This window comes from Mesorhizobium sp. B2-7-3, assembly GCF_006440715.1.
Classification (GTDB): Bacteria; Pseudomonadota; Alphaproteobacteria; order Rhizobiales; family Rhizobiaceae; genus Mesorhizobium; species Mesorhizobium australicum.
The window spans coordinates 108628-164684 of sequence record NZ_VFTY01000012.1 but is presented as its reverse complement, the minus strand read 5'-3'; the positions used below and the strand labels follow the sequence as shown (position 1 = coordinate 164684).

General features: G+C 61.8%; 56 protein-coding genes and 4 tRNA genes (1 of these 60 running past the window's edge). 40 read left to right on the top strand and 20 right to left on the bottom strand.

Annotated elements, in window-relative coordinates; all coding sequences use genetic code 11:
• Positions 1-119: 119 nt before the first annotated feature.
• Together FJW04_RS24970 and prfB are read left to right on the top strand one after the other, a co-directional pair.
• Entirely contained in the window at positions 120-2564 is a 2445-nt protein-coding gene (locus FJW04_RS24970) for a penicillin-binding protein 1A (protein ID WP_015318030.1), read from the top strand.
• 124 nt (positions 2565-2688) lie between these two features.
• A protein-coding gene (prfB, locus tag FJW04_RS24965) for a peptide chain release factor 2 (protein WP_140717323.1) occupies positions 2689-3820 on the top strand; the annotation gives its coding sequence in 2 pieces (ribosomal slippage) (positions 2689-2754 and positions 2756-3820; 1131 coding nt in all).
• Here prfB and FJW04_RS24960 read toward each other — a convergent pair.
• Positions 3767-4228 carry a hypothetical protein gene (locus tag FJW04_RS24960; RefSeq protein WP_140717321.1) on the bottom strand — a complete coding sequence of 154 codons (462 nt, stop codon included), beginning with the start codon at positions 4226-4228 and terminating at the stop codon, positions 3767-3769. The two genes, prfB and FJW04_RS24960, sit on opposite strands and share 54 nt — an antisense overlap.
• Before the next feature lie 176 nt (positions 4229-4404).
• On the opposite strand from FJW04_RS24960, the gene FJW04_RS24955 reads away from it, so the two are divergent.
• From FJW04_RS24955 to FJW04_RS24940, 4 genes are all read left to right on the top strand, one after another.
• Positions 4405-4773: a hypothetical protein gene (locus FJW04_RS24955; RefSeq protein ID WP_015318027.1), complete on the top strand. Its 369-nt coding sequence runs from the start codon at positions 4405-4407 to the stop codon at positions 4771-4773.
• A gap of 114 nt (positions 4774-4887) precedes the next feature.
• Positions 4888-5256: a GFA family protein gene (locus FJW04_RS24950; protein WP_015318026.1), complete on the top strand. Its 369-nt coding sequence runs from the start codon at positions 4888-4890 to the stop codon at positions 5254-5256.
• Between the two features lie 133 nt (positions 5257-5389).
• Positions 5390-6040, top strand: a complete 651-nt coding sequence (locus FJW04_RS24945) for an OmpA family protein (RefSeq protein ID WP_015318025.1) — start codon at positions 5390-5392, stop codon at positions 6038-6040.
• 254 nt (positions 6041-6294) lie between these two features.
• Positions 6295-6900, top strand: a complete 606-nt coding sequence (locus FJW04_RS24940; RefSeq protein WP_140616918.1) for a hypothetical protein — start codon at positions 6295-6297, stop codon at positions 6898-6900.
• A 153-nt stretch (positions 6901-7053) separates the two neighbouring features.
• Here the strand turns inward: FJW04_RS24940 and FJW04_RS24935 are convergent, their stop codons facing one another.
• The 5 genes from FJW04_RS24935 to FJW04_RS24915 all read right to left on the bottom strand — a co-directional run bounded on the left by FJW04_RS24935 (position 7054) and on the right by FJW04_RS24915 (position 12344).
• Positions 7054-8637: a DEAD/DEAH box helicase gene (locus FJW04_RS24935; RefSeq protein ID WP_181173048.1), complete on the bottom strand. Its 1584-nt coding sequence runs from the start codon at positions 8635-8637 to the stop codon at positions 7054-7056.
• Between the two features lie 192 nt (positions 8638-8829).
• Positions 8830-9603, bottom strand: a complete 774-nt coding sequence (locus FJW04_RS24930; protein WP_041163462.1) for an NAD kinase — start codon at positions 9601-9603, stop codon at positions 8830-8832.
• A gap of 257 nt (positions 9604-9860) precedes the next feature.
• Positions 9861-10151, bottom strand: coding sequence for a hypothetical protein (locus tag FJW04_RS30080; protein ID WP_181173047.1), 291 nt, complete (start codon positions 10149-10151; stop codon positions 9861-9863).
• 108 nt (positions 10152-10259) lie between these two features.
• Positions 10260-11444, bottom strand: a complete 1185-nt coding sequence (gene glf, locus FJW04_RS24920) for a UDP-galactopyranose mutase (protein WP_181173046.1) — start codon at positions 11442-11444, stop codon at positions 10260-10262.
• Between the two features lie 15 nt (positions 11445-11459).
• Positions 11460-12344 (bottom strand): hypothetical protein, encoded by an 885-nt coding sequence (locus tag FJW04_RS24915; RefSeq protein WP_140717317.1) that lies wholly within the window; start codon positions 12342-12344, stop codon positions 11460-11462.
• A 284-nt stretch (positions 12345-12628) separates the two neighbouring features.
• Between FJW04_RS24915 and FJW04_RS24910 the strand changes: the two genes are divergently transcribed.
• Positions 12629-13552, top strand: coding sequence for a hypothetical protein (locus tag FJW04_RS24910; RefSeq protein ID WP_140717315.1), 924 nt, complete (start codon positions 12629-12631; stop codon positions 13550-13552).
• A gap of 137 nt (positions 13553-13689) precedes the next feature.
• Here the strand turns inward: FJW04_RS24910 and FJW04_RS24905 are convergent, their stop codons facing one another.
• The 5 genes from FJW04_RS24905 to FJW04_RS24885 are packed head-to-tail and all read right to left on the bottom strand — an operon-like array spanning position 13690 to position 18258.
• A complete protein-coding gene (locus tag FJW04_RS24905) occupies positions 13690-14451 on the bottom strand; it encodes an MBL fold metallo-hydrolase (protein ID WP_140717313.1) in 762 nt (253 codons plus the stop codon).
• A 2-nt stretch (positions 14452-14453) separates the two neighbouring features.
• Complete coding sequence (locus FJW04_RS24900; protein WP_140717311.1) at positions 14454-15518, bottom strand: ABC transporter ATP-binding protein; 1065 nt, start codon at positions 15516-15518, stop codon at positions 14454-14456.
• On the bottom strand, positions 15515-16297 hold the full coding sequence (locus FJW04_RS24895) for an ABC transporter permease (protein WP_140717309.1): 783 nt from the start codon (positions 16295-16297) through the stop codon (positions 15515-15517). Before FJW04_RS24895 ends, FJW04_RS24900 begins: the two co-directional genes overlap by 4 nt.
• A 2-nt stretch (positions 16298-16299) precedes the next feature.
• The gene (locus FJW04_RS24890; RefSeq protein WP_140717307.1) at positions 16300-17160 is read right to left on the bottom strand and encodes an ABC transporter permease; all 861 of its coding nucleotides are present in this window, start codon (positions 17158-17160) and stop codon (positions 16300-16302) included.
• 12 nt (positions 17161-17172) lie between these two features.
• Entirely contained in the window at positions 17173-18258 is a 1086-nt protein-coding gene (locus tag FJW04_RS24885) for a spermidine/putrescine ABC transporter substrate-binding protein (protein WP_140616912.1), read from the bottom strand.
• Positions 18259-18349: 91 nt separating this feature from the next.
• On the opposite strand from FJW04_RS24885, the gene FJW04_RS24880 reads away from it, so the two are divergent.
• On the top strand, positions 18350-18964 hold the full coding sequence (locus FJW04_RS24880) for a TetR/AcrR family transcriptional regulator (RefSeq protein WP_140616911.1): 615 nt from the start codon (positions 18350-18352) through the stop codon (positions 18962-18964).
• A gap of 127 nt (positions 18965-19091) precedes the next feature.
• On the top strand, positions 19092-19661 hold the full coding sequence (locus FJW04_RS24875) for a DUF2569 family protein (protein ID WP_140717305.1): 570 nt from the start codon (positions 19092-19094) through the stop codon (positions 19659-19661).
• A gap of 104 nt (positions 19662-19765) precedes the next feature.
• On the opposite strand, the gene FJW04_RS24870 is transcribed toward FJW04_RS24875, so the two are convergent.
• Positions 19766-19841 (bottom strand) — tRNA-Thr (locus FJW04_RS24870).
• Positions 19842-19997: 156 nt separating this feature from the next.
• On the opposite strand from FJW04_RS24870, the gene FJW04_RS24865 reads away from it, so the two are divergent.
• Together FJW04_RS24865 and FJW04_RS24860 are read left to right on the top strand one after the other, a co-directional pair.
• A complete protein-coding gene (locus FJW04_RS24865) occupies positions 19998-20165 on the top strand; it encodes a hypothetical protein (RefSeq protein ID WP_140717303.1) in 168 nt (55 codons plus the stop codon).
• A gap of 186 nt (positions 20166-20351) precedes the next feature.
• Entirely contained in the window at positions 20352-20576 is a 225-nt protein-coding gene (locus tag FJW04_RS24860) for a hypothetical protein (protein ID WP_140717301.1), read from the top strand.
• Positions 20577-20638: 62 nt separating this feature from the next.
• Here FJW04_RS24860 and FJW04_RS24855 read toward each other — a convergent pair whose 3' ends face one another.
• Positions 20639-20878 (bottom strand): hypothetical protein, encoded by a 240-nt coding sequence (locus FJW04_RS24855; RefSeq protein ID WP_140717299.1) that lies wholly within the window; start codon positions 20876-20878, stop codon positions 20639-20641.
• Between FJW04_RS24855 and FJW04_RS24850 the strand changes: the two genes are divergently transcribed.
• Positions 20871-21176 (top strand): BA14K family protein, encoded by a 306-nt coding sequence (locus FJW04_RS24850; RefSeq protein WP_140717297.1) that lies wholly within the window; start codon positions 20871-20873, stop codon positions 21174-21176. The two genes, FJW04_RS24855 and FJW04_RS24850, sit on opposite strands and share 8 nt — an antisense overlap.
• Before the next feature lie 67 nt (positions 21177-21243).
• Here FJW04_RS24850 and FJW04_RS24845 read toward each other — a convergent pair whose 3' ends face one another.
• Entirely contained in the window at positions 21244-21660 is a 417-nt protein-coding gene (locus FJW04_RS24845; protein WP_140616910.1) for a hypothetical protein, read from the bottom strand.
• Positions 21661-21761: 101 nt separating this feature from the next.
• A complete protein-coding gene (gene bhcR / locus FJW04_RS24840) occupies positions 21762-22583 on the bottom strand; it encodes an HTH-type transcriptional regulator BhcR (RefSeq protein WP_023773060.1) in 822 nt (273 codons plus the stop codon).
• A 208-nt stretch (positions 22584-22791) separates the two neighbouring features.
• On the opposite strand from bhcR, the gene gcl reads away from it, so the two are divergent.
• The 3 genes from gcl (at position 22792) to FJW04_RS24825 (ending at position 26544) form a co-directional block, all read left to right on the top strand.
• Positions 22792-24573 (top strand): glyoxylate carboligase, encoded by a 1782-nt coding sequence (gene gcl / locus FJW04_RS24835; protein WP_140717295.1) that lies wholly within the window; start codon positions 22792-22794, stop codon positions 24571-24573.
• A 172-nt stretch (positions 24574-24745) separates the two neighbouring features.
• On the top strand, positions 24746-25543 hold the full coding sequence (otnI, locus tag FJW04_RS24830; protein WP_140717293.1) for a 2-oxo-tetronate isomerase: 798 nt from the start codon (positions 24746-24748) through the stop codon (positions 25541-25543).
• Positions 25544-25632: 89 nt separating this feature from the next.
• Complete coding sequence (locus FJW04_RS24825) at positions 25633-26544, top strand: 2-hydroxy-3-oxopropionate reductase (protein WP_140717291.1); 912 nt, start codon at positions 25633-25635, stop codon at positions 26542-26544.
• Between the two features lie 121 nt (positions 26545-26665).
• Here FJW04_RS24825 and FJW04_RS24820 read toward each other — a convergent pair whose 3' ends face one another.
• Positions 26666-27514 carry an RNA methyltransferase gene (locus FJW04_RS24820; RefSeq protein WP_140717289.1) on the bottom strand — a complete coding sequence of 283 codons (849 nt, stop codon included), beginning with the start codon at positions 27512-27514 and terminating at the stop codon, positions 26666-26668.
• Between the two features lie 200 nt (positions 27515-27714).
• Here FJW04_RS24820 and FJW04_RS24815 point away from each other — a divergent pair.
• Positions 27715-27799, top strand: a tRNA-Tyr gene (locus FJW04_RS24815).
• An 89-nt stretch (positions 27800-27888) separates the two neighbouring features.
• Positions 27889-27962 (top strand) — tRNA-Gly (locus FJW04_RS24810).
• A gap of 78 nt (positions 27963-28040) precedes the next feature.
• Here FJW04_RS24810 and FJW04_RS24805 read toward each other — a convergent pair.
• Positions 28041-28505 (bottom strand): YidB family protein, encoded by a 465-nt coding sequence (locus FJW04_RS24805; RefSeq protein ID WP_015318001.1) that lies wholly within the window; start codon positions 28503-28505, stop codon positions 28041-28043.
• A 131-nt stretch (positions 28506-28636) separates the two neighbouring features.
• On the opposite strand from FJW04_RS24805, the gene FJW04_RS24800 reads away from it, so the two are divergent.
• Complete coding sequence (locus FJW04_RS24800; protein WP_015318000.1) at positions 28637-28894, top strand: GlsB/YeaQ/YmgE family stress response membrane protein; 258 nt, start codon at positions 28637-28639, stop codon at positions 28892-28894.
• A 109-nt stretch (positions 28895-29003) separates the two neighbouring features.
• Here the strand turns inward: FJW04_RS24800 and FJW04_RS24795 are convergent, their stop codons facing one another.
• Positions 29004-29891, bottom strand: coding sequence for a DMT family transporter (locus tag FJW04_RS24795; RefSeq protein ID WP_023773054.1), 888 nt, complete (start codon positions 29889-29891; stop codon positions 29004-29006).
• Positions 29892-30184: 293 nt separating this feature from the next.
• Between FJW04_RS24795 and tuf (FJW04_RS24790) the strand changes: the two genes are divergently transcribed.
• From tuf (FJW04_RS24790) to FJW04_RS24730, 13 genes are all read left to right on the top strand, one after another.
• Complete coding sequence (tuf, locus tag FJW04_RS24790; protein WP_015317986.1) at positions 30185-31360, top strand: elongation factor Tu; 1176 nt, start codon at positions 30185-30187, stop codon at positions 31358-31360.
• Positions 31361-31524: 164 nt separating this feature from the next.
• On the top strand, positions 31525-33168 hold the full coding sequence (locus tag FJW04_RS24785) for a hypothetical protein (RefSeq protein WP_140717353.1): 1644 nt from the start codon (positions 31525-31527) through the stop codon (positions 33166-33168).
• A gap of 97 nt (positions 33169-33265) precedes the next feature.
• Positions 33266-33748: a group II truncated hemoglobin gene (locus tag FJW04_RS24780; protein WP_140717287.1), complete on the top strand. Its 483-nt coding sequence runs from the start codon at positions 33266-33268 to the stop codon at positions 33746-33748.
• 191 nt (positions 33749-33939) lie between these two features.
• Positions 33940-34015, top strand: a tRNA-Trp gene (locus FJW04_RS24775).
• Positions 34016-34374: 359 nt separating this feature from the next.
• Positions 34375-34578, top strand: a complete 204-nt coding sequence (gene secE, locus FJW04_RS24770) for a preprotein translocase subunit SecE (protein WP_013531408.1) — start codon at positions 34375-34377, stop codon at positions 34576-34578.
• Between the two features lie 27 nt (positions 34579-34605).
• Positions 34606-35133, top strand: a complete 528-nt coding sequence (gene nusG, locus FJW04_RS24765) for a transcription termination/antitermination protein NusG (RefSeq protein ID WP_015317996.1) — start codon at positions 34606-34608, stop codon at positions 35131-35133.
• Positions 35134-35307: 174 nt separating this feature from the next.
• Positions 35308-35736 carry a 50S ribosomal protein L11 gene (gene rplK / locus FJW04_RS24760; protein WP_010909262.1) on the top strand — a complete coding sequence of 143 codons (429 nt, stop codon included), beginning with the start codon at positions 35308-35310 and terminating at the stop codon, positions 35734-35736.
• A 4-nt stretch (positions 35737-35740) separates the two neighbouring features.
• Positions 35741-36439, top strand: coding sequence for a 50S ribosomal protein L1 (gene rplA, locus FJW04_RS24755; protein WP_140620687.1), 699 nt, complete (start codon positions 35741-35743; stop codon positions 36437-36439).
• Positions 36440-36846: 407 nt separating this feature from the next.
• Positions 36847-37365, top strand: a complete 519-nt coding sequence (gene rplJ / locus FJW04_RS24750) for a 50S ribosomal protein L10 (protein WP_140717285.1) — start codon at positions 36847-36849, stop codon at positions 37363-37365.
• A gap of 54 nt (positions 37366-37419) precedes the next feature.
• Positions 37420-37797: a 50S ribosomal protein L7/L12 gene (rplL, locus tag FJW04_RS24745; RefSeq protein WP_015317993.1), complete on the top strand. Its 378-nt coding sequence runs from the start codon at positions 37420-37422 to the stop codon at positions 37795-37797.
• 267 nt (positions 37798-38064) lie between these two features.
• Positions 38065-42201, top strand: coding sequence for a DNA-directed RNA polymerase subunit beta (gene rpoB, locus FJW04_RS24740; protein ID WP_015317992.1), 4137 nt, complete (start codon positions 38065-38067; stop codon positions 42199-42201).
• A 152-nt stretch (positions 42202-42353) separates the two neighbouring features.
• Entirely contained in the window at positions 42354-46550 is a 4197-nt protein-coding gene (gene rpoC, locus FJW04_RS24735; protein ID WP_015317991.1) for a DNA-directed RNA polymerase subunit beta', read from the top strand.
• Between the two features lie 82 nt (positions 46551-46632).
• Complete coding sequence (locus tag FJW04_RS24730) at positions 46633-47298, top strand: O-methyltransferase (protein WP_140717283.1); 666 nt, start codon at positions 46633-46635, stop codon at positions 47296-47298.
• Positions 47299-47319: 21 nt separating this feature from the next.
• Here the strand turns inward: FJW04_RS24730 and FJW04_RS24725 are convergent, their stop codons facing one another.
• Together FJW04_RS24725 and FJW04_RS24720 are read right to left on the bottom strand one after the other, a co-directional pair.
• A complete protein-coding gene (locus FJW04_RS24725) occupies positions 47320-48243 on the bottom strand; it encodes a Gfo/Idh/MocA family oxidoreductase (protein WP_181173050.1) in 924 nt (307 codons plus the stop codon).
• Positions 48244-48397: 154 nt separating this feature from the next.
• Entirely contained in the window at positions 48398-48679 is a 282-nt protein-coding gene (locus FJW04_RS24720; RefSeq protein WP_015317988.1) for a hypothetical protein, read from the bottom strand.
• A gap of 473 nt (positions 48680-49152) precedes the next feature.
• Here FJW04_RS24720 and rpsL point away from each other — a divergent pair, with 473 nt between their 5' ends.
• The 9 genes from rpsL to rplB form a co-directional block, all read left to right on the top strand.
• Positions 49153-49524, top strand: coding sequence for a 30S ribosomal protein S12 (gene rpsL, locus FJW04_RS24715; RefSeq protein WP_006333356.1), 372 nt, complete (start codon positions 49153-49155; stop codon positions 49522-49524).
• Positions 49525-49598: 74 nt separating this feature from the next.
• Positions 49599-50069, top strand: a complete 471-nt coding sequence (gene rpsG / locus FJW04_RS24710) for a 30S ribosomal protein S7 (protein WP_008875664.1) — start codon at positions 49599-49601, stop codon at positions 50067-50069.
• Positions 50070-50098: 29 nt separating this feature from the next.
• Complete coding sequence (fusA, locus tag FJW04_RS24705; RefSeq protein ID WP_015317987.1) at positions 50099-52189, top strand: elongation factor G; 2091 nt, start codon at positions 50099-50101, stop codon at positions 52187-52189.
• A 66-nt stretch (positions 52190-52255) separates the two neighbouring features.
• Positions 52256-53431: an elongation factor Tu gene (gene tuf / locus FJW04_RS24700; protein WP_015317986.1), complete on the top strand. Its 1176-nt coding sequence runs from the start codon at positions 52256-52258 to the stop codon at positions 53429-53431.
• A 69-nt stretch (positions 53432-53500) separates the two neighbouring features.
• On the top strand, positions 53501-53809 hold the full coding sequence (rpsJ, locus tag FJW04_RS24695; RefSeq protein ID WP_010909272.1) for a 30S ribosomal protein S10: 309 nt from the start codon (positions 53501-53503) through the stop codon (positions 53807-53809).
• Positions 53810-53870: 61 nt separating this feature from the next.
• Entirely contained in the window at positions 53871-54593 is a 723-nt protein-coding gene (gene rplC / locus FJW04_RS24690; protein ID WP_015317985.1) for a 50S ribosomal protein L3, read from the top strand.
• Positions 54593-55213 carry a 50S ribosomal protein L4 gene (rplD, locus tag FJW04_RS24685; protein ID WP_015317984.1) on the top strand — a complete coding sequence of 207 codons (621 nt, stop codon included), beginning with the start codon at positions 54593-54595 and terminating at the stop codon, positions 55211-55213. The genes rplC and rplD overlap by 1 nt, the downstream gene beginning before the upstream one ends.
• A complete protein-coding gene (locus FJW04_RS24680; protein WP_010909275.1) occupies positions 55210-55503 on the top strand; it encodes a 50S ribosomal protein L23 in 294 nt (97 codons plus the stop codon). The genes rplD and FJW04_RS24680 overlap by 4 nt, the downstream gene beginning before the upstream one ends.
• Positions 55504-55526: 23 nt before the next feature.
• Positions 55527-56057: the 5' portion of a 50S ribosomal protein L2 gene (gene rplB, locus FJW04_RS24675; RefSeq protein ID WP_015317983.1), read on the top strand. 303 nt of this gene lie beyond the right edge of the window; 531 of the gene's 834 nt are visible here — the first part of the coding sequence; the start codon lies at positions 55527-55529; its stop codon lies beyond the right edge, outside the window.

Genomic DNA, 56057 nt, shown 5'->3' with positions numbered 1-56057 from the left:
CCGTATTTTGTCCACATGGTGGCGACATGGGTTTTCGATTACGGGTTGGGACCGGCTCGAAAGCTTGCGTGAAAGGCGGCTTCGTTTAGGAAATTCCCGAACCAAGGACTGGAGCGGGTATGATTCGTCTCATTGGCTATTTCTTCGGCATAGGCACGACGCTGGCCCTCCTGGCCGCGGCGGGCGTTGCCCTCTACATCGGCCATGTAGCGAAGGATCTGCCTGACTACGAAGTGCTGGCAAAGTACGAGCCTCCGGTGACCACCCGCATCCATGCCTCGGATGGCGCGCTGATGGCCGAGTACGCGCGGGAACGGCGCCTGTATTTGCCGATCCAGGCTATCCCGGATCGCGTCAAGGCTGCCTTCCTGTCGGCTGAGGACAAGAACTTCTACAGCCACCCCGGTGTCGATATAACGGGATTGGGCAGAGCGGTTATCACTTACGTTTCGGGTGGCCCCATGCAGGGCGGCTCGACGATCACCCAGCAGGTTGCCAAGAACTTCCTGCTCACCAACGAGCGTTCCCTGGAACGCAAGGTCAAGGAGGCCATCCTCTCGTTCCGCATCGAACAGGCCTATTCCAAGGATCGAATCCTCGAGCTCTATCTCAACGAGATTTTCTTTGGCTTCAACGCCTATGGCGTTGCCGGTGCGGCACTGACCTACTTCGATAAATCGGTGAACGAGCTGACCGTGGCCGAGGCCGCCTATCTGGCATCGCTCCCGAAAGGTCCGGCCAACTACAATCCCTTCAAGCACGCCGACCGCGCAATTGAACGGCGAAACTGGGTCATCGGCCAGATGGTCGAGAACGGTTACGTGACGCCTGAAGAGGGCGCAAAGGCGAAGGCCGAGCCGCTTGGCGTTGCTCCGCGCCGCAGCGGCTCCTACCTTTTCGCCGGCGAGTATTTCACGGAAGAGGTTCGTCGGCAGATCATCGCCCGCTATGGCGAGAACGCGCTCTATGAGGGCGGGCTGTCGATTCGCACCACCCTTGACCCGAAGGTCCAGCTCATCGCCCGCAAGGCGATGCAGAATGGATTGATGAAATACGATACTTTGCGTGGCTATCGCGGGCCGTTGAAGACGATCGACGTCTCCGGCGACTGGGGTGTGCCGCTGGGCGCCGTCAAGGGACTGGAAGACGTTCCCGAGTGGTCGCTGGCCGTCGTGCTCGACAGTTCGGCGTCCGGGCTGTCGATCGGCCTGCAGCCCGCACGCCAGGCGTCGGGCGATATCGTGAAGGAACGCGTCGAAGGCACCGTCAGCAAGGAAGACATGGGCTTTGCCATGCGCCATGTGGTCGACGGCAAGACAGTCAAGGCCAAGTCGCCGGCCGACGTGCTGAAGCCGGGCGATGTCATCTTCGTCCAGAAGAACGACGGCTCCGACAATACCTACAGCTTGCGCCAGGTTCCCGAGGTGGAAGGCGGACTGATCGCGATGGATCCGCACACCGGCCGCGTGCTGGCCATGGTCGGCGGCTTCTCCTATTCGCAGTCCGAATTCAACCGCGCCACCCAGGCGATGCGCCAGCCGGGTTCGTCATTCAAGCCCATCGTCTATTCGGCCGCACTCGACAATGGCTATACTCCGGCATCGGTGATCATGGACGGACCGATCACCATCCAGAGCGGCAACACCACCTGGACGCCGAAGAACTATGACGGCACCGTCGCCGGGCCGGCAACGCTCCGCTCCGGCATCGAGAAGTCGCGCAACCTGATGACGGTGCGGCTTGCCAACGACATGGGCATGAAGCTGGTCGTCGAATATGCCGAGCGCTTCGGCGTCTATGATCATCTGGCGCCATATCTGCCGATGGCGCTGGGTTCGGGCGAGACGACCGTCATGCGCATGGTTTCGGCCTATTCGATCATGGCCAATGGCGGCAAGTCGATCAAACCGTCGCTGATAGACCGCATCCAGGACCGCTACGGCAAGACCGTGTTCAAGCAGGACGAGCGTGGCTGCGAAGGCTGCAACGCTCCTGAATGGAAAAACCAGCCGGAGCCGGAACTGGTCGACAATTCCGAGCAGGTGCTCGATCCGATGACCGCCTACCAGATCACCTCGATGATGGAAGGCGTCGTCCAGCGCGGCACCGGCGCCACAATCGGGGAACTTGGCCGCCACATCGCCGGCAAGACCGGCACCACCAACGATGAGAAGGACGCATGGTTCATCGGTTATACGCCGAACCTCGTGGTTGGTCTCTACATGGGCTACGACACGCCGCGCGGCCTCGGCCACGGCGCCACCGGCGGCGGTCTTGCCGCCCCGATCTTCAAGGACTTCATGCGTGTGGCGCTGGACGGCACGCCCAATGTCGACTTCAAGGTGCCTGACGGCATGAACCTGATCGCCATCAACCGCAAGACCGGCATGCGCTCCTCCTCGGGCGATGCGGGCACCATCATCGAGGCTTTCAAGCCGGGGACCGGCCCCGCCGACAGCTACTGGGTGATCGGCATGGGTGCCGATGGCTCCAACGCCTCGGGCGGCGCGCTGTCGCCGCAGGCCAACCAGGCCATCCAGGACGGCGGCGGCGGCCTTTATTGACGAATTCACGCGTCCAGTTGGGCCTGCCTCCGGCTGGCCCATTTCGCTTTACACATGGCGGCACCATCCCTATGTATCGCGCCGACCGAAGCGTCATTTCAGCAACAGGACAAAACATCAGGCCATGCGCGCGGAAACGCAGAATATCGTCGACGAGATCAGGCAGGCGATAACCCTGCTGAGGAGGCATCTTTGACTGGGATCAGGCCATAAAGCGGCTTGAATACCTGAACGTGCGGGCCGAGGACGCCAGTCTCTGGAACGAACCGCTGGAAGCGCAGAAGCTGATGCGCGAACGCCAGGGCCTCGAGGAAGGTATCGCGGCGGTCAAGGGCCTGACCCAGGCGCTGGAAGACAATATCGGTCTCATCGAGCTCGGCGAGGAAGAGGGCGACGAAGGCGTCGTCGCCGAAGCCGAAGCCGCGATCCGTTCGATGCAAGGCCAGGCCAAGGCCCGACAGGTGGAAACGCTGCTCTCGGGCGAAGCGGACGCCAACGACACCTATCTCGAAATCCATGCCGGCGCCGGCGGCACCGAGAGCCAGGATTGGGCCTCGATGCTGTTGCGCATGTACACGCGCTGGGCCGAGCGCCGCAGCTTCAAGGTCGAGGTGCTGGAAGTGCATGACGGCGAAGAGGCGGGCATCAAGTCCGCGACCTTGCTGATCAAGGGCCACAATGCCTATGGCTGGATGAAGACCGAATCCGGCGTCCACCGCCTGGTGCGCATCTCACCCTATGACAGCAATGCGCGCCGTCATACGTCCTTCTCCAGCGTCTGGGTCTATCCTGTCGTCGACGACAGGATAGAGATCGACGTCTCTGAATCCGACGTGCGCATCGACACCTATCGTTCATCGGGTTCGGGCGGCCAGCACGTCAACACCACCGATTCGGCTGTGCGCATCACCCATATCGCCACCGGCATCGCGGTCGCCTGTCAGGCAGAACGCTCGCAGCACAAGAACAAGGCCAAGGCCTGGGAAATGCTGCGCTCGCGCCTCTACGAGGAAGAGCTGAAGAAGCGCGAAGCGGTGGCCAATGCCACTGAGGCATCGAAGAGCGACATCGGCTGGGGTCACCAGATACGCTCCTACGTGCTGCAGCCCTATCAGCTGGTCAAGGATCTGCGCACCGGTGTCGAAAGCACCAGCCCCTCGAGCGTGCTCGACGGCGACCTCGACGACTTCATGGAAGCTTCGCTATCGCAACGCATCGAGGGCGGCGCGGGCGAAGCGGTGGCGGATCTGGATTAGGCTGCTTGCGCGGGCAATGATCGCAAGCCGGTCGAAAAGCGGACGTATTGTCGTGCGGCGCCCGGTGTTGGTCTCAAGTGTTCGCCGGTGCGGCGCGACAAGTTCGTGGTGATTGGGTCCCGACTCGGCATATCGCTCTGGTGCGGGAAGGGGCTTTTCTTCCTCCCAAAGCGAGCGCGGCGCATGTTCGCCGTTCGGCCGGCTGCTTATACCTTCTTCGGCTGCAGGGTGGCTGATTTTCCTTTGCGGACGATCGTCGGCACTGTCACCGGCAATCAAGAGCATGTGATTGGATTTGAGCGGCTGGAACCACTCCGGGCCAATCCCGTTGTTTGCATGCCCGCCTGCCGGGAACTTACCTGGCTTGAATCTCGTCAGCGGTAGCAGTGTGTTATGGCGTGCGCCCATATCTGGGCGCAGCGGCTTCTTGCGCCGACCAAGGAATCAGCCCAGCATCCAAATGCTGGGAGACAAAAAGCATTTATGGCCGGACGCGGCATATCTGCGACTGATGATCCGGCCACTGGGAAGACACGTTCCGGGAACGGGCAGGCGAAATGCTTGACGCTCGAAAGGAACGTCCCATGTCTGCTGCCACGCCCAGATCGGCCCGAGCCGTTCAACCGGTCGGCCGACTTATGTTTTCTCTGTTTGCCGTCGCGATGTTCGCGCCTGCGGCCTTTGCTCATGATGCCAAGCCCACGGCAGCAAAGCCGCAGGGTTGGAGCTATCCGTTCGCCTGCTGCGCCAACTATGACTGTCGTGCCACGCACACCGGCGAAGTCCTGGAAAAGCCCGAAGGCTACGTGATTGCCGGTACCGGCGAAGTCGTTCCGATGACGGACAAGCGCGTCAAGGACAGCCCTGACGGCGAATTTCACTGGTGCGCGCATCAGGCCGGTCTCGATGCCGGCAAGACGATATGCCTGTTCGTGCCGCCGCGCTCATTTTGAGACGCGCCGACAGTTGAAGTGCATTGGCGCAAAGGCTGCTGACGGCCAGTTGTCAGGATCGCTTCTTTATGGTGCCTTGCCGCCTGGGCGGCGGACAATGGAGAGGTGATATTCATGGCCATCAAGGGAAGCTGCCACTGCAAGGCGACGATGTTCGAGGTGTCGGAAGCGCCGCAGACGGTGACGCAATGCACCTGTTCGTTCTGCTCGAAACGCGGCTCGCTTTGGGCCTACTATACCCCATCGCAGTTCAAGCTCGTCACGCCGCTGAAGAATGTTTCCTTTTATCAGTGGGGCTCAAAAACCGTAAAGCATGGTTTTTGCGCAACCTGCGGCTGCGGCACCTTCACCGAAACGCCGGACTGGTCGACCGGCGAGCCGGATTTCGACAATCCGAAGATCAGCGTGAACGCGCGGCTGTTCGATGATTTCGATCTCGATAAAGTCGAAGTGGTGGTCATTGACGGCAAGAATCTCTGGTAGCCACACCGGGCGGCCAACTGGATAATCGGCAGGCGCTTTTCCCGTTCCGTTTTTCGCCGCATTTCATGCTACAAGTCGCGGCAAGGGCTGATTTGGCGCCATCGTAAGGCGTGACTTGGAGAGGGACCATCCTATGAAGAAGACCGTGCTCGTCGTTATGGCGACGGCTCTGCTCGTGACCGCGTGCACCACCACCGATCCGTATACGGGCGACCAGAAGATTTCGAACACGGCGGCGGGCGCGGGCCTTGGCGCTCTGGCCGGTGCCAGCCTTGGTCTGCTTGCCGGCGGCAATGATCGTCGCAATGCGCTGATCGGCGCCGGCATCGGCGCGCTGGCCGGCGGCGCCATTGGCGCCACTATGGACCAGAACGAGGCGGAACTGCGCCGGCAGCTCGAGGGCACCGGCGTCAGCGTCACCCGCAGCGGCGACCAGATCATCCTCAACATGCCGTCCGACATCACCTTCAACACCGACCAGGATGCGGTGAAGCCCGGCTTCTACCAGGTGCTGAATTCGGTGGCGCTGGTGCTGAAGAAGTTCAAGCAGACCACGGTCGACGTTTTCGGCCACACCGATTCGACCGGTGGCGACCAGCACAATTTCGACCTGTCGCAGCGCCGTGCCCTGGCGGTCGCCAATTATCTGTCCGGCCAGGGCGTCGACCAGCGCCGCTTCGCCGTCACCGGATTTGGCAAGACGAGGCCCGTCGCCTCCAACGCCACGGCCGAGGGCCGGGCCCAGAACCGACGCGTCGAGATTCAGCTTTCGCCGCTCACCTGAGCAGGGCCGTGTTTGTCACGCTAAACGGCCCCCAATGGGGGCCGTTTTCATCCAGGCGTATACTGGCGGTGCCAGTTTCGTGACAGCAGTCAAATAAAATTAGCAATATCTAATAAGTTCTTTTCCGCAGCCGTGGAAAGGATTAGCATTGCCGCGTTCCAAAGGGGATGGGGCGGTTTAATCGGCCGCGCAATCAACGACTTTGCCGCCGCCTCGGTCTTGCACGGCCAGATCATGAAATCTGGGAGGAATGCATGACAAGAACAGCCAGCCTTGGGCGCTGCGGCGTCCTCGCTTTGACAGGTGTTGTAGGTGCATGGTTGGGCCTCGCCACGGCTCATGCCGAGGACGCCAACAAGGCCGACATCGACGCGTTGAAAAAATCGCTCGCCAAATATCAGGACTACACCGCCGCCGTCCGCGATCTCTATTTGTCGACGGTCGGCTGCGTCTACTACAGCGGAGAAAAGATACCCGGCTCCATGGACTATCCGAAAGGCGCCATGGGCATCCACTTCGTCAACGTTCCAAGCGTCGGCCAGAAACTCGACCCGATGAAGCCCAACGTCCTGATCTACGAGCCGACCAAGAAAGGCCTGAAGTTGGTCGGCGTGGAATGGCTGGTGCCGCTAACCCCGGACATCAAGGCGCCGCCGAAGCTGTTCGGTCAAACCTTCATGGGCCCGATGGAGGGACATTATCCGCTCATCCCGAAGGAGTTCGTCCACTACGATCTTCACGCCTGGCTCGATGACAATCCGAACGGCATGTTCAGTCCGACGAACCCGAAGGTGAAATGCAACAAGGCCGAGTTTCCGATGCTGGAAAAACCGACCAAGATGATGTCCGGACCGATGTGAACTGGAGCGGATCAGCGTTCGCCTGAATCGCCCCACCTGCTTGTTTCCACGCAATTCGCGACGGAAGAGCGCTACGCGGCTTTTCCTCGAATTGCTGTCGGCTGCAGGGCAAAAAAGAAGGCAAGCCGCCCCTAGGCGGCTTGCTCGCTGGAATCAGACCTTGGCGACGATGCGCATGAAGGCCGGCATGTCATCGCCGAAGCCGACCGTGGCGTCGTTGTCTTCCTGATGGTGGCGGGCAGGGCGGCTGTTGCTGCGCTGCGGCCTGGTGTCGCCGCGCTCAGGGGCGCGCGGCTCATTGCGGTCGGACGATTTGCGCTCGGTGTTTTCCGAGCGGATTGCATCCTTGCGGGCGCGCCGTTCGACAATATCGGCCGTCTCGGCCACATCGGGCTGCTCCTGCGGCTGAGCACCCACGGCCGAGGCATCTTCCTCGCTGTGTCTGCCGCGACGCTCGCCGCTCTTCTTGCGCCCGCCCCTGTCGTTGCGGTCCTCGTCCTTGCGGCCGGCGCGGCGTGGCGCGCCTTTGCCGCGGCGCGGAGCATCGTCCTCGCCTTCGCTGGCAACCACCGTCGACAGGTCGCCGTCATGCCACTCGATCTTGGTCCCGATCAGCCGTTCGATGGCGTCGATATACTTGGTGTCGGACTTGGTCGCGATGGTGAAGGACTTGCCGGAGCGTCCGGCGCGGCCGGTGCGACCGATGCGGTGGACATAGTCCTCGGCATGGATCGGCACGTCGTAGTTGAAGACATGGCTGACATCGGGAATGTCGAGGCCGCGCGCGGCGACATCCGAGGCGACGAGATAGCGCAGCTTGCCGTCACGGAAATTGGCCAGCATCTGCATGCGCGCGCGCTGGTCCATGTCGCCATGCAGCGCACCGGCATCGAAATCATATTTCAGCAGCGAGCGGAACAGCTCCGAAACCTCGATCTTGCGGTTGCAGAAGATGATCGCGTTCTTCAGCTCCGCATCCTCGGCCTTGATCAGGTTGCGCAGCGTTTCACGCTTGTCCCAAGGCTTCGAGCCCGATTTGACCAACCGCTGGATGATGTTGGTGGCCGCCGAAGCGGCCTTGGAGACCTCGACGCGCACCGGCGCATGCAGGAATTTTTCCGTCAGCTTGGTGATCTCTGGCGGCATGGTCGCCGAAAAGAACAGCGTCTGCCGGGTGAACGGGATCATCTCGCAGATACGCTCGATATCGGGAATGAAACCCATGTCGAGCATACGGTCCGCCTCGTCGATGACGAGGATCTCGACGCCGTTGAGCAGCAGCTTGCCGCGCTCGCGATGGTCGAGAAGACGGCCAGGCGTAGCGATCAGCACATCGGCGCCGCGCTCCAGCTTTTTGTCCTGTTCGTCGAACGACACCCCGCCGATCAGCAGCGCGATGTTGAGCTTGTGGTTCTTGCCGTATTTGACGAAGTTTTCTTCGACCTGCGCGGCAAGCTCACGCGTCGGCTCCAGGATCAGCGTGCGCGGCATGCGGGCGCGGGCACGGCCCTTTTCCAGCCGGGTCAGCATCGGCAGCACGAAGGATGCGGTCTTGCCAGTGCCGGTCTGGGCAATGCCCAGCACGTCCTTGCCGAGCAAGGCGTGCGGGATCGCACCAGCCTGGATCGGCGTCGGCTGGAGATAGCCGGCATCGGTGACTGCGGAAAGCACCTTCGGCGACAGGCCGAGGTCTGAAAAGGTCAACGCTTCTTGAGCGATCGTCGTGTCTGAGGACAAGTGTTGCTGTCTTTGGCTGGTTCGGGGAAGCGCAACGTCATTCGTCGCGGCAAGCGCCACGCGCCTGCAAGATTGGTATTGCGATTAGGCGCAAGCCCGCGATTTGTCAACAGAAACGGGTAGGATTGGCGCGATTGTGAAGTTGTAACCTTAATCGCGATGCTTAATCCGGCCTCCTGTCACTGTGCCGGCTCAGTAACGGAACTGTTCGGCCAGGATGCGTTCGTTCCAGGAGTGGTTGGGATCGAACAGCAAAGTCGCGGTGGCCGTTGGCGATTCCCGCACCGTGACCGAGGTCACCGCCTTGACCTCCGTGTGGTCGGCGGCCGCGTTCACCGGCCGCTTTTCCGACTCCAGAATGTCGAAGCGCACGGTCGCCTTGTTGGAAAGCAATGCGCCGCGCCAGCGTCGCGGACGAAACGGGCTGACCGGCGTGAGCGCCAAAAGCGGCGCGTCGAGAGGCAGGATCGGGCCGTGCGCGGAAAGATTATACGCGGTCGATCCGGCCGGCGTCGCGATCATGACGCCGTCGCAGTTCAGTTCCTCGAGCCGTATTTGGTCATCGATGCTGATGCGGATCTTGGCCGTCTGGTAGGATTGGCGCCACAGCGCCACTTCGTTGATCGCCAGTGCCGTGACGTGTTCGCCATCCGAGGTGGTTGCCAGCATCTCCAGCGGGCGGATCGTTTCGGCGACCGCCGCCGCGATGCGCTCGGTGAGCCCCCCGGACCGGTATTCGTTCATCAGGAAGCCGATGGTGCCACGGTTCATGCCGTAGACCTTTTTTCCCGTACCCATCGTGTCGCGCAATGTTTGCAGCAGAAAGCCGTCGCCGCCCAGCGCCACCACGACGGTCGCCTCGGCGACCGAACATTGGCCATAGCGCGCCGACAGGCTATCCAGCGCCGCCTTGGCGTCTGCTGTGTCGGACGAGACGAAGGCGATGCTGTTGGTGGCTGTGCTCATGGCTCCCCGATCGCGACCGATTGGCGCCGGCAGGTTCTGGCGCCAGCGCCGGGGTAGCATGGGGCAGGCACGTCTGCAAAGAGAGCCTCTGTCAGCCCATGAGGCGAGGGTGCGGCAGGACCGGCGCACCAGCCGGTCGCGGTTGATGTCACGGCGCGAGCGAATGTGATGGTTAAGGCCGGGCTTAAGGTCTCGTAAAGCCGGATCGATCATGTTAGCCGGCATGGGTGGCGTGGGGCGCCCGCAGCACGACCTTGTCACTTCGGGACGCAAAGGACGCTGCGGCAGTTCAGATATGCGTGCATGAACCCGCGGTTCTCGATGCCAGGGGATATGCGCCAGCCAGACGAGGCCGACATATTGCCGGTAGCACGCCTGATCATCGTCTTTCTCATGTTGGGAAGTTTCGCGCTTGTCTTCGCAGAACTGGTGCGCCAGTCGGAAGAAACGAGCGCCAGGCCGATCCCCACGGCGTCACGTTGCGGCGATGCCGCCGGCATGCCTTGCCCGCAAAGGGCGCTATAGGCAAACACCGCAGCGATCCGCATCAGGGGATCGGCGTACTTTCGAATGTTCAGGCAGCGGATTGCTGCCTGTGGCAAATCGGCGGCGACGACCTGAAAACCGGAGAGTTTGCGGCTTCAGAACCCGGCCCGTCATGTCCACCGCGAAACGGAATCGAGCCGACCGGCGAAATAGGGCTCGAGCAGGGTTTCGAAGACCTTAAGGGCGGCGCCGATCGCCTGATGCATATCGAGATAGCGGTAGGTTCCCAACCGTCCCCCGAGGTGCAGGTTTTTCTCCGCACCCGCCCGGTCGAGATAGCGGCGATAGACCGCCTGATCCTTGCGCGTGTCGATCGGATAATAAGGCTCGTCGGCGCGGCCTGCGAAACGGGAATACTCGCGGCCGATGAGCGTCTTGGCGCTCCCGTGCTGGCGCTCCGGGTTGAAATGCCGGAATTCGACCACGCGGGTATAAGGCACGGCCTCGTCCGCGTAGTTCATGATCGCCGTGCCCTGATGGTCCGGCGTGTCCATGACCTCCAGATCGATATCAATGGTTCGCCAGCCGAGTTCGCCTTCGCTATAGTCGAAGTAGCGGTCGATCGGCCCGGTGTAGACGACCGGCAGGTCCTTCGGCAGCAAGGACTTGATGTCGAAGAAGTCGATGCCAAGCCGTGTTTCGATAAGCTCCTGCGCCAGCATCTTTTCGAAGATCGCCGTGTAGCCGTCCACAGGCTGGCCCTGGAACCGGTCGTTGAAATAGCCGTCCTCGAATGTGTAGCGAACCGGCAGGCGCGCGATGATCTGCGCCGGCAGTTCGCGCGGATCCGTCTGCCATTGCTTGGCGGTGTAACCCTTGATCAAGGCCTCGTAGAGAGGGCGGCCGACCAGGGAGATCGCCTTCTCCTCAAGATTGGCCGGCGGACGGTCGCCAACTTCCGTCGCCTGCTCGGCAATCATGTCGCGTGCCTCGTCCGGACTTAGCCGCCTGCCGAAGAACTGGGACATCGTGGCAAGGTTGATCGGCAGCGGATAGACCTTGTCGCGATATGTCGAGAATGCACGATGGCGATAGGCGGTAAAACCGGTGAAGGCACGCAGGTAATTCCAGACCTCCTCGTTGGATGTATGGAACAGATGCGGCCCGTAGCGATGGATCTCCACACCGGTGACAGGATCTTGTTCGGTGTAGGCATTGCCGCCGATGTGCCGGCGCCGGTCGATTACCAGCACGCGTCGCCCGAGTTGCGTGGCGATGCGCTCGGCAAGCGTTGCACCGTAAAAACCAGCGCCGACAATGAGGATTTCGGCCTTGCCCAGCAGGGTCCTGTCCATTCGCGTATCCGAACCTTAGGGCTTGAGAATTATTTGGGACAGATCGACGGACTTGGAATACTGCCTGCGCAGAAGGCGCCATAACAATTCCCTCAATCGATTCGCCTGGCGAAAGGCTTTCCTGTCCAAGAGATAGTCGGCCACCATACGCAGGCCGATCATCGATTTCGACCGCCAGCGCCGGCCTTTTCGATCGACGGCCTCATAGGACAATGGAAAAAGCTCGCCAAATCCATATTGCGACGCCAATTGGCGATATTCCTTGTCGGGCGTTCTTCCTGACTCGAGCATCGCTGTTTTCAGGTGAGCTCCCACCGGCCGGGTGTGGCGGACCGGCAAGGCGTCGAACACGGCAGATGTTCCACGGTTTTCTTCGGCAAGCCTGGTCCACAACAAGTCCAGACCAAAACCGCTCATGGAGTGTTTGAACAGAGGCAGCATCTTGGCCGCTACGTCGGCTCTCAGGCAGGGGGCCATGATCTCGATCGTGTCTACCAGGCGAAACTCGAAGCTCTTGCAGCGGAGGAACGGGAGGTGGGAATAATAGCTGTCCAGCGTCAGTGACGGCTGGCCGATATGGAGGCCAAGCCGGCGCATGTTGGCGAACATCGCCTCGATGGTCGCCCGGTCTGCTTCCAGATCGTCGTCCGGCAGCCAGACATACTGGTAGCGGTCAAGAAGTTCGGGCTGTTGGCTCAGCAGAGCATGGATGCCATCCCATTTGCCGCCCTTGTAGTCGACTCGGTTTTCAAGCGGCAGCCGAAACGCAGATGGATCACTTCCGAAGTAGCTGACGATCAAATCAAATTCACAATTGGGATCGTCCGCCCCCCATCCACGATGGAGAGATTTGTCGCCTGCCCTGACTATCACGAGATTGCGGTGTGTGGTGTTCGTCAAAGTCCTGCTTCCGACACTCATACCCTCAATCCGGGTCCTCGGCGAGCCCTACACGAAAGCAAGTTGAATGCGAAGGGCATGAGGAAGATCTCCTGGCGTTACCTGAGCACGATGTCTTGCCGGCATAACGGGTGTATTTAAACGTCATGACGATTCGTCGTGTTTTGAGGCGAATCCAATGGGGCAGGGGCCTGTCATGTCAACAGCTATTGCCCGAACGAGCGTTCTGATAATCAAGATTCGCTGATGTACGGGACTCTGATTTTACAGGAACCAGGAATTCTATGAAACTGATCGTTGTCACCCCGGCCGGTCGTGAGAAATATCTGCGTCTGCTTGGCCATCATGTTTTGAAAAACCTCGATGTGCATGAGTGGCACCTCTGGGACAACTGTCGCAACGAGGCTGACCGGGCCTATCTACAAAGATTGGCGGCCTCCGATCCGCGTTGCAAGATCAAGCGGCTTCCACATGCCGATGGCGGGATCAACGTCATCGGCGATTTCTATCGCTTTTGCGACGATCCCGGTGCTTTCTACCTACGCCTCGACGACGATGTAGTTTTTGTCGAGGACGGCTTCTTTCGAAAATTCATGGCAAGGGTCATGGCCGAAAGGGGATCGGCCATCTGGTACGCTCCGTTGATCGTCAACAACGCAATCTGCAATTCGCTGATCAAGCAGCTTTCCAGGGTGCGGGTGGATGGCCCGCTTACCTGTCAGGCGTCATGCGAATTCTCCTGGGCGCATGCGACCTTTCCGCAGGCCCTACACCCGGTGTTCATTGAAGCTGTGCGCTCCAATCGGCTCCAGGATTTTCGCGTGCCGGACCGGGAGATCAGGCTGTCACGCTTTTCGATCAACGCAATCGGTTTTTTCGGATCGGACATTGTCGATCTCGGAGAGCACTTTCAACCGCGCGGCGACGAGGAAGAGTGGTTGTCGGCGACGCTTCCGGCCAAGCTGGACCGGCCGGGCAAGATTTTCGGTGACCTGCTCGTCGCGCATTTCAGCTTCTATACACAGGAACGCCAGTTACTGCGCACCAACATTCTCGAAGGTTATTATGAGCTCGCCGGCCTGGCTCCCCCTGTCTACGAAAAACCGCCAGTCGGCTGGAGGGAGCAGCTGAGGCAATGGAGGAGACGCCGCAGGGGATCGGCGCCACCGCGCTATACAATCTCGCTTCCGGCACCCATTCCCGAGTGACGCACTGGCTACGGCCCGTTCGTGTCGCGAGCCGGTCGCCCACTGTGTCACCACCAGCGCACTGCGAAGGGGGGTGACGGGCTCGTGCCGCCCCAGGCCTTCCCACGCCATTTCGACTTGATGCCGTAACTCAGCCCTCAAGGGCGCTGCCGCAGATGGCAGCCGGCCTGTCGTTTCTGTTCGAGATATTCGTCGATCAACTGGCGGTAGCGCACCTTGCCGAAGCTCGGGAAATGGCCGCCATGGACGATCGAGACGTCGAGATCGCGCATGGCGAGCAGCGTCGCCATGTAATCTGGTATGTCCGAGTGGTAGACATCATCGATCAGCGGGCCATCATAGATGATGTCGCCGGACAGCAGGATGCCGGTCTTCTTCTCGTAGAGCGCAATGCCGCCCGGCGAATGGCCTGGCGTGTGGACGACCTCGAAGGCCCGGTCGCCCAGATCGATGATGTCGCCATGCGCGAGCATACGGTCGGCCGGCGCGGGCTGGATGCCATAGCGCGCCGTGTCCCAGCCCCGCGGCATGCCATCGAACATCTCTTCTGTCGCATAGGTGCCGGCAGCGGTCCATTCGTTGCGCGGATCGGCCAGGATTGCCGCTTCGGCCGAATGCACGCAGCGATCGGAAAACTCATGGTGGCAGCCGATATGGTCGAAATGCGTGTGGCTGGCAACGCAGGTCAGCTTGCGCTCGCTCACCAGGGACACATGGGTGCGCAGGCTGAAATGACCGAGGCCGGTGTCGAAAAGGAGATCGCGGTCGCGTCCGCGCGCATGCCACATATTGCAGCGGAAGAACGGTTTTATCCATGGCTCGTGAATCAGCGTGATGCCGTCGGCCATGCGGGTTGTTTCGTACCAGTCCGGTGCGTCGATGACCGCAAGCGTGCTCATGTTCAATCCGTCAGCAGGATGATCTGGTCGGTATCACAGGAAATCGCGACCCTGTCGCCCGCATGGACGATGGCGGTCGCCGGCAGCTTGGCGATGAACCGCAGGGAAGGCTCTTCGACAGCGGTCGCCAGCACGCGCTTGAAACTGCCCTGGAAAACGACGTCGCTCACATCAGCCATGCCGAGCTTCGTGCCAGCCGACGCAACGCCAAGCACAAGGTGCTCAGGGCGTATCGCCAGTGCGGCAGTAGACCCCAACGGCAAGGCACTGGATAAGGAAACCGGTCCGACCGGTGTCGTGACGGTGCTCGTCCTGTCACTGGACTCGACGACAGTGCCGGCAAGAATCGTGCTCTCGCCCATGAAGGTCGCGGAAAAACGCGTCGCCGGCCTCGCATAGACGCGCTCGGGCGGCCCCTCGTCCTCGATGCGGCCGTCATTCATCACCACGCAATGGTCGGCCAGCGCCATCGCTTCTTCCTGGTCGTGAGTGACATGGATGAAGGCGGTGCCGACCCGCTTCTGGATCGCCTTCAGTTCGTCCTGCATCTGGCGGCGCAGTTTCAGGTCGAGCGCCCCGAGCGGCTCGTCGAGCAGAAGCACCGCCGGCTCGATCACCAGGGCGCGCGCCAGCGCCACGCGTTGGCGCTGGCCGCCGGAAAGCTGGTGCGGCTTCTTGTCGAAGGCGGCGGCGAGACCCACCAGGGCCAATGCATCGCGCGCTTTTGCCGCCCGCTTCGCGCCGTCGACACCTTGCATGCGCAGGCCGAAGCCGACATTGCCGCCGACGCTCATATGCGGGAATAGCGCATAGTCCTGGAACACCGTCGTCGTCGGGCGTTTGGCCGGCGGCACCGAGGTGCAGTCCTGGCCGCGGATGAGAACCTTGCCTTCGCTCGGATTGACGAAACCGCCGAGAATGGAGAGCAGCGTCGTCTTGCCGGAACCGGATGGTCCAAGCAGGATCGTATAGCTGCCGGCCGCTATCGTCAGCGAGACGTTCTTCAGCACGGGATGCTGCCCGAAGCGGTGCGAGATGTCGCGGATATCGACCAGGGGCGCGTTCATGCCGATTTCCTTCGCAGCAAGGTCAGTTCGAAGAACACCACCAGCACGATCGAGACGGCAAAGACCAGCGAACCGACCGCATTGGTCTTGGGGTTGAGGCCGGAGCGCAGCAGGTTCCAGATTTCCACCGGCAGCGTGGTATCGAAGCGCGTCAGCAGGAAGGAGATCACGAACTCGTCCCAGGAGAACGTCATCGACAGGAAGAAGCCGGCGAAAATGGCCGGCGCCATGACTGGCACGGTGATCAACAGCAGCACCTTCCATTCCGGCGCGCCGAGGTCGCGCGCGGCGCGCTCGATGTTGATCTGGTGGTCGCCTAACTGGCTGTAGATGATGGCGAAGCACAGCGGCAGGTTGATCACCACATGGCCGATCCCGGCGGCAAGCAGAGATTTCGGCACGCCGGCCCAGTTGAACAGCACCAGCAGCCCCATGCCGATGATGAGATAGCTGACGGTGAGCGGCAAGGTGATCAACCCGCGCAGCAGGCCCGAGCCTGGCAGGACGAAGCGCGCGAACCCCCAGGCCGACAGGAAGCCGAGCATGACGGCTGCGGCCGAGGAAAGAACCGCGACCAGCAGCGAATTGGCCAGCGCCGAAGTCAGCCGGTTATCGGAAAGAACCGCCTCGTACCAGCGCAGTGATGGGCCTGTGAACGGGGGAATGGGAAAGGACGTCGACTGCAGCGAGAACAGCACCAGCACGACGACCGGCAGGAAGATGAAGCCGTAGACGGCAAGCGCGTAGATCCAGGAAGCGATGCGGCCAATGCTGCGCATGATCAGGTCCGCTCGATCTTTAGCCAGCGGGCGCAGGCGAGATAGGCGATGGTCACGACCGCCATCAGGATGATCGACAGCGCCGAGGCCAATGGAAAATCGCCGCGCCGGCCGATCTGCATCATCACCAGCTGCGGCATCAGAAGCTCGTTGTTCCCGCCGAGGATCTGCGGCGTGATGTAGTCGCCGATGCACAGCACGAAAGTGAGAAAAGCGCCGACCATGATGCCGGGCAAGGTCAATGGCAGGATGACATGCAGGAAGGCGCGCACCGGTCCGGCGCCGAGATCGGCGGCGGCCTTGCGGTAACTGGGGCTGAGCTGCTTCAGATTGGCGAAGATGGTCAGGGTCAAAAGCATGACGAAGAAATGCACGAAGCCTGTGACGGTGGCCAGGCGCGTATTGGCGAGCTGCAGCGGTTCGGAGACCACGCCAATGCCAGTCAGTGCCCGGTTGATGACGCCGTTCTGCGCCAGCACCAGCAGCCAGGAGTAGGAGCGCACGACATAGGAGGTCCAGAACGGCAGCACGGCCAGCATCAGCGCCAGCCGCTGCCAGCGTTCAGGAACCTGTTCGGCCAGAATCCAGGCGAAGGGATAGGCAAGCAGCACGGAAACCACGGTGACGATGGCGGTGACCTGCAGCGAGTTCACCATCGCCTGCCAGTAGGCGGGGTTGGTGAAGAATTGGCTGTAGTTGGACAGGGTGCCCCCGCCGCCCTCCTGCGCGGTGAAGCTCGAAAGCCCCATGGCGACGAAGGGCAGCACGAAGAAGAGAAGCGTCCAGCCAAGTGCCGGTGTGACCAGCGCCCAGGGAAGGGCACGGCCTGTCCGCGCGCCCTCACTGTTTCCCGCGGCGCTCATCAGCGTATCGGCTCACTTGGCCTGCAGCATTTCGGTCCACATATCCTGCATCTTCTTGTCGAGGTCGGCGCTCGGCGCCGGATAGGCCTGCGCACGGGCGAGGAAGCCGGGCTGCTCGTCGAAGCGCAGGACCTTTTTCTGGTCGTCGGTCAATGCGGCCTTGGTGTTGGACGGCATGCCCCAGTAACAGGACGAGGTGGCGAGCCGTGCCTGGCCCTCGGGGCTCAGTATGTACTGGATGAATTTCAGCGCCATGTCCTTGTTCCTGGAATCCTTGAACATGGCGAGCGACTGCGACCACAGCACCGCACCTTCTTTTGGAATGGAAAAGTCCAGCGCCGGGTTTTCCTTGGCCAGCCCTGCCGTCACCCATTCGCCGCCGCCGACCAATATGTCGACCTCGCCGGTCGCCAGCGCCGTCTGGCTGGCGGTGACTTCACCGACCAGCTTGGCATTGGCCTTCATCTTGAGCAGCTCTTCCTTGAGCGCGGGCAGGTCGGCTTCCGTGAGATCGGCCGTCTTCTTGCCGATGGCCAATGCCGCCATGCCGATGACGGGGAGATAATAATCATAGATGGCGACCTTGCCCTTGTACTTGTCTGATGTCAGCGACGCCAAGGATTGCATGTCCGCCGGATCGACCTTTGTCTTGTTGAAGCCGATCGTGTTGTAACCGAACTTTTCGGTGATGCCGTAGCGCTTGCCGCCGACAATGGTCGAGCCGTCCATCTTCACCTGCGGGAAGAGATCGGCGAACGGCAGCTTGTCTTCCGGCAGCGGCTCGAACAGGCCTTTCTCGACGCCGCGCGGCACGTCGATGCTATCGATCACCATCACATCCCAGTCGCCGGGCTGCGACTGCTCGACGATGGCCAGCCCAGCCCCGGTGCCTTCGAATTCCTTGACGTTGACCTTGACGTTGTTGGCCTCCTCGAAAGGCTGCAGCAGCGCCGGATCGGAATGGTCGCACCAGATCAGCGCGTTGAGATCGGCGGCTTCGGCGAGGCTGCCCGCCGCAAGCAGCAATGCCGTGGCGGCACATGCAGCGTGCATCTGGCGCTTCAGGACGGAAAGCGGATTGCCGGATTTGACGGACATCGAGTGTTCTCCCTTGCCTTTGTGGCTTCTTGCAAAAAACTGAACCAATTCTAAAATTGAGTCAATTCTGTTTTTGTGACAAGAGGCTGATATGAGCGGATTGCGGGCAAGGCAAAAGGCGGATCGCCACCGGCGTATCATCGAGGCGGCGGCGGCGCTTTTCCGCGAGGCCGGGTATGAGGGCGCCAAGATCGAGACGATCGCCGCGCAAGCCGAAGTCTCGATCGGCACCATCTACAATTACTACCAGAACAAAGGCGATATTCTCGGCGCCATCGTCTCGATGGAAGTCGACGAGGTGCTCAATGCCGGGCGCGGCGTGGTCGCCCGGCCGCCCGCCAATGTCGGCGACGCCCTGGACACGCTGATCGGCATCTATATCGAGCACTCGCTGCACTATCTCAGCAAGGAGATGTGGCGGCAGGCGATGGCGATCTCGACGCAACTGCCCGACAGCCCGTTCGGCCAGGCTTATACTGGCCTCGACCGCTCGCTCACCGAACAGATCCGCGCGCTGATCGCCCGCCTTCAGGAGATCGGCCTAGTGCGGCAGGATATCGACGGCACGGCACTCGGCGAATTGATCTTCAACAACATGAACATGATGTTCATCGAATTCGTGAAGCGGGATGAAGCCAGGATACCGGAGTTGAGGGCCGCGATACGGCGGCAGAACCGGATATTGGTGGCGGCGATCGGAGTGTGAGGGCGTCAGGAGCAGGCAGGAGAAGTTGTCGCTTCGGCATCGGACGGCGTCTTACGCGATGATTGGCTCTTGAGTTGAGTTTGAAATCTGCTACAACTTATAGGGGTATAAAAAGGGGGAAGGGTAAATGGGGACGTTTTCCATCTGGCATTGGGCGATCGTGCTGCTGCTGATCGGCGTGCCTGTTTTCTTTGCTGTCCGGTCAGCCGCGAAGCCGTCGCAGAATCCTGAGTCACTTGTGGGCTTCGGTGGCTGGCTGATGCTGCTGGCTATCGGTCAGACATTGTCACCGCTGCGCACGCTCGCCGATTTCGGCAATTCCGCCGACGGCTACCAGCAACTCATGACCCTCCCAAACGGCTCTCTGGCTGTGTATGTCGAGGTTGCCCTCAATCTGGCATTTCTGGCGCTTCAGCTGGTGGTGCTGGTTTCAATGCTGCGGCGAAGCCGTCGATTCCCGCAATTGTTTCTCTGCCAATGGTTTGCGATTCCTGTTGTGTTTATCCTGGATACGATCTGGATTTCGTCAATCCTGGGCGTTCCGGTAAACAAGGTGCTCGCAGGCGACGCGCTGGCGGCACCCATAGCTTCGTTTGTGGTGACCGGCATCTGGGCCGCTTATGTCTATAAGTCTGTGAGGGTGAGGAATACGTTCACCAGGACGAACGTGTCGGCCCAAATCGCGAGCGCTTCGTAAGGGGGGTGGCGACGTAATCGTCCTACAAGGGGGTTTTCGGAGGACACTCCTGCGTCTCTACGGGCTTGGGGTGGCCTGCCACCCGGAGCTCGAAGAGCGTAGGGTGGTGCCCCCGGACGGAATCGAACCGCCGACCTTCGGTTTACAAAACCGCTGCTCTACCAGCTGAGCTACAAGGGCACGGCGCTCCGGTTAGCATATTTGTTGCGCCAGTAAAGACAAAACTCCGTTTTTGGGCATCAGCCGTGGTGGAGGATGCCCACGCGTCCGCATGCTGAAATCCGCGAACGCGCTTCCTACATCAGGGTAAGTGCAATGCGCTGAACGGAGTGTCGCATGATCAGGCTTGTCATCATTCTCCCTATCGTCGTCGTGGCGTGGATGCTGCTGGTGAAGCTCATCAGCGATGTGAAGAAGGCCAATGTCGACTGGACAGGCGTCACCACCTTCATCGGCTTTATCGCGCTCGCCTTCTGGCTTCGGCATGTCACCGGCATGGGCTGAGTGGGGAGTGGTGAGTAGTGAGTAGTGAGCAATTGCTGCCGGTCATGGCGCGAGCCGGTGCTGCCTACCCGGTTTCGCCAACAGTGCGCCAAAAAAATCTCCAGATCTGTCGAACCTTTCGCCGCGGCGCGCCGACTGATCCTCAGAGGCGAATGGTCGCCTCGATCAGAGATCCAGGAGACCATCATGTTCAAGCGCAGTTTCGTTTCCAGCATCGTCGCCATCGTCGTTGCAACCGGCGCGCTCGCCGGCACCGTTCAGCCTTCGTCGGCTCACGGCATGCATCATCATCATCGTCATTTCGACGACTACCTCTACTACCAGGATTACCCGGACTATCCGGATTACTGGTGGGTCTATGGCCATCACCATCATCGTCATCACCACCACCGCCACATCATCCTCTACTGAGCGCAGCCTGGCGGCTTGATTGAAAACCAATCCAGCAAAGGGCGGCTTCGGCCGCCCTTTTCTCATTGAAGGCGGCGCTTCCAGTCGCCGTCACGGACGATGACCGATCGGCGCAAGGTGCCTGAAGTGCCAGAATGGATGATCAACGCCGGCGAGGGTCGCCACGCCTTTTTAGCCAGCGAATTCCTGCTACCTCGAAAAAAATCAAAACCCGTCGAACCTTTTTCCTTGCCGCAACGACAGATCATCAAGAGGCGGATGGCTCGCCTCTCCAAACGAAGCAAGGAGATCATCATGTTCAAGCGCACACTCGTTTCCGGCCTCATCGCCACCACCGTCGCCGCCACCGCTTTGGTCGGCACCGTCCAGCCCTCTGCTGCCCACTCGCATCACCACGGCCTCGGCATTGGCATCGCCGCCGGCGTCGGCGGTTTCGTTCTCGGCAGCCTGCTTGCCCAGCAGCAGCAGCGCACCGTCTATGTCGAGGAAGATGGCGGTTCCTGGCACGTCCGCCGCTGCTTCGATCGCTACTCCAGCTACGACCCGGACTCCGACACCTATATCGGCCGTGACGGCTACAGCCATTACTGCCGGCTCTGAGTGGCGGCGGGCGACTGGAAAGAGGGATTGCGAGGCAGCCCCTGTTCGTCGTTTGATGGCCGTCTTTCTAGAGGTGCATCTTCGGGTCGAGGATCGGCAGACCGGCCGCGCGGCAGGTGCCGCCAATCTGAAGCCGGGCAGCCTCGGTCTCGTCGCCCATCGCGACCAGTTCGAAGTGGCTTGCGGCGTCCGGGTAGACCTTGGCGATGAATGGCTTGTCGCCGACGCCGGACGAGGCATTGACGGTGCCGCAAACCACGATCTCCTGGCGGCCATCAAGCATTCGCTCGCCTGCTAACATGGTTCCGAACCTGGCGGAGGCTGAATCCGGCAGCCGCTGGCGGATACCGGCCGTGATGATCTCCTCCAGCGCGAGCGAGATCGGGATGGGATTGACTCGCTGGTCGCCGGTATCGGGTCGTGGTGCCGCCGCCACGCATCCGCACAGCGAAACGGCAAGCAGAAGCTGAACCACTTTCCTCATGCGCGCCCTTTCGCATGCATTCGAACGCGACGGCAAGACGGTCAAATCCCATGCAGCCGGCGGCATGCAGCGATTTTCGGCGCGTCTAGTCTATCCCTTGATCAGCCTGCCTTCGAGCCGCCGATCATTTTCGTCACTTCGGCCGCCGCGTCGCGCACCAGCGGGCCGATCTCGGCCAGCCGCTCGGGCGTGACCCGCACCGTCGGCCCGGACACGGAAACGCCGCCGATCGGCTCGCCATACTCGTTGAAGATGGCGGCGGCCACGCATCGCATGCCGGGATGGCGCTCCTCGTCGTCGACCGACCAGCCGCGATGCTTGATGACGGCCAGATCGTGCGCGAGGGCGGAGATATCGGAAAGGGTCTTGTCCGTATAGCGCTGCAGGCCCGCCTTGCGCAGGATGGTTCCGACGCGCTCCGGTTCGAGATGTGCCAGCACCGCCTTGCCGATTCCCGAGGCATGGAAAGGGCTGCGCGTGCCCGGCCGGAAGAAGGCGCGGATCGCCTGGTGCGTCTCGACCTGGTTGACGAAGACCACGCAATCGTCTTCCGCGACGCCGAGATTGGCGGTCTCGCCGGTCTTCTCCATCAGTTCCTGCATGACGATACGGGCGCGGTCGACCAGCTTGCGGCGGCGCAGGAACGCCGCGCCCATGCGGTAGGTCTCGACGCCGATCGACCAGAGCTGGTCCGATGTATCGAACTCGACCATGCCGTGGTTTTCGAGTGTCGTCAGCATGCGGTAGGCGGTGGAGGCGGCAAGCCCGCTCTGCGCCGATATCTCGCTCAGCGACAGGCCGCTGCCTTCCGCGACAATGGCCAGGATACGCAAGGCCCGGTCGAGCGACTGCACCGAGGCAGCTTCGGCCGGACCATTGAAAGCGCGCGGGCGGCCACGCTGACGTTTTTCGCTCGTTTCCATGGGCTGGCATTCTCGACCGTTTCTCCCAACATGCAATGAAAAAGTTTTTCATGAAATTCTCGGTGCAAATCCTGGAAAAGGGAAAAGGAAACAAAATCAGTTGGTAAGAGCCGTTTATTAGAAATGAAAAAATATTCTGAAAAAATTGAAAAAGCGCCCGCCCGGTGACATCCTTAGCCATCCAACAATCATCTCGTGGAGGCTGGAAATGGCCAGGATGCGCGCTGTCGATGCCGCTGTTCTCGTTCTCGAAAAGGAAGGCATGTCCTGTGCCTTCGGCGTGCCGGGTGCGGCGATCAATCCGCTGTACTCGGCATTGAAGGCGAGGGGCACGATCCGCCATGTCCTTGCCCGCCACGTCGAGGGCGCCTCGCATATGGCCGAAGGCTATACCCGAGCCAAGGCGGGCAATATCGGCCTCTGCATCGGCACGTCGGGGCCGGCCGGCACCGATATGATCACCGGGCTCTATTCGGCCGCGGCCGATTCCATTCCGATCCTGTGCATCACCGGCCAGGCGCCGCGCGCGCGGCTGAACAAGGAGGATTTCCAGGCTGTCGACATCGCCGCGATCGCTGCGCCCGTCGCCAAATGGGCGGTGACGGTGATGGAGCCCTATCTGGTGCCGATGGCGCTGCAAAAAGCGTTCCATTTGATGCGCTCATCGCGGCCGGGTCCGGTGCTGATCGACCTGCCGGTCGACGTCCAACTGGCCGAGATCGAGTTCGACATCGATGCCTATGAGCCGCTGACACCATTCAAGCCGGCGATGACGCGCGCCCAGGCCGAAAAGGCGCTTGCGATGCTCAACGCGGCCGAGAAGCCGCTGATCGTTGCCGGCGGCGGCATCATCAATGCCGACGCGTCCGACCTGTTGATCGAGTTTGCCGAGATCACGGGCGTTCCGGTCATTCCGACGCTGATGGGTTGGGGGGCGATTCCTGACGATCACCGGCTGATGGCCGGCATGTGCGGGCTGCAGACCTCGCACCGCTACGGCAACGCCACCATGCTGGAAGCCGATTTTGTCTTCGGCATCGGCAACCGCTGGGCCAACCGTCACACCGGTTCGGTGGACGTCTACACCAAGGGCAAGAAATTCATCCATGTCGACATCGAGCCCACACAGATCGGCCGTGTCTTCGCCCCCGATCTCGGCGTAGTTTCGGATGCGGGGGCGGCACTGAAGATGCTGCTCGACGTCGCCACCGAGTGGAGGACGGCGGGCAGGCTGCGCGATTGGTCGGGCTGGGCCAGGGAGTGCCAGGGCCGCAAGAAGACGATGAAGCGCAAAACCCACTTCGAACAGGTGCCGCTGAAGCCGCAGCGTGTCTACGAGGAGATGAACAAGGCGTTCGGCCGTGACGTCACCTATGTCACCACCATCGGCCTGTCGCAAATCGCCGGCGCGCAGTTCCTGCATGTCTACAAGCCGCGCAACTGGATCAATTGCGGCCAGGCCGGCCCGCTCGGTTGGACCTTGCCGGCCGCACTCGGCGTGCGCGCCGCCGATCCCGAGCGCACCATAGTGGCGCTTTCGGGCGACTACGACTTCCAGTTCATGATCGAGGAGCTGGCGGTCGGCGCGCAGCACAAGCTGCCCTATATCCACGTGGTCGTGAACAATGCCTATCTCGGCCTCATCCGCCAGGCGCAGCGCGGCTTTTCGATGGACTATGAGGTCAGCCTTGCTTTCGAGAACATCAACCGGGCCGACGATCCGGAGGCGGGCTATGGCGTCGACCATGTCGCCGTCGCCGAGGCAATGGGCTGCAAGGCGGTCAGGGTGCGCAAGCCGGAGGAATTCGCCGGCGCCTTCAAGCAAGCGCAGCGGTTGCTGAAGGAACACCAGGTTCCGGTCGTGCTCGAATTCATTCTCGAACGGGTCACCAACATCTCGATGGGGACCGAGATCGACAAGATCACCGAATTCGAAGACCTTGCCGAACATCAGGAAGACGCGCCCACCGCGATCGTGATGCTGGACTAAGCCATGCTGGTATTCAGGTGAGGCCGGCCTGCAAACGGTGGCTTCCTGCGCTTCCGGTGCTCACGTACGAAAAGTACGCTCCGCTCCGGTTCTCGGAAACCACCATTTTCGACTCGGCCTGACCTGAATCTCAACACGGCTTTGGTTCCAGGCAAGAAAAGGAGAAAAAAGAATGCCGCGTTTTTCAGCCAATCTGTCGATGCTCTTTGGCGAGCATGATTTCCTCGACCGTTTCGATGCCGCCGCCCGCGCCGGCTTCAAGGGGGTCGAATATATCGGCCCTTACGATCATGCGCCCGAGGTGGTCGCCGCCCGACTGAAGAAGAACGGCCTGACGCAGGTGCTGTTCAACCTGCCGGCGGGCGACTGGGCCAACGGCGAGCGTGGCATCGCCGTGCTGCCGGACCGCGTGCCGGAATTCCGCCAGGGCATTGCCAGGGCGATCGCCTACGCGCAGGCACTTGGCTGCGGGCAGGTCAACTGCCTGGCCGGCATCGCGCCAGCCAACGTCGACCGCAAGGTGCTGGAGGATGTCTTTGCCGAGAACCTGGCTTTCGCGGCGGAGAAACTCGACCAAGCCGGCATCAAGCTGCTGATCGAGCCGATCAACACCCGCGATATCCCGGGCTTCTTCCTCAACTACTCCGACCAGGCGCTGGCGCTGATCGACCGCGTCGGCTCGAAGAACCTGTTCCTGCAATATGACATCTACCACATGCAGATCATGGAGGGGGATCTCGCCCGCAAGATCGAGGCAAACCTCGACCGCATCGCGCATATCCAGCTTGCGGACAATCCCGGCCGTCACGAGCCGGGGACGGGCGAGATCAACTATCCCTTCCTCTACGAACATATCGACCGGATTGGTTATGCCGGCTGGATTGGCGCGGAGTACAAGCCGAAGGCAGGGACGGAGGCCGGTCTGGGGTGGTTCAGGGAACTGACCGGGCAGGGAAGTGCTGCCGCTTAGCTGTCAAGAATCTTGCAATTCAGGTCGCGTTCTGTTGCGCCCCCTCTGGGCGTGAAGGAACGCGATCTGACAAAAAACGGAGAGAAGCAATGGAAACCATCGGCTTCATCGGGCTGGGCATCATGGGCGCGCCGATGGCGGGGCATCTGCTGGCGGCCGGCTACAGCGTCATCGCCAGCGACCACCGCTCAAAACCGCCGGCCGATCTCGTCGCCAAGGGTCTGAAGTCGGTCGCCGGCCATGCCGCCGTCGCGAGGGCCGCCGAGATCATCATCCTGATGGTTCCCGACACACCGCAGGTGGCCGATGTGCTGTTCGGCGACAACGGAGTCGCGTCCGGCCTGGCCAAGGGCAAGCTGGTGATCGACATGAGTTCGATCTCGCCGATCGAGACAAAGGACTTCGCGAAAAGGATCAACGATCTCGGTTGCGACTATCTCGACGCGCCGGTTTCCGGCGGCGAGGTCGGTGCCAGGGCGGCTTCGCTTACCATCATGGTCGGTGGTGAGGAACCGGCCTTCGAGCGCGCAAAACCCGTGTTCGAGAAAATGGGCAAGAACATCACTTTGGTCGGACCCAATGGTGTCGGCCAGACCACCAAGGTGGCCAACCAGATCGTCGTCGCGCTGACCATTGAAGCCGTCGCCGAAGCCCTTGTTTTTGCATCGAAAGCTGGCGCTGACCCGGCCAAGGTCAGGCAAGCGCTGATGGGCGGGCTGGCCGCCTCGCGCATTCTCGAAGTGCATGGCGAGCGCATGGTCAAGCGCACCTTCGCGCCAGGCTTCCGCATCGAACTGCACCAGAAGGATCTCAACCTGGCGCTGGAGGGTGCGAAGGCCCTTGGTGTGTCGCTGCCCAACACTTCGACCACCCAGCAACTGTTCAATTCCTGCGCCGCCAATGGCGGCGCGAAGGAAGATCATTCCGCGCTGGTGAGGGCGCTGGAGCGGATGGCGAATTTCGAAATCGGCAAGGAGGCAAGAGAAATCAAAGCGGCATAGGTTGGAAGAGGGCGGCGTAACGTTCCCAAGCCGTCAATTTCCGTCTTAACCCAGCAACGGGTTCCGGCAAAGCATCGCCGGGACCCGTTTTGATTTCTGGCTGGAGGCTTGCCGCTTCCAGTCAGCCGCGCTTCAGAAATGCCCGCGCCGCATAAAGGCTCACCGCCGCCGCGTTCGACACATTGAGCGAGCGGATGGCGCCGGGCATGTCGAGCCTGGCCAGCGTCGTCACCGTCTCGCGCGTCTTCTGCCGCAGGCCCTTGCCCTCGGCGCCGAGCACCAAAGCGATCCTGTCGCCGGCAAAGCTGGTTTCGAGCTCAGCCGGCCCGTCCGAATCGAGCCCGATGGTCTGGAAGCCCGCTTCGTGCAACTGGCCGAGCGCATCGGCGAGGTTCTTCACCTCGACCTGGTCGATATGCTCAAGCGCACCGGAGGCGGATTTTGCCAGCACGCCTGATTCCTGCGGGCTGTGGCGCGCCGTGGTGATCAGCGCGCCAGCGCCGAAAGCGACCGCCGAACGCAGAATGGCGCCGACATTGTGCGGGTCGGTGACCTGGTCGAGCACCAGCACCAACCTTGTGTCGCCAAGTGCGTCGAGGCGCTTGGGCTTCAGCGGCTCGGCCTCGATCAGCACCCCCTGGTGCACAGCGTCCGATCCGGTAATCTTGTCGATGTCCCTGGGTTCGACCAGTTCAGCCTTGAAGGGCAGGGCGGCGAGATCGGTGATCTCGAGCCGTTCGGCCGCATTGCGCGTCACCAGCATTTTCTTGATCCGGCGGCGCGGATTGTCGAGTGCCGCGCGCACCGTATGCAGGCCATAGAGCCGCACCAGCCCGTCGGCTGCGTTTTCGCCTGGTGGCACTGGTTGCCGTGGCTTGAACGCCGGCGCGCCGCCGCTCTTCTCGTCGCGGAAGGCGCGGCGCAGCTTGGCGTAATGGGTGTCTTTGGGAGTGTTGGAATTGTTGCTCATGGCCGGCTTCTATAGCCGTGTCCTCCGGCCAAGGATATGCCCTGTCGCCGCAGCCGGCGAACAACATCGAAAAACCGTGGCCGCGCGGTTGACACCCAATGGGCTTGCCGCCATAAGGCGCTTCGCTGGTTTCGGAGAAGACATCTATCTCGGGTCCGGATCGGCAAGAATGCCTCGTTGCATGGCTCCGGCGGCAGACTGGAGAGGTGCCCGAGTGGTTAAAGGGGACGGACTGTAAATCCGTTGGCTTAGCCTACGTTGGTTCGAATCCAACCCTCTCCACCACTGCCGGCCCGGAAGCCTGAAACGTGAAAGCATCGGAGGCGAAAAGCGCATGGCGCTTTTCCGGGAAATCCGATACTTCAGTGCAAGGCGCGGGTATAGCTCAGTGGTAGAGCAGCAGCCTTCCAAGCTGAATATGCGGGTTCGATTCCCGCTACCCGCTCCAGATTTTCAGCGAAACAGCCGGCAAGCCGAAACACTGCGCGGCAGGCGCGCAGCGCTTCAGGCATTGGTGTGCGCCGCGTCAGCTGTTGAAGGCGGAGGCGACCTGGTGCTGTTGCGGTACCTGGCCGTTCGGGGTCAGCTTGTCGACGATGCCGGGCAAGGCGGCCGATAGCTGCTTGAGCAGCTCCTGCTCGTCGAGCCCCGTCCTTTGGGCGATCTCGCGAATGACCTGCGGTCCGATCGCGTTGCCCAGCTCATTGGCGCCGATTGACTGGTTCTGCCCGGTGCCGACCCAGGAGTCGGCGACATTGCCATGGCCGGCGTTCTTGAGCTTGTCGAGCAGCCCGCCCAGTCCGCCGAGCAGCCCACCGTCACCGGACGCGGTTCCGACGGGCGTGGGATCGGCGGGCGCCGGCGCTTGAGCCTGGTCCGGCTGTTCGGCGCTTCTGCCGCTCAGCATCTTCCCAACCAGCAGCGCACCGAGCGCGATCATCAGCGGTTTGGTGATATTGCCGCCGGGAACGGCGTTGTCAAAAAGTCCCATAGTGGATCCTCCATTTCAACCAAGCCCAGCCCGTCTTCAACAATGGCGCATTCGGGGGGAATTTCAAGCTGGCTTGAGCTTTTGACAATCATATGAAAATGTCCGGTTGGCGGAGGAATGGAGAGGAAAAAATGGGTATCATCAGCTGGATCATTCTCGGCGTCATTGCCGGGTTCATTGGCAGTAAGATCGTCAACAAGACCGGTCAGGGCATGATCATGGATATCGTGCTCGGCATTGTCGGCGCCATAGTCGGCGGGCTGATCTTCAGCGCCTTCGGTGCTTCGGGTGTGACCGGCCTCAACATCTATAGCCTGATCGTCGCCGTCGTGGGTGCCGTCGTGGTGTTGTGGGCCTATCATCAGTTCGCGGGCAAGCGGACCATCTAGACGCAATCGGCGGATTATCGGCTGCCGAATTCTGAATTGCGCTAACCCGCCGTCGGTGCTGACCGCGCTCACGGTATCGGAAACTATTATGCCGGTGCGCCGCCGCGGATCAGGCGACCACGGCCAGCCGACGCTTGCGCTGGTCCAGCGACACGATGGTCAGCCCGCTGGCGACAACCAGCAGGATGCCGCAGACCGCCAGTGCATTGGGGAATTGCCCGAACACCAGCAGGCCCGAAATGACGGCCCAGACCGTGAAGCAGTAATAGAACGGCGCCACCGCGCCGGTCGGCCCGACGCGATAGGCCATGAAGATGAAGAAGTGGCCGAAGATCAGGAAGAAACCGGCTCCCGCCATCAGCATCAGGTGGTGCGCCTCCGGCGCCACCCAGCGCTCGGAAACCAGATGCGCGGCGCCTGCTCCGATCAGGACCACGACGACTGCCGAGATCGCCACGATCATTCCTGGCACTTCGGCGGCGATCTTGCGGCCGGCCAGATCGCGCGCGGCGGCGAACGTCGCGTTGCCGAGCGCCAGCAAGGCATAGACCGAAATGCCTTGCATGGTCGGCTGCGCCACCATCAGCGCGCCGATGAAGCCCAGCCCGATCAGCGCCATGCGTTGGCCGCCGATGCGCTCGCCAAACAGGATCGAGGAGCCGACCAGCATCAGCAGCGGCGTGATCTGCCCCAACGCGGTGGAATCGGCGATCTGCATGTTGGCGAGCGCGACGACGTAACAGAGGATCGCCGCCAGTTCGAGGAGGTTCCTGCGCAGCACCCGCCTGTCGAAGATCAGCGGGATCTGCTTGCCGTAGCCGAGCGCAAACAACAGCGGAAGGCCCCACAGCGTTGCCGCGGCACCACGCAGGAAGAGCACTTCGTAGGAGGGCAACCCCGACGTGGCGAGCTTCATCATCGTGTCGTTGACCAGATACGACCCGGTCGAGACGATCATGAACAGCGGGCCGCGAACGGCAGTCGGGATGAAATGCATCGGCGCAGGAGATCAGACGCGGATCGCTGCCGCAATGGGCCATGAACCGCCGATAAATCCGACAGCGACTGACGTGGAGACCCGAGCAATCCTCGCTTTGCTCCCTCGGTTTTCGCCCATTCCATTTTCAACGACGGATCCCCATATCAGCGCCACATCCCCGCAATCGGATCATGGGTTCTGGCCGAGTGAGATGGCGCCCGGGCAAAAGACGCTTGTGTTTTTTGGCCTTTATCGCTAATCGCCCCGCATTCGACTGAACTGAAGGTCCAGGCCGTCCAAGGAAAGAGACTATGGCAAAAGGTAAATTCGAGCGCACCAAGCCTCATGTGAACATCGGCACGATTGGTCACGTCGACCATGGCAAGACGTCGCTGACGGCGGCGATCACCAAGTATTTTGGCGAATACAAGCGCTATGACCAGATTGACGCGGCGCCTGAAGAGAAGGCGCGCGGCATCACGATCTCGACGGCTCACGTCGAATACGAGACCGCCAACCGCCACTATGCCCACGTCGACTGCCCCGGCCACGCCGACTATGTGAAGAACATGATCACCGGTGCCGCGCAGATGGACGGCGCGATCCTGGTCGTGTCGGCCGCCGACGGCCCGATGCCGCAGACCCGCGAGCATATCCTGCTGGCCCGTCAGGTCGGCGTGCCGTCGATCGTTGTGTTCCTGAACAAGGTCGACCAGGTCGACGACGCCGAGCTGCTCGAACTGGTCGAGCTCGAGGTTCGCGAACTGCTGTCGAAGAACGAATTCCCCGGCGACGACATTCCGATCGTCAAGGGTTCGGCGCTGGCTGCACTCGAAGATTCGGACAAGAAGATCGGTGAGGACGCGATCCGCGAGCTGATGGCTGCGGTCGACGCCTACATCCCGACGCCGGTTCGTCCGCTCGACAAGCCGTTCCTGATGCCGATCGAGGACGTGTTCTCGATCTCGGGCCGCGGCACGGTCGTCACCGGCCGCGTCGAGCGCGGCGTGGTCAAGGTCGGCGAGGAACTGGAGATCATCGGCATCCGTCCGACGACCAAGACGACCTGCACGGGCGTGGAAATGTTCCGCAAGCTGCTCGACCAGGGCCAGGCTGGCGACAACATCGGCGCGCTGCTGCGCGGCGTTGATCGTGAAGGTGTCGAGCGCGGCCAGGTTCTGGCCAAGCCGGGCACGGTGAAGCCGCACAAGAAGTTCGTGGCCGAAGCCTACATCCTGACCAAGGACGAAGGCGGCCGTCATACGCCGTTCTTCACCAACTACCGTCCGCAGTTCTACTTCCGCACGACCGACGTGACCGGCATCGTGTCGCTGCCGGAAGGCACCGAGATGGTGATGCCCGGCGACAACATCACGGTCGATGTCGAGCTGATCGTGCCGATCGCCATGGAAGAGAAGCTGCGCTTCGCCATCCGTGAAGGCGGCCGCACCGTCGGTGCCGGCATCGTCGTCACCATCAAAGAGTAATCGATCCGGCTGCTGCCGGTCTCGAAAACGAAAGGGCGGTCTTCGGGCCGCCCTTTTTCGTTTCAGACGCCTCGCAACGCAAGCATTGCGCGTTTGTTTCAAAGCTGTTGCAAGCGCCATGGCTGCAACTAGTATAGGTTGCGCTGAGGGGAGCTTTGCCGACCGTGGTTCCAAGGCACCGTTTCGATGGGAAGGCATGGCGGTTATGGGCACTGGTTTGCCTCGCCGTCGCCATGGCTCTGCCCGTTTTGACAGCGCGAGCGGAGGATGGGCCTCTCGACATCCCGCCCATGCGCTTCGTCGTCGTGCGCAGCAACGCTCCGGGATGCGAACCCAACTGTCCTGAATGGATATCGGCGGACGGTACCATCGACGCGGGCACGCCGTCTCTCTTCAAGCGCACGCTCAAGGCGCTCAAGGGAAGGCAATTGCCGGTCGTCGTCAATTCGCCCGGCGGTAACGTCGAGGCCGCGTTGGCACTCGGCCGTATGATCCGCAAGAACAAGCTCGATATCGCCGTCGGCGTGACTGTTTTTTCCGATTGCCGACCGGAAACAAACTGCGGGGACAACAAGGGCAAGAGTGCCGATTATTTCGGTACGGCCTATGACGACGGAGCCATGTGCAATTCGGCCTGTCCGCTAATGTTTTCCGGCGGTGTCCGCCGCTTCGTTGGAGATTTCGGCTATCTCGGCGTCCACCAGATCACCACCACATACCAGCGGGAGAAGCTGCTCTACCGGACCACGTATCGGATCGTGAACGGCAGGAAGAAGATCATCAGCACCAAGGTGGTCAGCCGCAAAAACGCTGGCAGCTACAAAACTTACGAGATGAGCAGGACCGTCGAGAAGACGCTTTCGGCGTACCTGAGGGAAATGGGGATAGCAGACGGCGTACTGGAAGTCATGAAGGCCACGCCGGCCAGTGAGATTCGTCAGATTCCGCTCGACGACATGGTGAGGATGAAGTTGGTCACCAGCCGGGACACAGTGGATCTGTTGACCACGGCAAGCCTCTGCGGCCTGGCCCAGCCGGCCACGAACTGCCGGCAAATAGCTGGACCCGCAGGCAAGACGACGCCATCGGCCGCAGCAAGGCCCATGGCTGCCGTTCAACCGGACACCGCGAAGGCCGGCGGGGACATGCGGTTTGTCGTCGTTCGCGGCAGCAATCCGCTGTGCGATCCCGATTGTCCGGAATGGATATCGGCGGAAGGCGCGATCACCAACCAGGCGCCGCGGAAGCTGCGGCAGTTGCTGGCCACGCTTGGCGATCGACGGCTGCCTGTCGTCATCAGCTCACGCGGAGGCGACCTGCCCAGCGCTCTCGCAATGGGGCGGCTTATCCATGAAAGAAAGCTCGACATCGCCGTTGCCCGCACCGATTTCGTCGACTGTGACCCCGGCGCGTGGAACTGCCTGGCCACTGAAGGAGCCTATGCCGGACTGAGCATCGATGCGGGGGTGGAGTGTGATTCCGCCTGTGCGTTAGTGGTCGCCGGCGGCGCCAGACGGCTTGTCGGTCCCCGGGCGCGGCTCAGCCTGTACCCGATGGGACAGAAGCTGGTGGTCAAGGCTTACCTCGACGAGATTGCGATCAGTCCCGCTCTGTTCGCAACAATCGAACGACGCTCGACCGAGGGGGAACTTGACCCAGACACCATGCTCAAGCTTGGACTGACAACGGGACCGCAATCGGTCGACGCGCTGACCGGCTCCACGATTTGCAAGGCTGTTGCCAAGCCCGACAATTGCCTGGGCCTGCCAGCCGCCAATGCACAGGCCGACGCGCCCGCCAGGCTGTAGAGCACGGTGATGTCAGGGGGAACTGCCCATCGAGGCAGGTTGAGCCATATACGATCTCCGCTATCGTCGCGGCGGCAGGGCCGGCGAAGGATCGAGAATGAGCCAGGATGTTCCGACACTCTACGAATGGGCCGGAGGCCGCGAGGCGCTGAACCGGCTGACGCAAACCTTCTACGACAAGGTGGCACAAGATCCGGTCGTTGGCCCGGTGTTCAAGCACATGTCGCCGGACCACCCCGCCCATGTCGCGGCCTTCATCGGCGAGGTCTTCGGCGGACCGAAAACCTACAGCGAAACCTTTGGCGGCCACCGCGAAATGGTCATGCATCATCTGGGCAAGCATTTGAGCGAGGAGCAGCGCCGCCGCTGGATCAATCTTCTCGCCGACGCGGCGGATGAGGTCGGTCTGCCGGACGATCCGGAATTCCGTTCAGCCTTCATGGGCTACGTCGAATGGGGATCGCGGCTGGCCAAGATGAATTCCAATCTCGGCGAGACCTGCAATCCCGAGACCGAACCGATGCCGGCCTGGGGCTGGGGCGTGCCTGGCGGTCCGTATCGGGTGCCGGACGCAAAATAGCTTCGGCTGCCGGCGATACCTCTATGAATCGCGCGCCAGCCACTTCAGGCGGGAGCTGGAGATCGATGCCGAGGGGCTGGTCGCCGACCATCTCGATTTCTGGCGCAGGGGTTAAGCACGTTTGCCTGCAAACCGCTCTTTACAGAGCGCGCGGAAGCTTTTAGGAAGCGCCTGCGCCGAAGCGCGCGTGTACGGGCATAGCTCAGTTGGTAGAGCGGCGGTCTCCAAAACCGCAGGTCGTAGGTTCGAGCCCTGCTGCCCGTGCCATTTCCTAAGATGGCATCAAAACGATATTTCGCGGCCAGCCTTTGAAAATCGGCGAGCCGCTTGCCATATTAGCCCGATTGGGGCATAAGGGCGCCATAGCCGGGACGGAACGACTGGATGGTTCCGAGGCGGCGTTTGGTCATAAAGCGGGCACTTGCCACTTGCGTGGATCAAGAATCGGTTTTATGTAGACGAAACAGACACGCGACGCGTGGAGCTGGGAAGCCGGCTTTACGCGTCTGATTTGCATGGGCGAAATGATTGCGCTGATTCGGCGCGAGATTGGGCTCAGGCGGCACGTCCCGGCCAGCGGGATCATCCAGGGGACCCGGCCAACGGGTCTTGAAGACAGGCGGCATATGGCTTCGAAAACCACAAATCCTTTCGTCTTTCTCCAGCAGGTGCGCGCGGAGACAGCCAAGGTGACTTGGCCGTCGCGCCGCGAGACGATGATCTCGACGGTCATGGTCCTGGCCTTTGCTGTGATTGCGATGATCTTCTTCTTCACCGCCGATCAGCTCATGGGCCTCGCGGTCGAGCAGATTCTGGGCATTGGACGCTAAGTCCGGCGATTAGGAGAAGTCGAAAAAATGGCTACGCGCTGGTACATCGTCCACGCCTATTCGAACTTCGAGAAGAAGGTCGCCGAGGACATCGAGAACAAGGCCAAGCAGAAGGGCCTGTCCGCCGATATCGAGCAGATCGTGGTGCCGACCGAGAAGGTCGTCGAGGTTCGTCGCGGCCGCAAGGTCGACGCCGAGCGCAAGTTCTTCCCGGGCTATGTGCTCTTGAAGGCCAACCTGACCGACGCCGTGTTCTCGCTGGTCAAGAACACGCCGAAAGTCACAGGTTTTCTCGGCGACTCCAAGCCGGTGCCGATCACCGAGGCCGAAGCCCAGCGCATCCTGAACCAGGTGCAGGAAGGCGTCGAGCGGCCGAAGCCCTCGGTCACCTTCGAGATCGGCGAGGCGATCCGCGTTTCGGATGGTCCCTTCGCGTCGTTCAACGGTTTCGTCCAGGAAGTGGACGAGGAGCGGGCGCGGCTCAAGGTGGAAGTTTCGATCTTCGGGCGCGCCGTGCCCGTCGATCTGGAATTCGGACAGGTCGAAAAGGGCTGATCCGAAATCCCTGATGCCGGTCCGGCGATCAGGGGAAGCGGCGCGGCAACGCGCGGCTTGAGAACGGTGGGAGGCGAAGGCGGCTTTAGCCGGCCGCAAGAACCGCACCACCAGACTGCAACCGCCGGTGTTTCCCAGATCGTGGGGCCGGCATAGACAAAGGCAGGAAAAGAGATGGCTAAGAAAATTGCAGGCCAGCTCAAGCTCCAGGTCTCCGCGGGATCGGCCACGCCGTCTCCCCCGATCGGCCCGGCACTTGGTCAGCGTGGCATCAACATCATGGAGTTCTGCAAGGCGTTCAACGCGCAGACCCAGGAAATGGAAAAGGGATCGCCGGTTCCGGTCGTCATCACCTATTACCAGGACAAGTCGTTCACCTTCGTCATGAAGACGCCCCCGGTGAGCTACTTCCTGAAGAAGGCCGCGAACCTGAAGTCGGGCTCGAAGGAGCCGGGCAAGGTCAAGGCTGGCACGGTTTCGCGCGACAAGGTTCGCGAAATCGCGACCGCCAAGATGAAGGATCTGAACGCGAACGACGTCGAAGCGGCCATGCGCATGGTCGAGGGCTCCGCCCGCTCGATGGGTCTGGAAGTGGTGGGCTAAGATCATGGCAAAGATTGCAAAGCGTGTATCGAAGACCCGTGAAGGCATCGATCCCAACAAGGCTTACGCGCTCGGTGATGCGCTGAAGCTGCTCAAGGATCGTTCCTCGGTCAAGTTCGACGAGACCATCGAAGTGGCCATGAACCTCGGCGTAGACCCGCGTCATGCCGACCAGATGGTTCGCGGCGTGGTCAACCTGCCGAACGGCACCGGCCGCTCGGTCCGTGTCGCCGTGTTCGCCCGTGGCGACAAGGCCGAAGAGGCCAAGGCCGCCGGTGCCGACATCGTCGGTGCCGAGGATCTGGTCGACATCGTCCAGAAGGGCACGATCGATTTCGATCGCTGCATCGCCACGCCGGACATGATGCCGCTCGTCGGCCGTCTCGGTAAGGTGCTCGGCCCGCGCGGCATGATGCCGAACCCGAAGGTCGGCACCGTCACCACCGATGTCGCCGCGGCCGTCAAGGCTTCGAAGGGCGGCGCGGTCGAGTTCCGTGTCGAGAAGGCCGGCATCGTTCATGCCGGTGTCGGCAAGGTCTCTTTCGACGTCAAGGCGCTGGAAGAGAACGTCCGTGCCTTCGCCGATGCGGTGACCAAGGCAAAGCCGGCTGGCGCCAAGGGCAACTACGTCAAGAAGGTGTCTGTCACCTCGACGATGGGCCCGGGCCTCAAGCTCGACGTCGCGACGCTCGCCGCGTCCTGATTGGATTTGGATTGGCCTTTCGAAGGCTGATCCGTGACTGAATTCCGGGCCTTGGATTTATCCTGGGCCCGGTACCGGAAGCCGGAAGGCTTCCGGACATCCTGTCCGAGATTGCGGGCGGCCCGAACCTTGATTCAAGAGGAGGGCCTTAATTCATGTGGGCCTGCATGAGACGGGTGAAAACCGGACAACGGAGCAACAAGCTCCAATGAAAGGTTCGAACCGTGTTTGCCTTTTGTCTGCGCATCGCCGGCTTTGCCGTCGATGTGGCGAAAGGGGGCAGGATCCTCGAGCGTCGTTCGGGAGATCCGTTACTGGATGGCCCGGCCGGCAAAAGGCAACCCGACGCCTGTCCTCGAAATGGGAATGTTCCCATTGGCAGGACTGGGGTCAACTGGAGATAGGCAGTGGACAGAGCGGAAAAACGCGAACTCGTCACGGGCCTGAATGATGCGTTTTCGGGCGCGGGTTCAGTCGTCGTGGCCCACTATGCCGGTATCACCGTCGCGCAAATGAACGACCTTCGGTCGAAGATGCGCGCTGCCGGTGGCACCGTTAAAGTCGCGAAGAACCGTCTCGCCAAAATCGCTCTTCAGGGCACGGACTCCGCATCGATCATCGAGCTGTTCAAGGGACAGACGCTGATCGCCTATTCGGAGGATCCGGTTGCGGCGCCGAAGGTCGCGTCCGATTTCGCCAAGGGGAATGACAAGCTCGTCATTCTCGGCGGCGCAATGGGCACCACCTCGCTCAACGCCGACGGTGTGAAGGCACTCGCCACACTTCCGTCGCTCGATGAGCTGCGCGCCAGGCTGGTTGGCATGATCGCCACGCCGGCAACCCGGATCGCCCAGATCGTCAATGCGCCAGCGGCCTCGGTCGCGCGCGTCATCGGCGCTTACGCCCGGAAGGACGAGGCGGCATGAGGCCGTTCCTCGCTATCAAAAACACACGTTCGAACCTAACGAAGGAACACAACAATGGCTGATCTGGCAAAGATCGTAGACGACCTTTCGAAGCTGACCGTCCTCGAGGCGGCTGAGCTGTCGAAGCTTCTGGAAGAAAAGTGGGGCGTTTCGGCTGCTGCTCCGGTGGCGGTTGCCGCTGCTGGCGGTGCTGCCGCTGCTGCTGCCCCGGTCGAGGAAAAGACGGAATTCGACGTCGTTCTCACCGAGGCCGGCGCTCAGAAGATCAACGTTATCAAGGAAGTCCGCGCCATCACCGGTCTTGGCCTCAAGGAAGCCAAGGACCTGGTCGAAGCGGCTCCGAAGCCGGTCAAGGAAGGCGTTTCCAAGGCCGACGCTGACAAGTTCAAGGCCCAGCTGGAAGCAGCTGGCGCCAAGGTCGACCTGAAGTAAGCGTAAAAAGCGGCGGGCGGCCTCGCGCCGTCCGCCACTCCCTTGGGTGACCAGGGGAGGCTGCGTGACGCGAGATGTACGAAAACCTCTTTCCTGAGGGCCGTAACCCGGCCTTCAGGAAACGGGTTTTCTCCCGTTTTAGCCGGTAACCCGCCAAGCAATTGGAGAGGCGGCCGGAGAACAGACAGAGAGCCGCCGCCCAGGTGGCTCAGTATGCAAGACGAACCGCGGCGAGGTTCGTCCCGAGTTTAGAGCTAAGGAGCGACGATGGCCCAGACCCAGACTTTCAATGGCCGCAGACGCGTACGCAAGTTCTTCGGGAAGATCCCGGAAGTTGCGGAGATGCCGAACCTTATCGAGGTTCAGAAGGCATCCTATGACCAGTTCCTGATGGTGGACGAGCCCAAGGGCGGGCGTCCCGACGAAGGACTGCAGGCTGTTTTCAAGTCGGTCTTCCCGATCTCCGATTTTTCCGGCTCCTCCATGCTGGAGTTCGTGAAGTACGAGTTCGAAGGACCGAAATTCGACGTTGACGAATGCCGTCAGCGCGACCTGACCTATGCCGCGCCGCTGAAGGTGACGCTGCGCCTCATCGTGTTCGATATCGACGAGGATACCGGTGCCAAGTCGATCAAGGACATCAAGGAGCAGGACGTCTACATGGGCGACATGCCGCTCATGACCTTGAACGGCACCTTTATCGTCAATGGCACCGAGCGCGTCATCGTTTCGCAGATGCACCGCTCTCCGGGCGTCTTCTTCGACCACGACAAGGGCAAGTCGCACTCGTCGGGCAAGCTTCTGTTTGCCGCCCGTGTGATCCCCTATCGTGGCTCGTGGCTCGACATCGAGTTCGATTCCAAGGACGTCGTGCACGCCCGCATCGACCGTCGCCGCAAGATTCCGGTGACGTCGCTGCTGATGGCGCTCGGCATGGACGGCGAGGAGATCCTGTCGACCTTCTACAACAAGATCACCTACAAGCGCGCCGGCGACCATTGGCGCATTCCCTTCAACGTCGAGCGTTTCCGCGGCCTCAAGGCCGTCGGCGACCTGGTCGATGCCGACACCGGCGAGATCGTCGTCGAGGCGGGCAAGAAGATCACCGCTCGCCAGGCACGCCAGCTCGGCGAAAAGGGTCTCAAGGCGATCAAGGCGACCGACGAGGATCTGCTCGGCAACTACCTGGCCGAGGACATCGTCAACTACGCCACCGGCGAGATTTTCCTCGAGGCCGGCGATGAGATCGACGACAAGACGCTCAAGGTGCTGCTCGGCACCGGCGAGCAGGAGATCCAGGTCCTCGACATCGACCATGTCAATGTCGGCGCCTATATCCGCAACACGCTCGCCGTCGACAAGAACGAGAGCCGCCAGGACGCGCTGTTCGACATCTACCGTGTCATGCGCCCGGGCGAGCCGCCGACGCTCGAGACCGCCGAAGCCATGTTCAACTCGCTGTTCTTCGACAGCGAGCGCTACGACCTGTCCGCCGTCGGCCGCGTCAAGATGAACATGCGCCTCGAGCTCAAGGCCGAGGACACCGTGCGCGTGCTGCGCAAGGACGACATCCTGGCCGTGGTCAGGACGCTGGTCGAACTGCGTGATGGCAAGGGCGAGATCGACGACATCGACAATCTCGGCAACCGCCGCGTGCGTTCGGTCGGCGAGCTGATGGAGAACCAGTACCGCGTCGGCCTGCTGCGCATGGAGCGCGCGATCAAGGAACGCATGTCCTCGATCGAGATCGACACGGTCATGCCGCAGGACCTGATCAACGCCAAGCCGGCGGCCGCCGCCGTGCGCGAGTTCTTCGGTTCCTCGCAGCTGTCGCAGTTCATGGACCAGACCAACCCGCTGTCGGAGATCACCCACAAGCGTCGTCTCTCGGCGCTTGGACCGGGCGGTCTGACCCGCGAGCGTGCCGGCTTCGAAGTGCGCGACGTGCACCCGACGCATTACGGCCGTATCTGCCCGATCGAGACGCCGGAAGGCCCGAATATCGGTCTGATCAACTCGCTGGCGACCTTCGCGCGCGTCAACAAGTACGGCTTCATCGAAAGCCCGTACCGCAAGATCGTCGACGGCAAGCTGACCAATGACGTCGTCTATCTCTCGGCGATGGAAGAGGCCAAGCACCATGTCGCGCAGGCCAACGCCGAGCTCGACAAGAATGGCGGCTTCGTCGACGAGTTCGTCATTTGCCGCAGCGCCGGCGAAGTGATGATGGCGCCGCGCGAAAACGTCGACCTGATGGACGTGTCGCCCAAGCAGATGGTGTCTGTTGCCGCGGCGCTCATCCCGTTCCTCGAGAACGACGACGCCAACCGCGCTCTGATGGGCTCGAACATGCAGCGCCAGGCCGTGCCGCTGGTGCGCGCCGAGGCGCCGTTCGTCGGTACCGGCATGGAGCCGATCGTCGCCCGTGACTCAGGCGCCGCCATCGGCGCGCGTCGTGGCGGCATCGTCGACCAGGTGGACGCCACGCGTATCGTTATCCGCGCCACCGAGGATCTCGATCCGGGCAAGTCCGGCGTCGACATCTACCGGCTGATGAAGTTCCAGCGCTCGAACCAGAACACCTGCATCAACCAGCGTCCGCTGGTGCGCATGGGTGACCGGGTCAACAAGGGCGACATCATCGCCGACGGTCCCTCGACCGAACTCGGTGATCTGGCACTCGGCCGCAACGTGCTGGTCGCGTTCATGCCGTGGAATGGCTATAACTACGAGGACTCGATCCTGCTCTCCGAGCGTATCGTGGCCGACGACGTCTTCACCTCGATCCACATCGAGGAGTTCGAGGTCATGGCGCGCGATACCAAGCTTGGTCCGGAGGAAATCACGCGCGATATTCCAAACGTCTCGGAAGAAGCGCTGAAGAACCTCGACGAAGCCGGCATCGTCTATATCGGTGCGGAAGTGCAGCCGGGCGACATCCTGGTCGGCAAGATCACGCCGAAGGGCGAGAGCCCGATGACGCCGGAAGAGAAGCTTCTGCGCGCCATCTTCGGCGAAAAGGCTTCCGACGTGCGCGACACTTCGATGCGCATGCCTCCGGGCACTTTCGGCACCGTCGTCGAGGTGCGCGTGTTCAATCGCCACGGTGTGGAGAAGGACGAGCGCGCCATGGCGATCGAGCGCGAGGAGATCGAACGCCTCGCCAAGGATCGCGACGACGAGCAGGCCATTCTGGACCGTAACGTCTATGCGCGTCTTTCCGACGTTCTCGTCGGCAAGGAAGCGATCGCTGGACCGAAGGGCTTCAAGAAGGGCTCGACGCTGTCCAAGGACACGCTCGACGAGTATCCGCGTTCGCAGTGGTGGCAGTTTGCGGTGGAGAACGAAAAGCTCCAGAGCGAACTGGAAGCCCTGCGTGGCCAGTACGACGATTCCAAGAAGGCGCTCGAACAGCGCTTCATGGACAAGGTCGAGAAGGTGCAGCGCGGCGACGAAATGCCTCCGGGCGTCATGAAGATGGTCAAGGTCTTCGTGGCGGTGAAGCGCAAGATGCAGCCCGGCGACAAGATGGCCGGCCGTCACGGCAACAAGGGTGTCGTGTCGCGTATCGTTCCGGTCGAGGACATGCCTTTCCTCGAGGACGGCACGCATGCCGATATCGTGCTCAACCCGCTGGGTGTGCCGAGCCGCATGAATGTCGGCCAGATCCTGGAAACGCATCTGGGCTGGGCCTGCGCTGGCATGGGCAGGAAGATCGGCGAGCTTATCGATGCGTACAAGACAGCCGGCGACATCAAGCCGCTGCGCAAGACGCTCGAGAGCTTCATGCCGGCCAACGACCGCAACGAGCCGGTTCGCGAATATGACGACGAGAGCATCGTTCGCCTGAGCGAGCAGATGCGCCGCGGCGTCTCCATCGCGACCCCGGTGTTCGACGGCGCGCATGAGGCTGACATCAACATCATGCTGGAGCAGGCGGGCCTGCACACCAGCGGTCAGTCGCAGCTCTATGACGGACGCACCGGCGAGCCGTTCGATCGCAAGGTGACGATGGGCTATATCTACATGCTCAAGCTTCACCACCTCGTGGACGACAAGATCCACGCGCGTTCGATCGGTCCGTACTCGCTCGTCACCCAGCAGCCGCTGGGCGGCAAGGCGCAGTTCGGCGGCCAGCGCTTCGGCGAGATGGAGGTCTGGGCACTGGAAGCCTACGGCGCCGCTTACACGCTGCAGGAAATGCTGACGGTGAAGTCGGACGACGTCGCCGGCCGCACCAAGGTCTACGAGGCGATCGTGCGTGGCGACGACACGTTCGAGGCAGGCATTCCCGAGAGCTTCAACGTGCTCGTCAAGGAAATGCGGTCTCTCGGCCTCAATGTCGAGCTCGAGAACACCAAGCTCGACGACAACCCGATCCGGCTGCCCGATGCTGCCGAATAGGGGCGCGGCCGAGTAAACAAGACATCCGGGCGCGGGAGAGGGCTCTCGCGACCGGATGCACCAATTCTTCGGCCGGTGGGCCGACCACTCAGCGGGCATTCGGCCCGCGTTAGATGCAAGGGGTTTTCGAGGACCCCGAAAAGGAGAACGGCATGAACCAAGAGGTCATGAATCTCTTCAATCCGCAGGCGCCTGCGCAGGTGTTCGATTCCATCCGGATTTCGCTTGCCAGCCCTGAGAAGATTCTGTCCTGGTCGTTCGGCGAGATCAAGAAGCCGGAGACCATCAACTACCGCACCTTCAAGCCGGAGCGTGACGGTCTGTTCTGCGCGCGCATTTTTGGCCCGATCAAGGACTATGAATGCCTGTGCGGCAAGTACAAGCGCATGAAGTACAAGGGCGTGATCTGCGAGAAGTGCGGCGTCGAAGTCACGCTGTCGCGCGTCCGCCGCGAGCGCATGGGCCATATCGAGCTGGCGGCTCCCGTCGCTCACATCTGGTTCCTGAAGTCGCTGCCCTCGCGCATAGGCACGCTGCTCGACATGACGCTGAAGGACATCGAGCGCGTCCTCTACTTCGAGAACTACATCGTCACCGAGCCTGGCCTCACCGCGCTGAAGGAGCACCAGCTGCTCAGCGAGGAAGAGTACATGATCGCCGTCGACGAATATGGCGAGGATAGTTTCACCGCCATGATCGGCGCCGAGGCCATTCATGACCTTCTGGCCGGCATGGACCTGGAGAAGATCGCCGGCGACCTGCGTTCGGAACTGGCATCGACCACGTCCGAGCTGAAGCAGAAAAAGTATCTGAAGCGGCTCAAGGTCGTCGAGAACTTCATGGAATCCGGCAACCGTCCGGAATGGATGATCATGAAGGTGGTTCCGGTGATCCCGCCGGACCTGCGCCCGCTCGTCCCGCTGGACGGCGGTCGTTTCGCGACGTCCGATCTGAACGATCTCTACCGCCGCGTCATCAACCGCAACAACCGCCTGAAGCGGCTGATCGAGCTGCGGGCGCCGGGCATCATCGTGCGCAATGAAAAGCGCATGCTGCAGGAAGCCGTCGATGCGCTGTTCGACAACGGCCGTCGCGGCCGCGTCATCACCGGCGCCAACAAGCGTCCGCTGAAGTCGCTGTCCGACATGCTCAAGGGCAAGCAGGGCCGGTTCCGTCAGAACCTGCTCGGCAAGCGCGTCGACTATTCCGGACGCTCGGTTATCGTCACCGGTCCGGAGCTCAAGCTGCACCAGTGCGGCCTGCCGAAGAAGATGGCGCTCGAACTGTTCAAGCCCTTCATCTACGCCCGTCTCGACGCCAAGGGTTACTCCTCGACCGTCAAGCAGGCCAAGAAGCTGGTCGAGAAGGAGCGTCCGGAAGTCTGGGATATCCTCGATGAGGTCATCCGCGAGCATCCGGTGCTGCTCAACCGCGCGCCGACGCTGCACCGCCTGGGCATCCAGGCGTTCGAGCCGATCCTGATCGAAGGCAAGGCGATCCAGCTTCACCCGCTGGTCTGCACGGCCTTCAACGCCGACTTCGACGGCGACCAGATGGCCGTTCACGTGCCGCTGTCGCTGGAAGCGCAGTTGGAAGCCCGCGTGCTGATGATGTCGACCAACAACATCCTGCACCCGGCTTCCGGCGCGCCGATCATCGTGCCGTCGCAGGACATGGTCCTGGGTCTCTACTACCTCTCGATCGTCAACCAGAACGAGCCGGGCGAAGGCATGGTGTTTGCCGACATGGGCGAACTCCAGCACGCGCTCGAGACCAAGGCCGTGACCCTGCATGCCAAGATCAAGGGCCGCTTCCGCACGGTCGACGCCGAAGGCAAGGTCGTGTCGAAGATCCATGACACCACGCCTGGCCGCATGATCATCGGCGAGCTTCTGCCGAAGAACGTCAACGTGCCCTATGAGACCGCCAACCAGGAGATGACCAAGAAGAACATCTCCAAGATGATCGACACCGTCTACCGCCATTGCGGTCAGAAGGAGACGGTCATTTTCTGCGACCGCATCATGGCGCTCGGCTTTGCCCATGCCTGCCGTGCCGGCATTTCGTTCGGCAAGGACGATATGCTGATCCCAGACACCAAGATCAAGCTGGTGTCGGACACCGAGGCTTTGGCCAAGGAGTACGAGCAGCAGTACAATGACGGCCTGATCACGCAGGGCGAGAAGTACAACAAGGTCGTCGACGCCTGGGCCAAGTGCTCGGAAAAGGTCGCCGACGAAATGATGGCCCGCATCAAGGCGGTCGAGTTCGAGGACAATGGCCGTCAGAAGCCGATGAACTCGATCTACATGATGTCGCACTCCGGTGCGCGCGGCTCGCCCACCCAGATGCGCCAGCTCGCTGGCATGCGCGGCCTGATGGCCAAGCCGTCGGGTGAAATCATCGAGACGCCGATCATCTCGAACTTCAAGGAAGGCCTGACCGTGCTCGAGTACTTCAACTCGACCCACGGCGCCCGCAAGGGTCTGGCCGATACCGCCTTGAAGACGGCGAACTCGGGTTACCTCACCCGTCGTCTGGTCGACGTGGCGCAGGACTGCATCGTCAACTCCGTGGATTGCGGCACCGACAAGGGCCTCACCATGCAGCCGATCGTCGATGCCGGTCAGGTCGTTGCTTCGGTCGGCCAGCGCGTGCTGGGCCGTACATCGCTCGACGACATCACCCATCCGGTGTCGGGCGAGGTCCTGGTCAAGGCCGGAACGCTGATGGACGAGCGTGACGTCGAGCAGATCGAAAAGGCCGGCGTGCAGTCGGTCCGCATCCGCTCGGCCCTGACCTGCGAAGTCAGGATCGGCGTCTGCGCGGTCTGCTACGGACGCGATCTGGCCCGCGGCACCCCGGTCAACCAGGGCGAAGCCGTCGGCGTCATCGCGGCGCAGTCGATCGGCGAGCCGGGCACGCAGCTCACCATGCGTACCTTCCACATGGGCGGTACGGCGCAGGTGGTGGACAGCTCGTTCCTTGAAGCCTCCTATGAGGGCAAGGTCGAGATCCGCAACCGCAACGTGGTGCGCAACTCGGACGGCCAGCAGATGGTCATGGGCCGCAACATGGCGGTGCTGATCCTCGACGAAGCCGGCAAGGAGCGCGCCACGCACCGTGTCACCTATGGTTCCCGCATCTTCGTGGACGATGGCGACAAGGTGAAGCGCGGTCAGCGTATCGCCGAGTGGGATCCCTATACCCGTCCTGTCCTCACTGAAATCGAGGGCAAGGTGTCGTATGAGGATCTGGTCGACGGCATTTCCGTTCAGGAAACGGCCGACGAGTCGACCGGCATCACCAAGCGTGAGGTCATCGACTGGCGTTCGACGCCGCGCGGCAACGACCTCAAGCCCGCGATTGCCATCCTGGACACCAAGGGCAAGGTCGGCAAGCTGTCGAAGGGTGGCGACGCCCGCTTCCTGCTCTCGGTCGAGGCCATTCTCTCGGTCGAGCCGGGTGCTCAGGTTCGCCCCGGCGACGTGCTGGCGCGTATCCCGATGGAAAGCGCCAAGACCAAGGACATCACCGGCGGTCTGCCGCGTGTTGCCGAACTGTTCGAGGCACGTCGTCCGAAGGATCACGCCATCATCGCCGAGATCGATGGCACGATCCGCTTCGGCCGCGACTACAAGAACAAGCGCCGTATTATCATCGAGCCGCATGACTCGACGCTCGAGCCGGTCGAGTACCTGATCCCGAAGGGCAAGCCGTTCCATCTCCAGGACGGCGACGTCATCGAGAAGGGCGACTACATCCTCGACGGCAATCCGGCGCCACACGACATCCTGGCGATCAAGGGCGTGGAGGCACTTGCTTCCTACCTCGTCAACGAGATCCAGGAAGTCTACCGCCTGCAGGGCGTCTCGATCAACGACAAGCACATCGAGGTGATCGTTCGCCAGATGCTGCAGAAGGTCGAGATCACGGTGCAGGGCGACTCGACCTATATCCCGGGCGACCACGTCGATGTGATCGAACTGGAAGAGGTCAACGAGCGCCTGGTCGAGGACGGCAAGAAGCCGGCCGAAGGCCAGCCGGTGCTCTTGGGCATCACCAAGGCATCGCTGCAGACGCCGTCCTTCATCTCGGCCGCCTCCTTCCAGGAGACGACCAGGGTGCTGACGGAAGCCGCGGTTGCCGGCAAGACCGACATGCTGCAGGGCTTGAAGGAAAACGTCATCGTCGGCCGGCTGATCCCGGCCGGCACCGGCGGCACGATGAGCCAGATTCGGCGCATCGCCACCTCGCGCGACGAACTGATCATCGACGAGCGCCGCAAGGCCTCCGGTGTGGAAGTCGCCGAGCCGATGCTGGCGGACATGACAACCGCCGCGCAGTAGGCGCGGCGGCGAAAATCTCAGGCAACAGAAGCCGTCGGGGCAACCCGGCGGCTTTTTCATTTTTGCGATCGGAGGAAAGCAGATGAACACGAAGACCTGGACGGCTGTCGATGACTACATCGTTTCTTCTCTCTTCGAGGCGGATCCCGTTCTCGACGCGGTTCTGGCGGCCAACCGCCGCCAGGGCCTGCCGGCGATCGACGTCTCGGCGGCGCAAGGAAAGCTGCTCTCGCTGCTGGTGCGCATCAGCAGCGCGAAGAAGGTGCTCGAGATCGGCACGCTGGGTGGCTATTCGACCATCTGGATGGCGCGGGGATTGCCTGCTGACGGCAAGGTCGTGACACTCGAACTCGATCCGCACCATGCCAAGGTCGCGCGCTCGAATTTCGAGCGGGCAGGGGTTGCGGACCGTGTGGAACTGCGTGTCGGTTCGGCGCTCCAGTCGCTCACAGAACTGGGCGGCGAGAATGCCGGCCCGTTCGATCTCATCTTCATCGACGCGGACAAGCCGAACAACCCGAACTATCTGGCCTGGGCCTTGCGGCTGTCGCGGTCAGGAACGGTCATCGTCTGCGATAACGTCATCCGCGGTGGCGCCGTTCTGGATGAAGACGGACGCGATGCCAATGTCGAGGGCGCCCGCGCGGCATTTTCATTCATCGGTGGCGACAAACGGCTGGACGGCACCGCCATCCAGACGGTGGGCGCCAAGGGCTATGACGGGTTTGCGATTGCGATTGTCGACTGATGCCAGGGCGGCCCGGCGACCTCAGTCGAAAAACGCCTCGACCACGCTGCGCTTGCCCAGCATGAAAGCGTCGGCGACGTGCTGGAGCGGCGCCAGGTCGACATCCGACGTCCCGGCGTGCACGATTTCGGCAAAGCGCCGGTAGAGCATCGGATATTCCGCTTCCGGCTCCTCGTGTACGGTATTGCCATCGACGGCAAGCTTCGAGCCGCCACCTGAGAGCACCATCTGTCCGGCATCCGTATCGGCCAGGATGTCCCAGCTCTGCGGTCCGGTCTGCAACCAGTCGAGATCCATCGTCACATCGGATCCGTTCGCGGCCCGGAACGCGACCTGGGCCGCGATCGGCGCGTCACGGTTCGCCGGAAAGTCGAGCACGGCCGAAGTGATGTACATGGCCGGCAGGATGTAGGTTGCGATCGACAGCGCGTTGATGCCGGGATCGAAGACGCCGAAGCCGCCAGGCTGCCAGATCCAGTCCTGGTTTGGGTGCCAGCGGCGCACATCTTCCTTCCAGACGATAGCTGCTGATTTGATTTTGGTCGAAGCGAGGAATGTCCGCGCCGCTTCGACCGCCGGCGCGTAGCGCGAATGCCAGCTTGCGAACAGTGAGACGCCTTGTTTCGCCGCCAGCGCCTTCAGGTCCTCGACCTCGCTGACCGTGGCACCGGGCGGCTTTTCCAGGAAAACGTGCTTCCCAGCATCGAGCGCCTTGCGCGCGGCGTCATAGCGGAACTGCGGCGGCATGCACAGCGACACTGCATCGAGTTCGGGGACCGCGCCAAGCATCGTCTCGATGTCGGGGAAATTCACAATGCCATCGACCTTGCCGTGCCGGCTGGCCGCCGCGATCAGCTGGTAATCCCGATCCTTGGCCAGGGCGGGAAGGTGTTGGTCGCGGACGATCTTGCCGACGCCGACAATGCCGATTCTGATGGGCGAGATGGATGAGGACATGGGGCTCCGCCGGGTTTGGACGACTGCGCGTCTCTTAGCAGATCGGCCATGACGGGCAAGCGTCGGCCGTGCCGGCTATCCGAACGAATCGCGTCACGGCAAGGAGGGCAAGGAAGGACACCGCGCCCATGACACGCCATGATCAGATCGGCGCGTCGAAGGTGACGATCGACACTTCGCCTTCGAGAGCGCCCTGGTAGGCCGACAGATGCGGCTCGTCGTCGGGCACCCCGTCCATATCGCCGATCTGGTCCAGCTCGGCCTCGGCGTAACCTTCCGCCGCCAGCGATTCGAGTGCGCGTCGCACCGCCGAATCGTCGTCAGGAGCGACCAGCATGACATGCACGCCTTCGACCTTGCCGCCTTTGCGCTTCCACACCCGGCCGGTGATGATGGTGACCGGGCGTTCTTCATTGTCGTTCACGGCTGATTCCTCCTGGCAAGGGCGGGCGAGGGGATGTTGAGTGCTCAGGCCGCCTTTTCGCATAGAGAAAGGGCGCGCAAAAGCCAAAAGCCGGTCACTTTCTTCCTCGGCATTGCAAAATCGCGAAAGAAAATTACATGCGGTTTTCGCATGGCTGCCAAGTCCCGGCTTCGATGCAATATTTGCCACTGCGGGCTTGACGGTTCGCGGGCTTACGAGTAGAAGCCGCCCAGTCAGAACCGATGTGAGGCTCTCCCTTCCGAAGCGACACGCTTTGGAGTTTGCCTCAAACAGGGTTCGTTTTACGAGCGAAAAGACATTTCCGGCGTGCACGAAGCGGTTTCCGCTTCCTCTGCGATTTGTTCGGGCAAGACCGCGAGGCGCGGTTTGTGGCCCGAATTTGCGTATGGAAATGACGCTTTGAGCGAGCCTTGACCGGCACGAGACACGGAATTGAGAGACAAGAGGGTTTAATGCCTACCGTCAACCAGCTGATCCGCAAGCCGCGCATTGCGCCGGTGAAGCGCAACAAGGTCCCGGCCATGCAGCAGAACCCGCAGAAGCGGGGCGTCTGCACGCGCGTCTATACAACGACGCCGAAGAAGCCGAACTCGGCGCTGCGCAAGGTGGCCAAGATCCGCCTGACCAATGGTTTTGAAGTGATCGGTTACATCCCCGGCGAAGGTCACAACCTTCAGGAGCACTCCGTGGTCATGATCCGCGGCGGCCGCGTCAAGGATCTTCCGGGCGTGCGCTACCACATCATCCGCGGCGTGCTCGACACGCAGGGTGTGAAGAACCGCAAGCAGCGCCGTTCGAAGTACGGCGCCAAGCGTCCGAAGTAAGGCGTCCGAAGTAAGATTTTTCGGCCTTGGTGCTGCTTGAATGCGCCGGGCTACGAGATTGAGAGACAAAAGCCATGTCGCGTCGTCACAGTGCAGAAAAGCGTGAGATCAACCCGGATCCCAAGTTCGGCGATCTGATCGTCACCAAGTTCATGAATGCCGTCATGTATGACGGCAAGAAGTCGGTTGCCGAGACCATCGTCTACGGCGCGCTGGACCAGGTCCAGTCGAAGACCAAGCAGGAGCCGGTCACCGTCTTCCATCAGGCGCTCGACAATGTCGCGCCGCATGTGGAAGTGCGTTCGCGTCGCGTCGGCGGCGCCACCTACCAGGTTCCGGTCGACGTGCGCCCCGAGCGCCGCCAGGCGCTGGCGATCCGTTGGCTGATCGCCGCGGCCCGCAACCGCAACGAGACCACCATGGTCGACCGCCTCTCCGGCGAGCTGATGGACGCGGCCAACAACCGCGGCACCGCCGTGAAGAAGCGTGAAGACACCCACAAGATGGCAGAAGCCAACCGCGCTTTCGCGCACTACCGCTGGTAAAGCGCGAACGAGACTGAGAGGCAGCTACGATGGCCCGCGAATACAAAATCGAAGACTACCGCAATTTCGGTATCATGGCGCATATTGACGCCGGCAAGACGACGACCACCGAGCGCGTCCTCTATTACACGGGCAAGTCGCACAAGATCGGCGAAGTGCACGACGGCGCTGCCACCATGGATTGGATGGAGCAGGAGCAGGAGCGCGGCATCACCATCACGTCCGCCGCGACCACGACCTTCTGGAAGGCTCGTGACGGCAAGATGCACCGCTTCAACATCATCGACACCCCCGGACACGTCGACTTCACCATCGAAGTCGAGCGTTCGCTGCGCGTGCTTGACGGCGCCATTGCGCTGCTCGATGCCAATGCCGGTGTCGAGCCGCAGACGGAAACCGTCTGGCGCCAGGCGGACAAGTACCGCGTTCCGCGCATGATCTTCTGCAACAAGATGGACAAGATCGGCGCCGACTTCTACCGCTCGGTCGAAATGATCGGTTCGCGCCTCGGTGCGCATGCCGTCGTCATGCAGCTGCCGATCGGCGCCGAGACCGAATTCAAGGGCGTCGTCGACCTGGTCGAGATGAATGCACTGGTCTGGCGCGACGAGACGCTGGGCGCTGCCTGGGACGTCGTCGAGATCCCGGCCGACCTTCAGGCTCGTGCGGAAGAATATCGCGAGAAGATGATCGAAGCCGCCGTCGAAATGGACGAGACGGCGCTTGAGAATTACCTCGAAGGCAAGATGCCGTCGAATGACGAGATCCGCGCGCTGATCCGCAAGGGCACCATCGCGGTGAAGTTCTATCCGATGTTCTGCGGCTCGGCCTTCAAGAACAAGGGCGTGCAGCCGCTGCTCGACGCCGTCGTCGAATACCTGCCGTCGCCGGCCGATGTTCCGGCCATCAAGGGCGTCGATGCCAAGACCGATGCCGAGATCGAACGTCACGCCGACGACAACGAGCCGCTTTCGATGCTCGCCTTCAAGATCATGAACGACCCGTTCGTCGGTTCGTTGACCTTTGCCCGCATCTACTCGGGCAAGCTCACCAAGGGCATCTCGGTTGACAACACCGTGAAGGGCAAGAAGGAGCGCATTGGCCGCATGCTTCAGATGCATGCGAACTCGCGCGCCGACGTCGAAGAGGCTTTTGCCGGCGACATCGTCGCCCTGGCCGGCCTCAAGGACACCACCACCGGCGATACGCTGAGCGATCCGCTGCACCCGGTCATCCTCGAGCGCATGGAATTCCCCGATCCGGTCATCCAGATCGCCATCGAGCCGAAGACCAAGAACGACCAGGAAAAGATGGGCCTCGCCCTTCATCGCCTGGCCGCCGAGGACCCCTCCTTCCGCGTCAAGACCGACGAGGAATCCGGCCAGACCATCATTTCCGGCATGGGCGAGCTTCACCTCGACATCATCGTCGACCGCATGCGCCGCGAGTTCAAGGTTGAAGCCAACGTCGGTGCGCCGCAGGTGGCTTACCGTGAAACGATCACTCGCAAGCACGAGCAGGACTACACGCACAAGAAGCAGACCGGCGGTACCGGTCAGTTCGCCCGCGTCAAGATCCTGTTCGAGCCGAACCCGGAAAGCCCCGAGTTCGAATTCGATACCAAGATCGTCGGCGGTGCTGTTCCGAAGGAATACATCCCGGGTGTCGAAAAGGGCATCAACAGCGTCATGTCGTCGGGTCCGTTCGCGGGCTTCCCGATGATCGGTGTCAAGGCGACGCTCATCGACGGCGCATACCACGACGTCGACTCCTCGGTGCTCGCCTTCGAAATCGCCGGCCGTGCCTGCTTCCGTGAAGCCGCGCCCAAGCTCGGCGTGCAGCTGCTCGAGCCGATCATGAAGGTCGAGGTCGTCACGCCGGAAGATTACGTCGGCAGCGTCATCGGTGACCTGAATGGCCGTCGCGGCCAGATCCAGGGCCAGGAAGCACGTGGCGTCGCGGTGGTTATCAACGCGATGGTGCCACTCGCCAACATGTTCAAGTATGTCGACAACCTGCGCTCGATGAGCCAGGGCCGCGCGGCCTACACGATGCAGTTCGATCACTACGAGCCTGTGCCGACCGCGGTCGCCCAGGAAGTCCAGAAGAAATACGCGTAACCCTGACGGGTTGCAGCAGTAACTTAAATCAAGGCCCGCACGGGCGAGCAGGATTGGAGACATCACATGGCAAAAGGTAAATTCGAGCGCACCAAGCCTCATGTGAACATCGGCACGATTGGTCACGTCGACCATGGCAAGACGTCGCTGACGGCGGCGATCACCAAGTATTTTGGCGAATACAAGCGCTACGACCAGATCGATGCGGCGCCTGAAGAGAAGGCGCGCGGCATCACGATCTCGACGGCTCATGTCGAATACGAGACCGCCAACCGCCACTATGCCCACGTCGACTGCCCCGGCCACGCCGACTATGTGAAGAACATGATCACCGGTGCCGCGCAGATGGACGGCGCGATCCTGGTCGTGTCGGCCGCCGACGGCCCGATGCCGCAGACCCGCGAGCATATCCTGCTTGCCCGTCAGGTCGGCGTGCCGTCGATCGTTGTGTTCCTGAACAAGGTCGACCAGGTCGACGACGCCGAGCTGCTCGAACTGGTCGAGCTCGAGGTTCGCGAACTGCTGTCGAAGAACGAATTCCCCGGCGACGACATTCCGATCGTCAAGGGTTCGGCGCTGGCTGCACTGGAAGATTCGGACAAGAAGATCGGCGAGGACGCGATCCGCGAGCTGATGGCTGCGGTCGACGCCTACATCCCGACGCCGGTTCGTCCGCTGGACAAGCCGTTCCTGATGCCGATCGAGGACGTGTTCTCGATCTCGGGCCGCGGCACGGTCGTCACCGGCCGCGTCGAGCGCGGCGTGGTCAAGGTCGGCGAGGAACTGGAGATCATCGGCATCCGTCCGACCACCAAGACGACCTGCACGGGCGTGGAAATGTTCCGCAAGCTGCTCGACCAGGGCCAGGCTGGCGACAACATCGGCGCGCTACTGCGCGGCGTTGACCGTGAAGGTGTCGAGCGCGGCCAGGTTCTGGCCAAGCCGGGCACGGTGAAGCCGCACAAGAAGTTCGTGGCCGAAGCCTACATCCTGACCAAGGACGAAGGTGGCCGTCACACGCCGTTCTTCACCAACTACCGTCCGCAGTTCTACTTCCGCACGACCGACGTGACCGGCATCGTGTCGCTGCCGGAAGGCACCGAGATGGTGATGCCCGGCGACAACATCACGGTCGATGTCGAGCTGATCGTGCCGATCGCCATGGAAGAGAAGCTGCGCTTCGCCATCCGTGAAGGCGGCCGCACCGTCGGTGCCGGCATCGTCGTCACCATCAAAGAGTAATTTGGACTTAAACCGATCTGTCGCGGGCGCCGGAGTTGCCCGCGCCGCGCCAGAACAAGGAAGTGACGCATGAACGGACAGAATATCCGCATCCGCCTGAAGGCGTTTGATCACCGCGTGCTCGACGCCTCGACGAAGGAAATCGTGTCGACAGCCAAGCGCACCGGGGCAAACGTCCGCGGCCCCATTCCGCTGCCGACGCGGATCGAAAAGTTCACGGTCAACCGGTCGCCCCACGTCGACAAGAAGAGCCGCGAGCAGTTCGAGATGCGCACGCACAAGCGTCTGCTCGACATCGTCGATCCGACCCCGCAGACGGTCGATGCTTTGATGAAGCTCGATCTGGCCGCCGGCGTCGACGTCGAGATCAAGCTCTAAGGGAATGAGAGCGCGGTAAGGGGCGGTGCCCCTGGCCCGGAACTCTAAAGGAATTGAACCGATGCGTTCAGGTGTGATTGCAAAGAAGGTGGGAATGACCCGCATCTATAATGATGCCGGGGAACATGTTCCCGTCACCGTTCTCCAGATGGAGAACTGCCAGGTCGTGGCACAGCGCACGCAGGAGAAGAATGGCTACACCGCCGTTCAGCTCGGCGTTGGCCTCGCCAAGGTGAAGAACACGTCGAAGGCGATGCGCGGCCATTTCGCGACCGCCTCCGTCGAGCCGAAGGCGAAGGTCGCCGAGTTCCGCGTCTCTGCCGACAACATGATCGACGTCGGCGCCGAGATCACCGTCGACCATTTTGTCGCCGGCCAGAAGGTCGATGTGACGGGCACGACGATCGGCAAGGGTTTCCAGGGCGTCATCAAGCGCCACCACATGGGTGGTGGCCGCGCGACCCACGGTAACTCGGTCTCGCACCGTACACACGGCTCGACCGGTCAGCGCCAGGACCCGGGCAAGGTGTTCAAGGGCAAGCATATGGCTGGTCACATGGGCGACACCCGCGTGACGACACAGAATGTCGAGGTCGTTTCGACCGATGCCGACCGCGGCCTTATCCTGATCCGCGGTGCGGTTCCCGGATCGAAGGGCGCCTGGATCCTGGTCCGCGACGCGGCCAAGGTGGCACTACCGGCCAATGCGCCGAAGCCCGCCGCGATCCGCGCCGTTGCGGCAGCTGCTAAGAACGAGGCTCCGGCCACAGAGGGAGCGGAATAATGGATCTCAAGATCACAACGCTCGGCGGCAAAGACGCCGGCAAGGTGGAACTTTCCGACGGAATTTTCGGCCTTGATCCGCGCGAGGACATCCTGCAGCGCGTCGTGCGCTGGCAGCTTGCCAAGAAGCAGCAGGGCACGCACAAGGCCAAGGGCCGCGCCGAAATCGCGCGCACCGGTGCCAAGATGTACAAGCAGAAGGGCACGGGCCGCGCCCGTCACCACTCCGCACGCGCTCCGCAGTTCCGCGGCGGCGGCAAGGCCCACGGCCCGGTCGTTCGCAGCCATGAGCATGAACTGCCCAAGAAGGTTCGTGCGCTCGGCCTCAAGCATGCCCTTTCGGCCAAGGCCAAGAGCGCGTCGATCATCATCATCGACGAGCTGAAGCTGACCGAGGCCAAGACCAAGGCGCTGATCGCGAATTTCGCGACGCTGGGCCTGACCAACGCCCTGGTGATTGGCGGCGCCGAGCTTGACAAGAACTTCAAGCTGGCAGCCACCAACATCCCCAACATCGACGTGCTGCCCATCCAGGGCATCAACGTCTACGACATTCTGCGCCGCGGCACGCTGGTCCTTTCGAAGGCCGCCGTCGAGGCTCTCGAGGAGCGCTTTAAATGACCGACCTTCGTCACTACGACGTGATCGTCTCGCCGGCGATCACTGAAAAGTCGACCATGGCCTCCGAGCAGAACCAGGTCGTCTTCAACGTCGCCAAGAAGGCGTCGAAGCCCGAAATCAAGGCCGCCGTCGAAGCGCTGTTCGGCGTCAAGGTGATGGCCGTGAACACGCTTGTCCGCAAGGGCAAGATCAAGCGCTTCCGCGGCACGATCGGCCGCCAGAGCGACGTCAAGAAGGCGATCGTGACGCTGGCCGACGGCCAGTCGATCGACGTCGCGACGGGTCTCTGAGCAAGGCCGCGAGGACAACAACAATGGCACTGAAAAAATTCAACCCGGTAACGCCGAGCACCCGCCAGCTGGTCATCGTCGACCGCTCGGGCCTCTACAAGGGCAAGCCCGTCAAGGGCCTGACCGAGGGTCTGACTAAGTCGGGCGGCCGCAACAATCACGGCCGTATCACCGCCCGCTTCATTGGTGGTGGCCACAAGCGTTCGTACCGCATCATCGACTTCAAGCGTCGCAAGTTCGACGTTGTCGGCACGGTCGAGCGCATTGAATACGATCCGAACCGCACCGCCTTCATCGCACTGATCAAGTATGATGATGGTGAGCTGTCCTACATCATCGCTCCGCAGCGCCTGGCTCCCGGCGACAAGATCGTGGCTGGCGAAGCGGTCGACGTGAAGCCGGGCAATGCGATGCCGCTGGCCTCGATGCCGGTCGGCACCATCGTCCACAACATCGAGTTGAAGCCGGGCAAGGGCGCCCAGGTCGCTCGTTCGGCAGGTGGCTACGGCCAGTTGGTCGGCCGTGACCAGGGCATGGCGATCCTGCGCCTCAAC

Excerpts from the sequence above, each read along its gene's own strand:
- gcl (WP_140717295.1), top strand. The coding sequence starts at position 22,792 with ATGGCCAGGATGCGCGCTGTCGATGCCGCTGTTCTCGTTCTCGAAAAG.
- FJW04_RS24955 (WP_015318027.1), top strand. The coding sequence starts at position 4,405 with ATGTCTGCTGCCACGCCCAGATCGGCCCGAGCCGTTCAACCGGTCGGC.
- FJW04_RS24845 (WP_140616910.1), bottom strand. The coding sequence starts at position 21,660 with ATGAGGAAAGTGGTTCAGCTTCTGCTTGCCGTTTCGCTGTGCGGATGC.
- FJW04_RS24780 (WP_140717287.1), top strand. The coding sequence starts at position 33,266 with ATGAGCCAGGATGTTCCGACACTCTACGAATGGGCCGGAGGCCGCGAG.
- otnI (WP_140717293.1), top strand. The coding sequence starts at position 24,746 with ATGCCGCGTTTTTCAGCCAATCTGTCGATGCTCTTTGGCGAGCATGAT.
- tuf (WP_015317986.1), top strand. The coding sequence starts at position 52,256 with ATGGCAAAAGGTAAATTCGAGCGCACCAAGCCTCATGTGAACATCGGC.
- glf (WP_181173046.1), bottom strand. The coding sequence starts at position 11,444 with ATGGACAGGACCCTGCTGGGCAAGGCCGAAATCCTCATTGTCGGCGCT.
- FJW04_RS24905 (WP_140717313.1), bottom strand. The coding sequence starts at position 14,451 with ATGAGCACGCTTGCGGTCATCGACGCACCGGACTGGTACGAAACAACC.
- FJW04_RS24940 (WP_140616918.1), top strand. The coding sequence starts at position 6,295 with ATGACAAGAACAGCCAGCCTTGGGCGCTGCGGCGTCCTCGCTTTGACA.
- rplA (WP_140620687.1), top strand. The coding sequence starts at position 35,741 with ATGGCAAAGATTGCAAAGCGTGTATCGAAGACCCGTGAAGGCATCGAT.
- rpoC (WP_015317991.1), top strand. The coding sequence starts at position 42,354 with ATGAACCAAGAGGTCATGAATCTCTTCAATCCGCAGGCGCCTGCGCAG.
- rplD (WP_015317984.1), top strand. The coding sequence starts at position 54,593 with ATGGATCTCAAGATCACAACGCTCGGCGGCAAAGACGCCGGCAAGGTG.
- FJW04_RS24910 (WP_140717315.1), top strand. The coding sequence starts at position 12,629 with ATGAAACTGATCGTTGTCACCCCGGCCGGTCGTGAGAAATATCTGCGT.
- FJW04_RS24960 (WP_140717321.1), bottom strand. The coding sequence starts at position 4,228 with ATGGGCGCACGCCATAACACACTGCTACCGCTGACGAGATTCAAGCCA.
- FJW04_RS24800 (WP_015318000.1), top strand. The coding sequence starts at position 28,637 with ATGGGTATCATCAGCTGGATCATTCTCGGCGTCATTGCCGGGTTCATT.
- FJW04_RS24945 (WP_015318025.1), top strand. The coding sequence starts at position 5,390 with ATGAAGAAGACCGTGCTCGTCGTTATGGCGACGGCTCTGCTCGTGACC.
- tuf (WP_015317986.1), top strand. The coding sequence starts at position 30,185 with ATGGCAAAAGGTAAATTCGAGCGCACCAAGCCTCATGTGAACATCGGC.
- bhcR (WP_023773060.1), bottom strand. The coding sequence starts at position 22,583 with ATGGAAACGAGCGAAAAACGTCAGCGTGGCCGCCCGCGCGCTTTCAAT.
- FJW04_RS24795 (WP_023773054.1), bottom strand. The coding sequence starts at position 29,891 with ATGCATTTCATCCCGACTGCCGTTCGCGGCCCGCTGTTCATGATCGTC.
- FJW04_RS30080 (WP_181173047.1), bottom strand. The coding sequence starts at position 10,151 with ATGCGGATCGCTGCGGTGTTTGCCTATAGCGCCCTTTGCGGGCAAGGC.
- FJW04_RS24930 (WP_041163462.1), bottom strand. The coding sequence starts at position 9,603 with ATGAGCACAGCCACCAACAGCATCGCCTTCGTCTCGTCCGACACAGCA.
- FJW04_RS24880 (WP_140616911.1), top strand. The coding sequence starts at position 18,350 with ATGAGCGGATTGCGGGCAAGGCAAAAGGCGGATCGCCACCGGCGTATC.
- rpoB (WP_015317992.1), top strand. The coding sequence starts at position 38,065 with ATGGCCCAGACCCAGACTTTCAATGGCCGCAGACGCGTACGCAAGTTC.
- FJW04_RS24850 (WP_140717297.1), top strand. The coding sequence starts at position 20,871 with ATGTTCAAGCGCACACTCGTTTCCGGCCTCATCGCCACCACCGTCGCC.
- FJW04_RS24805 (WP_015318001.1), bottom strand. The coding sequence starts at position 28,505 with ATGGGACTTTTTGACAACGCCGTTCCCGGCGGCAATATCACCAAACCG.
- FJW04_RS24680 (WP_010909275.1), top strand. The coding sequence starts at position 55,210 with ATGACCGACCTTCGTCACTACGACGTGATCGTCTCGCCGGCGATCACT.
- rpsJ (WP_010909272.1), top strand. The coding sequence starts at position 53,501 with ATGAACGGACAGAATATCCGCATCCGCCTGAAGGCGTTTGATCACCGC.
- nusG (WP_015317996.1), top strand. The coding sequence starts at position 34,606 with ATGGCTACGCGCTGGTACATCGTCCACGCCTATTCGAACTTCGAGAAG.
- rplK (WP_010909262.1), top strand. The coding sequence starts at position 35,308 with ATGGCTAAGAAAATTGCAGGCCAGCTCAAGCTCCAGGTCTCCGCGGGA.
- rplL (WP_015317993.1), top strand. The coding sequence starts at position 37,420 with ATGGCTGATCTGGCAAAGATCGTAGACGACCTTTCGAAGCTGACCGTC.
- FJW04_RS24820 (WP_140717289.1), bottom strand. The coding sequence starts at position 27,514 with ATGAGCAACAATTCCAACACTCCCAAAGACACCCATTACGCCAAGCTG.
- FJW04_RS24825 (WP_140717291.1), top strand. The coding sequence starts at position 25,633 with ATGGAAACCATCGGCTTCATCGGGCTGGGCATCATGGGCGCGCCGATG.
- FJW04_RS24900 (WP_140717311.1), bottom strand. The coding sequence starts at position 15,518 with ATGAACGCGCCCCTGGTCGATATCCGCGACATCTCGCACCGCTTCGGG.
- FJW04_RS24730 (WP_140717283.1), top strand. The coding sequence starts at position 46,633 with ATGAACACGAAGACCTGGACGGCTGTCGATGACTACATCGTTTCTTCT.
- rpsL (WP_006333356.1), top strand. The coding sequence starts at position 49,153 with ATGCCTACCGTCAACCAGCTGATCCGCAAGCCGCGCATTGCGCCGGTG.
- fusA (WP_015317987.1), top strand. The coding sequence starts at position 50,099 with ATGGCCCGCGAATACAAAATCGAAGACTACCGCAATTTCGGTATCATG.
- FJW04_RS24895 (WP_140717309.1), bottom strand. The coding sequence starts at position 16,297 with ATGCGCAGCATTGGCCGCATCGCTTCCTGGATCTACGCGCTTGCCGTC.
- FJW04_RS24890 (WP_140717307.1), bottom strand. The coding sequence starts at position 17,160 with ATGAGCGCCGCGGGAAACAGTGAGGGCGCGCGGACAGGCCGTGCCCTT.
- rpsG (WP_008875664.1), top strand. The coding sequence starts at position 49,599 with ATGTCGCGTCGTCACAGTGCAGAAAAGCGTGAGATCAACCCGGATCCC.
- secE (WP_013531408.1), top strand. The coding sequence starts at position 34,375 with ATGGCTTCGAAAACCACAAATCCTTTCGTCTTTCTCCAGCAGGTGCGC.
- FJW04_RS24865 (WP_140717303.1), top strand. The coding sequence starts at position 19,998 with ATGATCAGGCTTGTCATCATTCTCCCTATCGTCGTCGTGGCGTGGATG.
- FJW04_RS24860 (WP_140717301.1), top strand. The coding sequence starts at position 20,352 with ATGTTCAAGCGCAGTTTCGTTTCCAGCATCGTCGCCATCGTCGTTGCA.
- FJW04_RS24970 (WP_015318030.1), top strand. The coding sequence starts at position 120 with ATGATTCGTCTCATTGGCTATTTCTTCGGCATAGGCACGACGCTGGCC.
- rplC (WP_015317985.1), top strand. The coding sequence starts at position 53,871 with ATGCGTTCAGGTGTGATTGCAAAGAAGGTGGGAATGACCCGCATCTAT.
- FJW04_RS24950 (WP_015318026.1), top strand. The coding sequence starts at position 4,888 with ATGGCCATCAAGGGAAGCTGCCACTGCAAGGCGACGATGTTCGAGGTG.
- FJW04_RS24885 (WP_140616912.1), bottom strand. The coding sequence starts at position 18,258 with ATGTCCGTCAAATCCGGCAATCCGCTTTCCGTCCTGAAGCGCCAGATG.
- FJW04_RS24875 (WP_140717305.1), top strand. The coding sequence starts at position 19,092 with ATGGGGACGTTTTCCATCTGGCATTGGGCGATCGTGCTGCTGCTGATC.